This window comes from Mesorhizobium sp. YIM 152430, assembly GCF_029210365.1.
Taxonomy (GTDB): domain Bacteria; phylum Pseudomonadota; class Alphaproteobacteria; order Rhizobiales; family Rhizobiaceae; genus Aliihoeflea.
Genome location: NZ_JARGES010000056.1, coordinates 281,827 through 332,944 on the forward strand (window position 1 = coordinate 281,827; position 51,118 = coordinate 332,944).

The following is a 51,118-nucleotide window of genomic DNA, read 5'->3' on the forward strand; positions in this document are numbered from 1 at the left end:
AACGCGGTGTTGGACACGGTGTTGGTGTAGAGCGGCGCGGATTGCGCGTGGACCGCAGGGTAGAAATAGGCGTTGTCGCAATGGAACAGTGCGCGGTCGGTGACGGGACCGGAAAGGTCCGACGAAAAACCGCAGCGCGCGGCATAGGTGTAGTTGACGCCGCGGATCGTGCCGTGCTCGTCGAAGCCGACCTCGTAGTCGATGAGGAAGTCGTGGCGCTTGCCCGTGGCGATCATGTCGTCGTCGCGGTCGGGACGGATTTTCACCGGGCGCTTCAGCTTCTTTGCCGCAATGGCGGCGATGGCGGCGAACTGGTTCGACTGCGTCTCCTTGCCGCCGAAGCCGCCGCCCATGCGCCGTACCTCGACGGTGACGGCGTGCGAGGCCACGCCAAGCGCGTGCGCGACCATGTGCTGGACTTCGCTCGGATGCTGGGTCGAGGAATGGACGGTCACGTCGTCGTCCTCGCCGGGAATGGCGAGCGCGATATGGCCTTCGAGATAGAAATGGTCCTGCCCGCCGACGCGCATCCGGCCCTTGAGCCGGTGCGGGGCCGACGCGATCGCATCTGCCGCTTCGCCACGCCTCAGCGTCAGCGGCGGGGCGACCATCCGGGCCGACTTCGCGTCGAGTTCGCCGATATCGGTGACGAATGGCAGCGCGTCATAGTCGATCTTCGCCAGTTGGCACGCCCGCCGCGCCACCTCGCGCGTTTCGGCGATGACGGCGAAGAGCGGCTGGCCGAAAAACTCGACCTTTTCCGTCGTCAGCACCGGCTCGTCGTGCCGCCCTGTCGGCGAGATGTCGTTGACGCCCGGCACGTCATGGCCGGTCAGCACCGCGACGACTCCCGGCGCGGAACGAACCGCATCGAGGTCGATGGACTTGACGGTGCCGTGTGCGATGGTCGAGAGGCCAAGACAGCCATGCAGCGTGCCGGCCGGCTCGGCGATGTCATCGATATACACGGCCTGGCCGGTGACGTGCTTGGCGGCGGAATCGTGGCGCTGGTCGCTCGCGACCCCGCCCTTGATGGCGGCGGCGGTCAGGTCGGGCTGGGCGTGCTTGTTCATCACGCCGCCTCATGGCGCAAAACGGTAGCCGTCTCGCCGCTGCTTTCGAGAAACACCCGCATCAACAGATTCTTCGCCGTCATCATCCGATAGTCAGCGCTCGCCCGCATGTCCGAAATCGGCTGGAAATCCTGCGCATAACCCGCCATCGCAGCCTCGACCGTCTCATTCGTCCACGGCTTCCCGACGAGTCCCGCCTCGACAGCCTTCGCGCGTTTCGGCGTCGCTGCCATGCCGCCATAGGCGATGCGGGCCGATGTCACCTTCCCATCCTCGACCCTCAGCAAGAACGCCCCCAGCACCGCCGTGATGTCCTCGTCGCGGCGCTTCGTGATCTTGTGGACGGCGAACAGCGCCCCCGCCTCGGGCACCGGCACATGCACCGCCTCGACGAATTCGCCGGGCGCGCGGTCCTGCTTGCCGTAGTCGATGAAGAAGTCCTCGAGCGCGATCGTTCGACGACTCGCGCCTTTGCGCAGTGTCACCGACGCGCCGAGCGCGATCAGGGGCGGCGGCGTGTCGCCGATGGGCGAGCCATTGGCGATGTTGCCGCCGATCGTGCCCATGTTGCGCACCTGATCGCCGCCGATCCGGTCGAGCAGCGGGCGCAGCGCAGGGATGCGCGACGCCAGTGCCGCATAGGCATCCGTATAGCTGACGCCGGCGCCGATGGTGATCGTGCCGTCCGTCTCCGACACCTGCCGCAATTCGTCTAGCCCGCCGATGAAGACGACAGGCGAGATGTCGCGGAAATGTTTCGTCACCCAGAGCCCGACATCGGTCGAACCGGCGACGATGCGCGCGTTCGGCTCGGCGTCCAGAACAGTCGCGAGGTCGTCGACCGACGACGGCACGACGAGCCGGTCCTTGCCCGTGCCGATCTCGACGCGCGCGCCGTCACGCATGGCTTTCAGTCTTGCGATCACGTCTGCGCGCTCAGTGACGAGCGGGTCGCGCCCGGCCTCGCCATAGGACGAGATCGCCCGCGCCGCACGCATGATCGCCTCGTAGCCGGTGCATCGGCACAGATTGCCTTGCAGCGCCTTTTCGATGATCGCATCGGACGGGTTCGGCTCGCGCATCCACAACGCGTAGAGCGACATCACGAAGCCCGGCGTGCAGAACCCGCATTGCGAACCATGGAAATCGACCATCGCCTGCTGGACGGGGTGAAGCCCCCCATCCGAACCGCGCAGATGCTCGATGGTGACGACATGGCAACCGTCAAGCGAGCCGGTGAACCGGATGCAGGCATTGACGCCTTCATAGACGAGCCCGTCGCCGGCAAGCCGACCGACCAACACCGTGCAGGCGCCGCAATCCCCTTCCGCGCAGCCTTCCTTGGTGCCCTTCAGCGCGCGGTCGAGGCGCAGGAAATCGAGCAGCGTCGCATCGGGGCGCACGTCGGTGAGGGTGATCACTTCGCCGTTGAGGAGGAAGCGGATGTGGGAGCGGGAGCCCATCTCAACTCCCCCGATACGTTGAATAGCCGTAAGGCGAGATCAGCAGGGGCACATGGTAGTGCGCCGCCTCCGCCATCCCGAACCGGATCGGCACCTCGTCGAGGAAGGCGGGTTCGGGCAGGGTCAGGCCCGAGCCTCGCAGATAATCGCCTGCCGCGAACACCAGCTCATACTGCCCCGGCGCGAAATCAGCGCCCTGAAGCAGCGGCGCGTCGCAACGGCCGTCGGCATTGGTGGTGACGGACTTGACGTGCGCGCGCTCGTCTCCGTCGAGCCTGTAGAGCGCGATCTTCAGCCCCGCAGCCGGCCGCCCCGACGCCGTGTCCAGTACGTGGGTGGTCAGGCGACCCGAATTGGCGTTGGCCATATGCGCTCCCTTTTGTTCTTCTTGGCACGGACTGTAAGGCAAGTCATAAGCCCTCTGGAGGCGAGCGGCCACAAAAAGACTTTCAAAATTTTCGTCGGGAATGCGCGCCCGCGACAGCGCCTATTCTGCCATGGTGATGGGGAAAATTCGATGACCGAGCCGAAGCGATATGTCCGCAATATGCGCGGCTATGGCGCCAATCCGCCGAAGGCGAACTGGCCGGGCGGCGCGCATGTGGCCGTGTCCTTCGTCGTCAACTACGAGGAAGGCGGCGAGAACTGCGTCCTCCACGGCGACGCCGCCTCCGAGGCGTTCCTGTCCGAAATCGTCGGCGCCGCGCCATGGCCGGCCAAGCGCCACTGGAACATGGAATCGATCTACGAATACGGCGCGCGGGCCGGTTTCTGGCGGCTCCATCGCCTGTTCACGGAGGCCGGCCTTCCAGTGACGGTCTACGGTGTCGCGGACGCCCTCGCCCGCTCGCCCGACCAGGTGGCGGCGATGCAGGAGGCGGGCTGGGAAATCGCCTCGCACGGGTTGAAATGGATCGACTATCGCGACCATGAAGAGGATGCCGAGCGCGCCGATCTGGCCGAAGCGATCCGGCTCCATACCGAAGTCGTCGGCGAGCGTCCGAAGGGGCTCTATGTCGGCCGCACATCGGTCAACACCGTGAAGCTGGCGGCGCAGGAAGGTGGCTTCACATGGATTTCCGACACCTATGACGACGACCTGCCCTATTGGCTCGACCATGACGGCCAGGGCCGCGCGATCGACCCGCAACTTGTCATTCCCTATACGCTGGACGCCAACGACATGCGCTTTGCGACGGCTCAAGGGTTCAATTCGGGCGACCAGTTCTTCGCCTATCTCAAGGACGCGTTCGACACGCATTACGCGGAAGGCGAGGCTGGCCGACCGTCGATGATGAGCATTGGGCTGCACTGTCGGCTCGTCGGGCGGCCGGGGCGCGTGGCGGCGCTGAAGCGCTTCGTCGACTATGTGAAGAGCCACGACAATGCGTGGGTGGCGCGCCGCATCGACATCGCCGAGCATTGGATCGCGAAACATCCCTACAAGCCGCATGGGCTACGGCCGAGCCGGATGGGGCGCAAGGCGTTCGTCTCACGCTTCGGCTCGATCTTCGAGCATTCGCCATGGATCGCCGAACGCGCCTTCGAACTTGAACTCGGCCCCGCTCATGACAGTGCCGACGGCCTGCACAACGCACTGGCGCGCATGTTCCGTTCGGCGAGCGAGCCGGAACGGCTGGGCGTGCTGCAAGCCCATCCCGACCTTGCCGGCAAGCTGGCGCAGGCGAGGCGCCTCACCGAGGAATCGACCAGGGAACAGGCGTCCGCCGGGCTCGACGCGCTGACCGACGACGAGCGCGCGGCCTTCACCGAACTGAACGAGACCTATGTCGCAAAATTCGGCTTCCCGTTCATCATCGCCGTCAAGGACAACACCAAGGCGTCGATCCTCGACGCCTTCCGGCACCGCATCGCCAATGACCGCGACACCGAATTCGCCACCGCGTGCAAGCAGGTCGAGCGCATCGCCTATCTGCGGCTGAAGGACATCCTGCCCCAATGAACGAGCGAACCTATTACGCCCCCACTGGCGGCCTGCCGGCGCAGACTGAACTCCACACCGGCCGCGCCGTCTTCACCGACGCCTATGCCGTGATCCCCAAAGGTGTCATGAGCGACATCGTGACGAGCTACCTGCCCTTCTGGGACAAGACGCGGCTCTGGGTCCTCTCGCGCCCGCTCTCCGGCTTCGCCGAGACCTTCTCGCAATACATCATGGAAGTGCAGCCGGGGGGCGGGTCGGACCGACCGGAGCCGGAAGCGGATGCGCAGGGCGTGTTCTTCGTCGTCGAAGGCGAGATCACGGTGACGCTGGACGGCGAGCGCCACACCCTGACGCCCGGCGGCTACGCCTATTTGCCGCCAGCCAGCGGCTGGACGCTCAGGAACGATGGCAAGGACGTCGCCCGCTTCCACTGGATCCGCAAGGCGTATGAGTTCGTGGAAGGTCTCGACGTCCCCGACCCGCTCTTCCTTAACGAGAGGGACATCGCGCCCGCGCCGATGCCCGATACCGGCGGCGCATGGGCGACGACGCGTTTCGTCGACCCGGCGGACCTTCGCCATGACATGCATGTCACCGTCGTCACCTTCGAGCCCGGCGGACTGATCCCGTTCGAGGAAACCCATGTCATGGAGCACGGGCTTTACGTGCTTGAGGGCAAGGCGGTCTACAAACTCAATAGAGATTGGGTGGAGGTCGAGGCCGGCGACTACATGTGGCTGCGCGCCTTCTGCCCTCAGGCCTGCTATGCAGGCGGTCCGGGGCGTTTTCGGTATTTGCTTTATAAGGACGTCAACCGCCACGCCAAGCTTGGAATCGGCCGATGACCCGCACCATAACCGCCCGCCCCCTCACCCGCGAAGCCTTCGCCCCCTTCGGCGACGTCCTCGACACCGCCGGCGACAACCACTTCCCGATCAACAACGGCAAATGCGAGCGCTATCACGACCTGGCCAATGTCGAGGCCAAGGGCCCGAACGCCCGCGTGCTCGTCTCGATCGCCCGCGGCACGCCCTACGAAATGCCGCTGGCGCTGAAGATGGTCGAGCGCCATCCTTTCGGCAGCCAGATCTTCATGCCGCTCGATCAGCGCCCGTTCCTCGTCGTCGTCTGCCATGACACCAATGACGGCCCCGGCGAACCGAATGCCTTCGTCACCGCACCCGGCCAAGGCGTCAACTATCATCGCAACACATGGCACGCAGTCCTGACGCCGATCGGGCAGAGCCAGGATTTCATCGTCGTCGACCGGGGCGGCGACGGCAGCAACCTGGAGGAATTCTTCTTCGAGGAGCCCTGGGAAGTCCGCCTGCCGCAAGGTTTCCAGACGTGAGCGCAGCGCTGATCAACCGTCTGTTCGACGTCATCGAGAACGACATCGTGCCCAAGACGCAAGCGGGCGTCGCCGCCGGCAACAAGATCTTCGGTGCCGCGATCCTGCGCAAGTCGGACTTCTCGCTGATCATCGCCGAAACCAACAATGAGATCGAAAATCCGCTCTGGCATGGCGAGATGCACGCCATGAAGCGCTTCTACGAACTGCCGAAGGCTGAACGGCCCGACACGAAGGATTGCGTCTTCCTGTCGACGCACGAACCCTGTTCGCTGTGCCTGTCGGCGATCACTTGGGCGGGCTTCGACAATTTCCATTATTTCTTCAGTCATGAGGATTCGCGCGACGCGTTCGCGATTCCGCACGATCTGAAGATCCTGAAAGAGGTCTTCGGTCTCGAACCCGGCGGCTACCGTGCTGAAAACGCCTACTGGAAAAGCCACTCCATCCGGCGCGAGATCGCCGCAATGGGCGAAGCAGAACGCTCCGAACTGTCCAGTCGCGCGGCAGGAATTTCCCGTCGCTACGACGCCCTTTCGCACGTCTATCAGGCGTCGAAGGACGCCAACGACATTCCCCTCAATTGACAGGCTGCCGACAGGTCCGCACGACCAACTATCGGCAAATCCTCACGAATTTTCCCTTCGCGGTTGATCCCTCGGCGCGGGTGGCTATAGTTCGCCTCGTCTCAGGCGGAACCATTTACGCCATCCAATGTCGCAAACGGCCATGTGAAATGTCGCATGATGCCGTCAATATCCTTACCTAACGAGACCCGCAAACGGGTCCGCTCAATGGGTTCGGATCACACGATCGAATGAGGAACAGGCAATGTCGAAAGAACTGGAATTTTTGAGCCGCTATGTCGCACGCGGCAAGCTGAACCGTCGCGATTTTCTGGGCCGTGCGGCCGCGCTCGGCGTCACCTCGACATTCGCAAACTCGCTGCTGATCGGCGCTGCGCGCGCACAGGGACCGCAAAAGGGCGGCGACCTGCGCCTGGGCCTGACCGGCGGCGAATCCACCAACAGCCTCGACCCCGCCCAGTGGCTGACGCAGGTGCCGCAGAATTTCGGATCGACCTGGGGTGAACTTCTCGTCCTCCAGTCGCCGCAGGACGGCACGCCGCAGCCCGTGCTCGCCGAATCCTGGGAAGCATCCGAAGATGCGATGGAATGGCGCTTCAGGATCCGCAAGGGCGTGACCTTCCACAACGGCAAGGACATGACGCCCGAGGACGTGGCGCAGACCATTCGCCGCCATTCGGACGAAGCGACCGAATCGGCCGCCCTCGGCGTCCTCCGCGACATCGAGGATATCTCGGTCGACGGCGACAATGTCGTCTTCAAGCTGGCCTCCGGCAATGCGGACCTGCCGCTGCTCCTGACCGATTACCATCTCGTGATCCAGCCGAATGGCGGCTATGACGATCCGTCGGCCGGCATCGGCACCGGTCCCTACAAGGTCGAGGTCAACGAGCCGGGCATCCGCCACGTCTCGACCAAGTATGACGGCTACTGGAGCGACGAGATCGGCCATGTCGCCTCGGTCGAGGTCGTGGTCATGAACGATGCGACCGCACGCACCTCGGCCTTGCAGTCCGGCCAGGTCCACATCATCAACCGCGTCGAGCCGCGCACGGTGGCGCTTCTGTCGCGGATGCCGGGCGTCCACATCGAAGCAGTGCCCTCCAAGGGGCATTATGTCTTCATCATGCACTGCAACACGGCGCCCTTCGACAATCACGATCTGCGCATGGCGCTGAAACTCGCCATCGATCGCGAGCAGATGGTGGAGCAGATCCTTGCGGGTCACGCCTCGGTCGGCAACGATTTCCCGATCTCGCCTTCCTATGCGCTCTATCCGGAGGGCATCGAGCAGCGCGCCTACGATCCCGAACAGGCGGCCTTCCACTACAAGAAGTCCGGTCATTCCGGCCCCATCTTGCTGCGCACGTCCGAAGTCGCCTTCCCCGGCGCGGTCGACGCCGCACAACTCTACCAGCAGCAGGCGCAGGCCGCCGGCATCGAAATCCAGGTCCAGCGCGAGCCGGGCGACGGCTACTGGACGGAAGTCTGGAACGCGCAGCCCTTCTGCGCTTCCTACTGGGGCGGCCGTCCGACGCAGGATTCGATGTATTCGACCGCCTACATCACCGGCGCGGACTGGAACGACACGCGTTTCTTCGACGAGGGCTTCGATACGCTCATCCGCACGGCCCGCGCCGAACTCGACGAGTCCAAGCGCGCCGAGATGTACCGCGAAGCGGCGACCAAGGTGCGTGACGATGGCGGCCTGATCCTGCCTATGTTCAACGACTTCCTCGACGCCCGCCGCGAGGAGGTTCAGGGCTGGGTGCAGGATCCCAACCACGAGACGTCCAATCTGAGGGCGGCGACCCGCGTCTGGCTCGACCAGGCGTGATCGGGGCGGGCAAGTGGGGGCACACCCGGTACTGACACTCATCGCCCAGCGCATCGCGCTGGGCTTCCTTCTCCTTCTGGCTGTCTCGGTGCTGATCTTCCTCGGCACCGAGATTTTGCCGGGCGACGTTGCCCAGTCGATCCTCGGCCAGGCGGCGACGCCGCAGGCGCTTGAGAATCTTCGCCGTGAACTCGGCTTGAACGATCCGGCCTATGTCCGCTATTTCCGCTGGCTCGGCGGCGTCATGACCGGCGATCTGGGCACGGCCCTGTCGAACCGGCTCGACATCGCATCGTCGATCTGGCCGCGACTGAAGAACACGCTCTTTCTCGCCTTCTGGGCCGCGATCGTATCCGTTCCGCTGGCGATCCTTCTCGGCCTGATCGCCGTGCGCTACCGCAACGGCTTCGTCGACAAGACGATCTCGGGGCTTGCCCTGTCGGCGACCTCGCTGCCTGAATTCTTCATCGGCTATGTGCTGATGTATGTCTTCGCCGTCCAACTCGGCTGGTTCCCGAGCGTCTCGACAGTCTACGACACGATGCCGTTTGCCGACCGGATGCGCGCCATCGCACTGCCGGCGACCGCGCTGACGCTCGTCGTGCTGGCACACATGATGCGCATGACGCGCGCGGCGATCCTCAACGTCATGCAGTCCGCCTACATCGAAACCGCCGAACTCAAGGGCCTGTCGCTGTTCGAGATCATCCGCAAGCACGCCTTTCCGAACGCCATCGCGCCGATCGTCAACGTGGTGATGCTGAACCTCGCCTTCCTCGTCGTCGGCGTCGTCGTGATCGAGGTCATCTTCGTCTATCCGGGCATGGGTCAATACCTCGTCGACCATGTCTCCAAGCGCGACGTCCCGGTGGTGCAGGCGGTCGGCCTCATCTTTGCGGCCGTCTATATCGGCTTGAACCTCGTTGCGGACATCGTGGCGATCCTCGCCAATCCGCGCCTCAGGCACCGGAGGTAACCCGATGATGTTCAAGCGAATGCCCATCGGCGCGGCCATCGGGCTCGTCATCACCATCGCCCTTCTCGTCGTCGCGATCTTCGCGCCGTGGATCGCGCCCTATCCCGGTTCACGGGTTCTCGGCGGCGTCTGGGAGCCGTCCTCGGCCCAATTCTGGCTCGGCACCGACAATCTCGGCCGCGATCTCCTGTCGCGCATGATCTATGGCGCGCGGATCACCGTCTTCATCGCCGTTGCCTCCACCGCGCTGGCCTTTACGCTGGGCTCGATTCTCGGCTTCATGGCGGCCGTCATCGGCGGCTGGTTCGACACGCTGATGTCACGTTTCGTCGATCTGTTGATGTCGATCCCGACGCTGATCTTCGGCCTCGTCGTCCTGTCGGTGCTGCCCTCGACGATCCCGATCCTGATCCTCGTCATGGGCATTCTGGATTCGACCCGCGTCTACCGCCTGTCGCGCGCGGTCGCGGCCGACATCAACGTGATGGATTTCGTCGAGGCGGCGAAGCTGCGCGGCGAAGGCACGGGCTGGATCATCTTTCGCGAGATCCTGCCCAATGCGCTCTCGCCGCTCGTCTCCGAACTCGGCCTGCGATTCATCTACGCCGTCCTGTTCCTCTCCGCGCTCTCCTTCCTCGGCCTCGGCGTCCAGCCGCCGGACGCGGACTGGGGCGGCATGGTCCGCGAGAACAGGGAAGGCATCGTCTTCGGCATTCCGGCAGCGCTGATCCCGGCCGGCGCCATCGCCGCGCTGGCGATCTCGGTCAATCTCGTCGCCGACTGGATCCTGAACCGCACCACCGATCTGAAGGGAGGGCGCGGCAATGCCTGAGGAACCGATCCATCTGAAGGGCGCCCCGCTGCTCGACATCCGTGACCTGAAAATCGAGGCCACGGTCTATCCCCCGGACGAGGATCCGCACGACATCACCATCGTCGACGGCGTGTCGCTGACGCTCCACAAGGGAAAGGTGCTCGGCCTGATCGGGGAATCGGGGGCCGGCAAATCGACCATCGGCCTGTCGCCCATGGCCTATGGCCGGGGCGGCGTTCGGATCACCGGCGGCGAAGTGCTGGTCAACGGTCGCGACATGCTGAAGGAGGGTCACCGCAAGGTGCGCCGCCTGCGCGGGCGCGAGGTGTGCTATGTCGCGCAATCGGCCGCCGCGGCCTTCAATCCCGCCCACAAGCTGATGGACCAGGTCGTCGAGGCTACGTTGAAGCATGGCGTGTCCTCGCGTCGCGAGGCCGAAGCGCGTGCAGTCGAATTGTTTCGCAAGCTGTCGCTTCCCGACCCCGAGAACATCGGCAAACGCTACCCGCATCAGGTCTCCGGCGGCCAGCTCCAGCGCGTGATGACGGCGATGGCGCTGTGCTCGCAACCCGACCTCATCATCTTCGACGAACCGACGACCGCGCTCGACGTGACGACCCAGATCGACGTTCTCGCCGCGATCAAGGAGGCGATCCGCGACACCGGCGTCGCCGCGCTCTACATCACCCACGACCTTGCCGTCGTCGCGCAGGTCTCCGACGAGATCATGGTGCTGCGCCACGGCAAGATGGTGGAATGGGGCGACACGCGCCAGATCATCGATCAGCCACGCGAAACCTATACGCAGCAACTCGTCGCCGCCCACCATGTCGAGCATGACGAGCAGGCGCCGGAAGGCACGCCGCTCCTGTCGGTGAAGAATGTCACGGCGGCCTATGGCGGTGGGCACATCAACGTCCTGAAGAATGTTTCCGTCGACATCCTGCCCGGCCAGACGCTCGCGGTCGTCGGCGAATCGGGTTCGGGCAAGTCGACGCTGGCGCGCGCCATCACCGGCCTTCTGCCGCCGAAGGAAGGAGCGATCAGTTTCGACGGACGCGAACTGCCCGCGCGTCTCGCCGACCGCAAGCGCGAGGATCTGCGCGAATTGCAGATGATCTACCAGATGGCGGACGTGGCGATGAACCCGCGCCAGACGGTTTCGACGATCATCGGCCGGCCGCTCGAATTCTATTTCGACATGCGCGGCGCCGAGCGCGACAAGCGCGTGAACGAGCTTCTGGAAAAGATCGAGATGGGCCGCGGCTTTGCCGACCGCTATCCGGCCGAGCTTTCCGGCGGCCAGAAGCAGCGCGTCTGCATCGCCCGCGCGCTGGCAGCCAACCCGAAGCTGATCATCTGCGACGAGGTGACGAGCGCACTCGACCCGCTGGTCGCCAACGGCATCCTCAAACTGCTCCTGGAACTGCAAAAGCAGGAACAGGTCTCCTACCTCTTCATCACCCATGACATCGCGACCGTGCGCGCAATCGCGGATTCGATCGCGGTCATGTATCGCGGCGAGGTCGTGCGCTACGGGCAAAAATCGAAGGTGCTCGAACCGCCCTTCGACGACTACACCCAGCTTCTGCTCTCTTCCGTCCCGGAGATGGAGATCGGCTGGCTCGAAAAAGCCATCGCCGGCCGTCGCATGGCGGCGGCGGGGAATTGACCTGATCGTTATGGCGCTGCGTGCAAAACTTCTTCTGGTCGTGCTTGACGGCGTGCCCTGGCGAAACTGGCGGCGGTTTATGGGCAATCTGGAAGGCTGGGTTCGGACGGGCGAGGCACGGGTCTGGCGGATGCGCTCGGTCCTGCCGTCGACATCGGCCAGTTGCTATGCCTCGATCCATACCGGCACTGCGCCGCAGACGCATGGCATCCTCGCCAATGAAATCCGCTTCCGTGTCGATCTGCCGGACATCTTCTCGGAGGTCGCCCGCGCTGGCGGCGTCTCGGGCGCAGTGACGCATTCATACTGGTCCGAATTCTTCAATCGGTTTCCTTTCGACGCCGTGCGCGACATCGAATACGACGAGGTGAATGGCCCGATCCATCATGGCCGGTTCCACACCATGTCCGGCTACGGCCACGACAACCAGATGACGCCGGCCGACGCCGACCTGTTTGCGACGCTGACCTTGCTCGCCAGCCGGTACAGCATCGATTATGGCATTCTCCACACCTGCACGCTCGACAGCATGGGGCATCGATTCGGACATGATTGCCGCGAAATGGACAAGGCGCTGTTCGCCGCCGACGCGACGCTCGCATCCTTTCTGCCGCGATGGCAGGAGGCGGGATACGAGATCATCGTGACCGCCGACCATGGCCAGACCGATCGCGGCCACCATGGCGGTAATGACGACGAACAACGCGATTTCGCGCTCTATTATTTCGGAACGGGCACGGGTCCGGAAGAATCGGTCCTGCTCGACCAACTGCAACTTGCCCCGACAATCCTTGAACGTCTCGGCATATCTGTGCCTCAGACGATGCAGGCAAAACCGTTCCTCACCTGACTTTGCGCATCGCGCTCGGTGGCTTGCCGAAAGCGCGGGCGAATGCGCGCGAGAAGGCGGCGGCACTTGAAAAGCCGGTCCGCGCGGCGATGTCCGCCATAGGCTCGCGCGTGTCGAGCACAAGTCGCCGCGCCGCGTTGAGCCGCAAGCGAAGATAATAGGCGCCGGGACTCTCGCCGATGGCGCGGCGAAAGACGAGTTCCATCGCCCGCACGGACGTCTTCGATCGTCGCGCGATGGCCGCGATGGTGAGCGGCCGGTCGACATGGCTTTCCATGATCCGCACCGCCTGCGCGAGCCGCGTGTCGTGACCGTCGAGCCGGCCGAGCGAGACGAGCGGCTGCGCATCGCTCGCCGCGCGTATTTGGTCGTAGATGAAGACACTCGCCACATCGAGCGCAACGCTCATGCCGAGCCGCGAGCGGATGAGATGCAGCATCAGGTCGAAGCCGGGCGATGCGCCGCCAGCGGTGACGGCGGGACCGTCGATCACGTAGCGATCCGGCCTGACCTCGGCTTCCGGGAAGGCGGCAGCGAAATCTTCGAGGTCCTCCCAATGCGTGGTCGCGGCGCGGCCGTCGAGCAGCCCGGCATGGCCGAGCACCCAGGTTCCCGCCTCGATCCCGCCGACCGCGCGCGAAGCGCCGGCCGCGCGCTTGAAAGCTGCCAGTTCCGGGCCGCTCAAGGCGCTGCGCGAACCGAACCCGCCGATCGCGATGACGAAATCGCCCGCGCGTGCGGCGTCGAACGGTCCTGAAACGGCAATCGGCAGCCCGCTGGTGGTTTGCGGCGACGTGCCGTCCACAGAGACGATACGCCAGTCGAAAACCTGTCGTCCGCATATGCGGTTTGCAGCGCGCAACGGGTCGATGACGGAAGCGACGCACATCAGCGAGCATCCCGGCAGGACCAGAAATGTCACGGCCAAAGGCGTGGCTTCGGCCCGAAAGATCGACGATTTTTCGCTTTGCATCAATTCAGATGCGTAAATCGCAAATCATGTTGACGCAAGGGCCGCGAAACTAGCGGCAATATTGGAGGATGCCCATGCCGCTCGAAATGAACCGCGAGGTCTTCATCACTGCCGCCATCACGGGCTCGGGAAGCACGCAGGACCGTTCGCCGCATGTGCCGCGTTCGCCGAAGCAGATCGCGGATTCGGCGATCGAGGCGGCCAAGGCTGGCGCGGCGATCGTCCACTGCCACGTCCGCGACCCCGAGACCGGTGCGCCAAGGCGCGACATCGCGCTTTACCGCGAGGTAACCGAGCGCATCCGCGACGCGGACGTCGACGTGGTCCTGAACCTCACCGCCGGGATGGGCGGCGACATGGTGTTCGGCTCGACGGACAAGCCCCTGCCGCTGAAGGAAAAGGGCACCGACATGGCTGGCGCCGCCGAGCGCGTCGAGCATGTTCGACAGTGCCTGCCGGAAATCTGCACGCTCGACTGCGGCACGATGAATTTCGCCGAGGCCGACTATGTGATGACCAACACTCCCGGAATGCTGCGCGCCATGGGCGGCATGATGACGAAGATGGGCGTGAAGCCGGAAATCGAGGCCTTCGATACGGGCCATCTCTGGTTCGCAAAGGAACTGGTCAAGGAAGGCGTGCTGGCGCCCGACGCGCTGGTGCAGCTTTGCATGGGCGTGCCCTGGGGCGCACCGGACGACCTCAACACCTATCTGGCCATGGTCAACAACGTGCCGAAGGACTGGACCTGGTCGGCCTTCTCGCTCGGCCGCAGCCAGATGGCCTATGTCGCCGCCGCCGTTCTCGCCGGCGGCAATGTCCGCGTCGGGCTGGAAGACAATCTGTGGCTCGACAAGGGCGTGCTCGCGACGAATGCGCAGCTTGTCGAGCGCGCGGTGACGGTCGTCGAGAACATGGGCGCGCGGGTCATCGGGCCGGACGAAGTGCGCAAACTGCTCAATCTGACGAAGCGCGCGCCGGTGGCTGTCTGAGGAGATCGACCATGGCAATTTCCAAGGCAGCGTGCATCGGCGGGGGCGTCATCGGGGCGGGCTGGGTTGCCCGACTCGTGCTGAACGGCATCGACGTCACCATTTTCGATCCCGACCCTGAGGCCAAACGCAAGGTCGACGAAGTCATGGCCGGCGCGCGCCGCGCCTACAAGCGCCTGGCAACCGCCGGTCGTCCGAAGGAAGGCGCGATCACCTATGCCGCGAGCATCGCCGAGGCCGTGGCGGACGCCGATTTCATCCAGGAAAGCGTGCCCGAACGGCTCGACCTGAAGCACAAGGTGCTGGCCGAGATCGACACTCACGCGCCCTCCTCCGCGCTCGTCGGCTCGTCGACCTCCGGCATCAAGCCGACCGACATGGCCGTCGCGATGAAGAATCATCCCGAACGGCTGGTCGTCGCGCACCCCTACAATCCCGTCTATCTCCTGCCCGTCGTCGAGATCGTCGGCGGCGAGCAGACCTGGCCGGAAGCGATCGAGCTTGCCCGCGAATGCTACGCCGAAATCGGCATGAAGCCGGTCGTGATCCGCAAGGAAATCGAAGCCTTCGTCGGCGACCGCCTGCTCGAAGCCATGTGGCGCGAGGCGCTGTGGCTGATCAAGGACGGCATCTGCACGGTCGAGGAACTCGACGACATCATGCGCTACGGCTTCGGCCTACGCTGGGCGCAGATGGGCATGTTCCAGGTCTATCGCATCGCCGGCGGCGAAGCCGGAATGCGTCACTTCATGGCCCAGTTCGGCCCCTGTCTTTCCTGGCCGTGGACCAAATTGATGGACGTGCCGGAATTCAACGACGAACTGGTCGAGTTGATCGCCAGCCAGTCCGATGCCCAGTCGGGCAAATGGTCGATCCGCGAGCTGGAAAAGATTCGCGACGACAACCTCGTCGCGATCATGGAAGCGCTGTCGAAGGAGAACAGGGGCAAGGGCTGGGGCGCGGGGCAACTGCACAAGACCTATGTCGACCGGCTCGGCAATGCGGCAACGGTATCGAAGGCCGCCGCGAAGGCGAAAGCGGACAAGCCGAGGAAGAAGAAATGAACTTCTCCCTCACTGACGAACAACGTCTCATCGTCGACACCACGCGCGCCTTCGTCGAAAACGAACTCTACCCGCACGAAGCCGAGGTCGAGCGCATCGGCCATCTGCGCATGGACCTCGTCAGGGAGTTGCAGGCCAAAGCCATCGCAGCCGGCCTCTACGCTGCCAACATGCCGGAAGAAGTCGGCGGCGCGGGCCTCGATACGCTGACCTGGCTGCTCTACGAAAAGGAGCTCGGCCGCGCCAATTACGCGCTGCACTGGACCTGTGTCGCACGGCCATCCAACATTCTTCTCGCCGGCACCGACGAGCAGAAGGAGCGCTATCTTCACCCCAGCATTCGCGGCGAGAAATGGGACTGCCTCGCCATGACCGAACCCGGCGCCGGTTCCGATCTGCGCGGCATGAAGGCCAGCGCGCGCCCGGACGGCGGCGACTGGATATTGAACGGCACCAAGCACTTCATCTCCCACGCCGACCTCGCCGATTTCGCCATCGTCTTCATGGCGACCGGCGAGGAAGACACATCGCGAGGCAGGAAAAAACTGATCACCGCCTTCTTCGTCGACAAGGGCACGCCCGGCTTCACGGTGCGCGACGGCTATCGCAACGTCTCGCATCGCGGCTACACCAACTCCATCCTCGAATTCGACGATTGCCGCCTGCCTACGTCCCAAATTCTGGGCGAGGTTCACAAGGGCTTCGAGGTCGCCAATTCCTGGCTCGGCGCGACACGCCTCCAGGTCGCCGCGACCTGCATCGGCCGCGCCGAACGCGCGCTCGGCCATGCCGTGGACTGGGCCGCCAACCGCGAACAGTTCGGCCAGCAGATCGGCAAGTTCCAGGGCGTCTCCTTCAAGCTGGCCGACATGGCGACGGAATTGAAGGCCGCCGATTTGATGCTGATGGAAGCCGGCTGGAAATACGACGCCGGCACGGTCACCGAGATGGACATGGCGATGGCCAAGCTGAAGGCCACCGAAATGCTCGCCTTCGTCGCCGACGAGGCGATCCAGATCCATGGCGGCATGGGCCTGATGGACGAACTGCCGCTCGAGCGCATCTGGCGCGACGCGCGCGTGGAGCGCATCTGGGAAGGCACGAGCGAAATCCAGCGGCATATCATCTCGCGGGCATTGCTGCGGAGGGTGGGCGGCTGATGTTGGGCTGTTCCGCGCGTCAGCCCCCCACCCTCTATCCCTCCCCACAAGGGGGAGGGAGGGCATCCACGTTACGCCAGCCTTACCAGACGCCTCGCTCGAAAAAGTGGATCGAGGCTGACGTCTCCCTCCCCCCTGTGGGGAGGGATAAAGGGTGGGTGTCCCTTCGCAAGACTCCTTCCACCGCATGACCCGCCTCGACCGCCTCCTCCGTCCCCGCTCCATCGCCGTCGTCGGCGGCGGCGCCTTCGCGACCAACGTCGTCAAGCAATCGCTCAAGATGGATTTCGCCGGCGACATCTGGCCGGTCCATCCGACCCGGTCCGAGATCGAAGGCGTATCGGCTTTCCAATCCATCGCCGACCTGCCCGCCCCACCGGACGCGGCCTTCATCGGCGTCAACCGCTTCGCCACGATCGACATCCTGCGCGACCTGTCCGCGATGAACGCAGGCGGCGCCATCTCCTTCGCGGCCGGCTTCCTCGAGGCCGACGACCCGGACGGCCCACGTCTCCAGCGCGAACTCATAGAGGCCGCCGGCGACATGCCGGTCATCGGGCCGAACTGCTATGGCCTGATCAACTATGCCGACGGCGCGCTTTTGTGGCCGGACCAGCATGGGGGTCGGCGCCTGACGCCCGGCACGCGCGGCGCGGCGATCATCACGCAGTCCTCCAACATCGCCTGCAATCTCACCATGCAAAGACGCGGCCTGCCGATTGCCTTCCTGATGACGGCGGGCAACCAGGCGCAGACCGGCCTGTCGGAAATGGCGCTCGGCCTGATCGAGGACGAGCGCGTGTCGGTGCTCGGGCTCCACATCGAGGGTTTCGACAGCGTTCCCGGCTTCGAGCGGCTCGCCGCCCGCGCGCGCGAACTGAACAAACCGATCGTCGCCATGAAGGTCGGCCGATCCGAACAGGCGCGCGCCGCGACCATCTCGCACACTGCGTCGCTGGCGGGATCTGACGCGGGTTCGGACGCCTTCCTGAAACGCCTCGGCATCCCTCGCGTCCACTCGATCCCCGCCTTCCTCGAAACGCTGAAGCTTCTCCACGGCGTCGGGCCGCTGGCCGGCAATCGGCTGTCCTCGATGAGTTGTTCGGGCGGCGAAGCGTCGGTGATGGCGGATGCCGCGGACGGGCGCGCGGTGACCTTTCCGCCGTTGACCTTGGCGCATCGCGCCGAGATCAAGGAAACCCTTGGGCCGCTGGTCGCGGTCGCCAATCCGCTCGACTACCACACCTTCATCTGGAACGACGAACCGGCCATGACCGCGACCTTCGCGGCGATGGTTTCGGGCGGCTTCGACCTCAACATGCTGGTGCTCGACTTTCCCCGCACCGACCGCTGCTCGGACGCCGACTGGTGGCCGACCGTTCGCGCATTCGAAGCGGCATTGAAGGCGAATAGCGCGCGCGGCGCGATCGTGGCATCGATTGCGGAGAATTTGCCGGAAGAAACCGCGGACGATCTTTTCGCGCGCGGGATCGTGCCGTTGCATGGAATCGAAGAGGCGATGGAGGCGGCGGACGCGGCGGCGTTTGTGGGACAAGCCTGGCGCGATCCTTCCTCTACCCCTTTCGGGAGGAGAGGTGGCCCGGCGAAGCCGGGACGGAGTGGGGGGGAGGCGTCGGCGCATAACCCCCACTCCGCCTCGCTTGGCTCGGCACCTCTCCCCCTCAAAGGGGGAGAGGAACGGCGCCCGCTAGACGAAGCATTCGCCAAATCTCTGCTCGCCTCACGCAATCTCCCCGTTCCCCCCGGCTGCCGCGTATCCTCCGCGCAAGAAGCCCTCTCCGCAGCCCAATCCCTCGGCACCCCCGTCGCGGTCAAGGCGCTCGGCCTCGCCCACAAATCCGAGCACGGCGCCGTCCGTCTGAACCTGCGAACGCCTGACGAAATCGAAGCTGCCGCGACCGCACTTCTCCCCCTCGGCACCGGCCTTTACATCGAGCGCATGATCGAAGGCGCGGTCGCCGAACTCATCGTCGGCGTCACGCCGGATCCCGTCTTCGGCGCACTCCTGACCGTCGGCTCGGGCGGTGTTCTGGTCGAACTCCTGGCGGACAGCCGCACGCTTATCCTCCCCGCAACCCACGACGAGATCGAAAAGGCGCTGCGCTTCCTGAAGCTTTTCCCGCTCCTCGACGGCTATCGCGGCCGCCCGAAGGCCGACATCGCCGCCGCGATCGACACGATCCTCGCCATTTCCGATTTCGTCGTCGAAAATGCCGACCGGATCGTCGAACTCGACATCAACCCGCTGATCGTCTGCGCGCAAGGCACGTTCATCGCCGATGCGCTGCTGGTCGGCGATTTCGAAACTCTGGAGAAAACCGCATGAGCGACGATGTCGTCAAAACCCGCCGCGAAGGCGCCATCCTGGAGATGACGCTCGACCGGCCGAAGGCGAATGCGATCGACCTCGCGACCTCGCGTCTGCTGGGCGAAACCTTCAAATCTTTTCGCGATGACCCCGAATTGCGCGTCGCCATCGTCAAAACCGCCGGCGACAAGTTCTTCTCCGCCGGCTGGGACCTCAAGGCGGCGGCGGAGGGCGATGCGGTCGACGGCGACTATGGCGTCGGCGGCTTCGGCGGGTTGCAGGAATTGCGCGACATGAACAAACCGGTGATCGCCTGCGTCAATGGCATGGCCGTCGGCGGCGGGTTCGAACTCGCGCTGTCCTGCGACCTCATCTACGCGTCCGAAACCTCGAGCTTTGCCCTGCCGGAGATCAAGGCCGGTACGCTTGCCGATGCCGCGACGATCAAGCTGCCGCGCCGTATCCCCTATCACGTCGCGATGGACATGCTCCTGACCGGGCGCTGGATGGACGTGCTGGAGGCCCATCGCTGGGGCCTTGTCAATGAGGTCCACCCGGCCGACCAGTTGGAAGAACGCGTCTGGGACGTCGCGCGCCTTCTTGCCTCCGGCCCGCCGCTCGTCTTCGCCGCGATCAAGGAAGTCGCGCGCGAGGCCGAGGGGCAAAGCTTCCAGACGGCCATGAACCGCATCACCAAGCGTCAGTTCGCCACGGTGGACCGGCTTTACGATTCGGAAGACGGGCTTGAAGGCTTCAAGGCCTTTGCGGAAAAGCGCGACCCGGTGTGGAAGGGCAGATAGCGAAGACAGGCGTCATCCCGGAGTGACGCAGCGCGTCAGCGATGCGGCGAATCCGGGATGACGCCTTGCCGAGATCACACCCGCTCGATCGCGATCGAGATGCCCTGGCCGACGCCGATGCACATCGTCGCCAGGCCATAGCGCGCACCGCGTTCCCTGAGCTCCAGCGCCGCCGTTCCGGTGATGCGCGCGCCGGACATGCCGAGCGGATGGCCGAGCGCGATCGCGCCGCCATTGGGGTTCACATGGTCCGCGTCGTCGGCGATGCCGAGATCGCGCAGCGTCGCGAGACCCTGGCTGGCAAAGGCTTCGTTGAGCTCGACCACGTCGAAATCCGAAACCTTCATGCCGAGCCGGTCGACCAGCTTGCGGGTCGAAAGCGCCGGGCCGAAGCCCATGATGCGTGGCGCAAGGCCGGCAACGGCGCCGCCGAGCACACGCGCGATCGGCGTCAGGCCGTATTTCTTCACCGCCGCCTCCGACGCGACGATGAGCGCGGCCGCGCCGTCATTGACGCCGGATGCGTTGCCGGCCGTCACCGTGCCGCCTTCCTTTTTGAACGGTGTCGGCAACTTGCCGAGCTTCTCCGCCGTCGTGCCCGCGCGCGGATGTTCGTCCGTGTCGACGACAATGGCATCCGCCTTGCGCTGCGGGATCGTCACGGCAACGATTTCCTTAGCGAGGCGGCCATTCTCCTGAGCGGCAACCGCCTTGTCCTGGCTGCGCGCGGCAAAGGCGTCCTGGTCGGCGCGGCTGATCTGGAACTGTTCGGCGACGTTCTCCGCCGTTTCAGGCATGGAATCGACGCCATATTGCTTCTTCATCAGCGGGTTGACGAAGCGCCAGCCGATCGTGGTGTCGTAGATCTCGGCATTGCGCGAAAAGGCCGTGTCGGCCTTCGGCATGACGAAGGGCGCGCGCGACATCGACTCGACGCCGCCCGCGATCATGATCTCCGCCTCGCCCGCCTTGATGGCGTGGGCGGCGTTGATGACGGCATTCATGCCCGAGCCGCAGAGCCGGTTGACGGTCGCGCCCGGCACGTCTTCCGGCAGGCCGGCCAGAAGCAGCGACATGCGCGCGACGTTGCGGTTGTCCTCGCCGGCCTGGTTGGCACAGCCATAGATCACGTCGTCGATGGCGGCCCAGTCGACGTTCGGGTTGCGCTCCATCAGCGCCTTGAGCGGCACCGCGCCGAGATCGTCGGCGCGCACGGAGGAAAGCGAGCCGCCGAAGCGGCCGATGGGCGTGCGGACATAGTCGCAGATATAGGCGTCAGCCATGTTCAAACCTCCGGTACGTTCAGATCCTTGCAAGCGCCCTCGACCACGAGCTTCGCCCCGGTCACGGCCTGCAACTCTTCCATGCTGATGGATGGCAGCTTTTCGCGCAGGACGAAACGCTTGTCGATGATTTCGACGACGGCAAGGCTCGTATAGACCGTCGTCACGCAGCCGACGCCGGTCAGCGGCAGCGAACAGCGCTCGACGAGCTTCGGCTTGCCGTCCTTGGTGACGTGGTCAGTGATGACGCAGACGCGTTTGGCGCCATGGACGAGGTCCATCGCGCCGCCGACGGCCGGCACCGATTTCGGACCCGTCGACCAATTGGCGAGGTCGCCGTTCTCCGCAACCTCGTAGGCGCCGAGGATCGCGACGTCGAGATGCCCGCCGCGCACCATGGCGAAGCTGTCGGCGTGGTTGAAAAAGGACGCGCCCGCATTGAGCGTGACCGCCTTCTTGCCGGCATTGATCAGATCCCAGTCTTCCTCGCCCGCGGGCGGCGCTTCGCCGAAATCGAGCACGCCGTTCTCGGTATGGTAGATGACCTCGCGGCCCTTGGGCTTGAACTTCGCCACCATCTCGGGAAAGCCGATCCCCAGATTGACATAGGCGCCGTCCGGAATGTCCTGCGCCGCGCGCCAGGCGATCTGGGCGTTGGTGAGTTTCGCTTTCATGCTGTGCCCCCGTCCTGCAAGAGCGCCGCTTCGCGCAACAATGCCTCTTCCTGTTTCGCATCCGCGATCTCGACGATCGTGTCGACGAAGATGCCGGGCGTGACGACATGTTCGGGATCGATTCCGCCCGGCTCGACCACCTGCCGCGCCTGCACGATCGTGGTCGCGGCGGCCATCGCCATCAATGGCGCGAAGTTCCGCGCGGCCTTGTTGTAGGTCAGGTTGCCCTTGCGGTCCGCCAGTTCCGCCTTGATGATCGCGACATCCGCCTTCAGCCAGCGCTCCTGCACGTAAAGCCGGCCGTCGAACTCGGCGACCGGCTTGCCCTTGGCGATGTCCGTGCCGAAGCTCGTCGGTGTATAGAAGGCCGGAATGCCTGCACCGCCCGCACGGATACGCTCGGCCAGCGTGCCCTGTGGCACCAGTTCGAGTTCGATTTCACCGGCATGGTAGCGCTCGGTGAAGGCGCGCGAATCGGTCGATCGCGGAAACGAACAGATGATCTTGGCGACCATGCCGGCATAGATCATCGCCGCAATGCCGATGGCCCCATTGCCGGCATTGTTGTTGATGACGGTCAGCCGGCCGGGCGAGCCTGTCGCTTTGTAGCGCGCGACGAGCGCGTCGATCAGTTCGATCGGCGCGCCCGAGCCGCCGAAGCCGCCGATCATGACGGTCATGCCGTCCTCTATGCCGGCAATCGCATCCTCGATGCTAGGGGTGATCTTGTTCATCTCGCTCCCGGATACCTGTCGGTCGGCAGAAGACCGCTCGATGTAAAAGTTCGTATTGCGAACAAATGTTCCATATGCGATACATTCTCTAGATGACTGAAGGGAACGTGTCAATCGAAGGGCCACCAAGCCGGACCGACCGTGTCGGCTCGCTGGAACGCGGGCTGGGCGTCATGGAAATCCTGGCGGCGCATCCGGCCGGGCTGTCAATGAGCGAGGTCGCCGACCGCGCCGGCCTGACGCGCGCCGGCGCCCGGCGTTTCCTTCTGACGCTGGTCGCCGCCGGCTATGCGTTGCAGGACGGACGCATCTTCCGCCTCTCGCCGCGCCTGATCACGCTTGGCCGAACATGGCTGTCGGGCGCCTCGCTGTGGACCTATGCCGAACCCTTCATGCGCGAGGTTTCAAAAACTCTGAACGAAAGCTGCTCGGCAGCCGTGCTGGCGAATGAAGACGTGGTCTATGTGGCCCGCATCGCCGGCGCGCGGATCGTCGGCGTCGCGCTCCATGTCGGCACGCGGCTGCCGGCGCATTGCACGTCGATGGGCAGGGTCTTGCTGTCGGGCCTTTCAGCAGACGAACTCGACGCCTTTCTCACGCGAGCGACGATCACCGCCAAGACTGACCGTACGATCACCGACCGCGCCGAACTCAGCCGCCTCGTCGCCAAGGCAGGGGCGGATGGCTATTCCATCGTCGATCAGGAACTGGAAATCGGGTTGCGTTCGATCGCCGTGCCGATCCGCGACCGCACCGGCACGATCGTTGCGGCGATCAACGTCTCGACGCAATCGGCCCGGATGCCGCTGTCGGAGATGGAGCGCGAATTCCTCCCGCTCCTGAAGAAGGCTGCCGGTTCGATCGAGGATTTCTTCGTGGTGCAGTAGCGATCAGGCCGCTTCGCAGCCGCGATGATCATCGCGCTCGATCAAGTTCCTGATCGTGCGGGCGAGCGTCAACTGCCGGTGCTGCGCGATGGCGCGGTCGATCTCGTTTTCGGTCTCCGGCAGTTCGGCAACGGCGAGCAGCCGGTCGACAATCGACCCCGTGTCGGCGGAATCGTTGCAGAGCATGCGGTCCGCATGGGCGTTCTGGTGCAGTTGATGAAGCATCGATTCCTCCTTTCGTCGATTGCGCGAAGAAATAGCCGGGATCGATGACAGCGCGAAGACAAGCGCGCGTCGAAATTGGGGCGGTTGCGAGACTTTCGTTCCCGTTCCCGCCCCAGGAGTAAACAAGTCGTCCTTCCGCGCCGCTAGACGTAACGGTTGACGACGTTCTCCAACCGCTCCTGCCGTCCCGAAACGGGCTGCGGGTCGAGGTTCGCATCGAGCGCCCTGGTCGAGATCTCCGCAAGCGAATACGAGCCGTCGAGCATCTTCTTCGCATCCGGGTCGGACCAGCCTGCATAGCGCTTCTCGAGCGGCGCGGAGAGCGCCTTGTCCTCGATGATCCTCGCCGCCGCCTTCAGGCCGCGCGCACAGCAATCCATGCCACCGACATGGGCTGCGAGAAGGTCGACCGGGTCGAGCGACTGGCGGCGCAGCTTGGCGTCGAAATTGGTGCCGCCCGTCGTGAAACCGCCGGCCTTCAGCACCTCGAGATAGGCGAGCGCCATTTCCGGCACGTTGTTGGGAAACTGGTCGGTGTCCCAGCCGGACTGGTAGTCATTCCGGTTCATGTCGATCGAACCGAAGATGCCGAGCGCGCCGGCAAGGGCCAGTTCGTGCTCGAAGGAATGGCCGGCGAGGATGGCGTGGCCTTGCTCGATATTGACCTTCACCTCCTTCTCCAGCCCGAAATCCTTGAGGAACCCGTAGACGGTCGCAACGTCGAAATCATACTGGTGCTTGGTCGGCTCCTGCGGCTTCGGCTCGATCAGGATCGTGCCGGAAAAGCCGATCTTCTTCGCATAGTCGACGACGAGCGACAGGAATCTGCCCGCCTGCTCGCGCTCGCGCTTCATGTCGGTGTTCAGCAGCGTCTCGTAACCCTCGCGCCCGCCCCACAGCACATAGTTTTGACCGCCGAGCCGCTTGGTGACGTCGACGCAACTCTTCACCGTCGCGGCCGCATAGGCGAAGACGTCCGGGTCCGGATTGGTCGCAGCGCCCGCCATGTAGCGGCGGTGCGAGAAGAGGTTGGCGGTGCCCCAGAGCAGCTTGACGCCGGTCTCTTCCTGCTTCTTCGCGAACACATCGCCGATCTCGTCGAGCCGCGAGATGCTCTCCCTGAGCGTCGCGCCCTCGGGGCGCACATCCGCATCGTGGAAGCAGTAGAAGGGCGCACCGAGAAGCTGGAACATTTCGAAGGCGACGTCGGCCTTCATCCTGGCCGCTTCCATCGTGTCCGCCGAACCCTCTTTTGGGAACCAGGGCCGTTCGAAGGTCTGCCCGCCGAACGGGTCGCCGCCCGGCCAGGCGAAGGAGTGCCAGTAGGCGACGGCGAAGCGCAGATGGTCCTCCATCCGCTTGCCGAGCACGACCTCGTCCGGATCGTAGTGCCGATAGGCGAGTTCGGACGTCGATTGCGGGCCTTCGAACCTGATCGGCTTGGTATCGCCGAAGAAACCGGTGCTCATGGGTCAAACTCCTTTGAGTGCAGGATAAAGCGCGCGGAAACGCGCATAGGCGTCCCCATAGGCAGAAGCCAGCGCGTAATCGGGTTCGATGGTCGAGGCGATGCGTGGCCGCGTCAGGACGGAATCCGGCTCGGCGTTCTCCGCCGCGATGAGGCCGAGGCGCGCGGCACCGAAGGCCGCGCCGAAATCGCCGTCGGCGGGCAACTCGACCGGAATGCCGAGCACTGTGGCGATCGTCTTCAGCCAGAGTTGCGAGCGCGAACCGCCGCCGACCGCCATGACGGAGGCAAGCTCCGTTCCGGCGGAACGCAGCGCTTCGAGATTGTCGCGCAGCGCGAAGGCGACACCTTCGAGCACCGCCTGCGTCAGGCTCGCACGGTCGCTCTGGTGCGACAGGCCAATGAGGGCGCCGCGGATGGTGGCATCGTTGTGCGGCGTTCGCTCGCCGGAAAGGTAGGGCAGGAAGGTGACGCCGGACGGCGCGCGCAATTCGGCGCCGAGTTCGCCCGTCAATTCTGCCGGCTTCGCGCCGGTGACGCCGGCCAGCCAGTTCAGTCCGTCCGTCGCCGAAAGGATGACACCCATCTGGTGCCATGTCGTGGGGAGCGCATGACAGAAGGTGTGAACCGCGCTTTGCGGGTTCGGCAGATAGGCGTCGGTGGCGGCAAAGACGACGCCCGACGTGCCGAGCGACACGAAGGCCTCGCCGCCTTTCGCGACGCCCAGCCCGCAGGCCGAGGCCGCATTGTCCCCTGCTCCGCCGGCAATGACGACATGGCCCGTCATCCCCCATTTCGCCGCAAGTTCGCCGCGCAACCTGCCGGCAGATGCGGTGCCCTCGACGAGGCTCGGCATGTGCTGCTCGCCCAAGCCGGTCGCCGCGAGAAGGTCCGGCGACCAGCGCCGGCTGGCGACGTCGAGCCAGGACGTTCCGGCCGAATCCGACATGTCCGAAATCGTCTCGCCGGCGAGCCAGAGGCGCAGATAGTCTTTCGGCAACAGCACCTTCGCCACGCGGTCGAAGATCTCCGGCTCGTTGGCGCGGACCCAGGCGAGCTTCGGCGCGGTGAAGCCGGGAAAGACGATGTTGCCGGTGATCTGCCGGAAGCGCGGATCGGCGTCGAGCGCGCGCGCTTCTTCGTGGCTGCGCGTGTCGTTCCAGAGGATTGAGGGGCGCAGCACCATGCCGGCCGCATCGACAAGCGTCGCGCCGTGCATCTGGCCAGAAAGGCCGATGCCGCGCAGTGCCGACATTTGCCTGGGATGCGAGCGGACGAGCGCGCCGATCGCTTCCTCGGCCGCAGCGATCCAGTCGGCCGGCTCCTGCTCGGACCAGCCTTCATGCGGCCTTGAGACCGAAAGCTCGGCCGTCGCCGACGCGACCGCCTTCTGCTCGCCATCGACCAGCAGCGCCTTCAGACCGGACGTGCCCAGATCGAGCCCGAGATACATGGCGAATTCCTCCCGGACGGACTCATATCAGATTGATCGCCCCCGCCGAGTCGAATTTTTTCGGAACTCGCAATAAATCGCGACCTGCGGCCGAAACTCACATCGCCAGCCGCGCGGTAACATCTCGTCAACCACGAGGCGACAATCATGCGGACAAGGCCGGGCGATTCGCACCGGCGGACTTGCATTTCGTGACCGAGGGGATGGGTAGCGTGCGTTTGAACGAAGAAGAAGCGGCCAGCGCCGCAATCCGGCTGTTTCCGATGGAGCGCCGGCAGGGACGCATCGAGGCCGTGGCCACAGCGTTGCAGCGTGCCAGCAGCGACCGCGTCGCGGACCGCTATGCAGGCAGGGTGGCGCAGACCATGTTCGCCGAACTGGAACTCCTCGGCCTGCCGGAACTTGCGCAGGATGAGGCCGTCGGCGCGTTCTTCCACGAGGTGGATCAGGCGATCGCCGCGCGCCGCGACGCGGAGCCATGGATGGCCGAAATCATCTCGTTGCGCTGAGGGAGAGGCCGGGCGCCCGCATCCGCCGCCCGGCAGGTTGCCTTACCCGGACAAACCGGCCTTAAAGGCTTCGTAGCGGGCCTTGGTCTCGGCATTCATCGGATAGAGGCCCGGCAGCGCGACGCCGCGCTCGACCTCTTCCATGATCCAGGCTTCCATGCGCTCCTGCTCGGGTGCCTCAGTCAGAACCTCGTCCAGCAGCGCCGCGGGAATGACGACGGCGCCATCATCGTCGACGACGATCACATCGTCCGGGAACACCGCGACGCCGCCGCAGCCGATCGGCTCCTGCCAGTTGACGAAGGTCAGCCCGGCCACCGAGGGCGAGGCCGCGACGCCATTGCACCAGACCGGAAAATTCGCACCGAGGACGCCAGCAAGGTCGCGCACCACGCCGTCCGTCACCATGGCGGCGACGCCGCGCTTGGCCATGCGCGAGACGAGGATGTCGCCGAAGACGCCCGCATCCGTCACGCCCTGTCCGTCGATGACCGCGATCGCGCCTTCCGGCATCGCCTCGATGGCGGCGCGCGTCGAGATCGGCGAACCCCAGCTTGCCGGCGTCGCAAGATCCTCGCGCGCGGGCACGAAGCGGAAGGTGAAGGCCGGGCCGACCGAGCGCGGCTGGCCGGGACGCAGGGGCTTTGTGCCGCGCATCCACACATTGCGCAGCCCCTTCTTCAACAGAACCGTGGTGAGCGTCGCCGTTGAAACGCCCTTCAGCGTCTCGATTGCCGCCTGATCCAATGCCATGCCCCAAACTCCCTGAAGTCTCTGTTTCGCCCTTCGTCTAGAACATCGAAGCGCAAAGTGGAATCCGATATTGCGATCGTGCCGATGCCGTTTCGCTCCGGCGCCAACCCCCGCAAAAAACAAAATACCGTATACTCTTACAAAATACTCATGAGTAAAAAATTTTGTTTATGAGGATGGCAGGCGAGTTGGGACGCCCGCAACTTCTGCTGGTCGACGAATTGTCGCTCGGCCTCGCCCCGCTCCTTGTCCGCTCGATCTATGAGGAACTGAAAAAAGTGCGCGAACTCTTCGGCTCCTCCATGCTCATCGTCGAACAGAACGCCAAGATCGCGCTTGGCTTTGCCGAACATGCCTATGTGCTGGATCGGGGCCGGATCGCCATCTCGGGCACGGCGGCGGAAGTCGCCGCGAGCGACGCCATTCGCGAGTCCTATCTTGGCGCGGAACGCGCGGCCGGCGAAGGAGCGCCCGCATGACCCGGCCGCTTCTCGAGATCAATGCGCTTCACCTGCGCTTTCAGGGCATCGTCGCCCTCGACGACGTTTCCTTCACGCTCGATGAAGGCAATGTGACGGCTCTCATCGGCCCCAACGGTGCCGGCAAGACGACGATGTTCAATTGCGTGACCGGCATGTACAAGCCGACCGAAGGCGCGGTCCGTTTCGATGGCGAGGCCATCACCGGCCTGAAGGCGCACCACATCGCCCGCCACGGCATCGCGCGCACCTTTCAGAACCTGGCGCTGTTCTCGGGTCTGACGGTCCTTCAGAATCTTCTCGTCGGCGCCTATCTCAAGGGTTCGTCGGGCCTGCTGCAAGGCATGTTCCGCAGCGCGGCGACGCGCACGGAAGAAGCGGAGGCCGAAGCGCGGGCGCGCGGTCCGGTCCGATCCCGCCGTGATCGCCGCCTATCTCGGCGCCGACGAATAGGACTCAGCTTGCCGCGGCCTCGACCGGCTTGCGCTTGATCGGAGTGCGTTTGGCGCCGGCGATGCCAAGGATCAGCCGCGTCATCTCGGAGGCGATGCCCGCCACTTCCAGCCGGCCGTCGGGCTTGTACCAGAATGTCGACCAGCTCACCGCGCCGCCGATCGCGAGCGCGCCCATCTTGGCATCCTCCAGATCGAACTCGCCCGCGTCGGACCCCGCCTGCAACAGGCTCGCCACCTGCGCGAAGAAAAGGCGGCGCATCTCGCCAAGGCGCCTTGCATCGGATGGTTCGAGGTTCTTTTCCTCGCGCGTATAGATCGCGATGTTCTTCTGGTTCATCAGGATCGAGGTCACATAGCGCCGGCCGAACAGCCGCAAGCTGTCCGTTGGTCCGAGGTCTTCGGACAGCACGCCCTCGATCTCGTCGAGCGCCGCGCGAACTCCGCGTTCGCAGATTTCGGCCAGAAGCTCGCTCTTGGAACCGAAATTGGCATAGATGAAGGGCTTGGTGACGCCCAGCCGCTCGGCGACTTCGTCGAGCGTGGTGTTGTCATAGCCCTTTTCGTAGAACAGGTCGGCCGCCGCGCTGACCGTACGCTCGCGCTTCAGCGCCGCGACCTCGTCGCGGATCTTGAGACGCTCCTGGGGCTGCTCGGCCATCGGCTTCATTTTTCCTTCCAAGGCCACGTCCTGAACGGTCATTGTCCCAGATTACGCGATTCCCGCCTCAAAGCGACAGGATGTCCCTTACTTCCGTCATGTAGAGTTTGCCAGTCTCGACATCGACGACCGTCACCTCATGGCGCACGTAGCGCCGCTCCCGCTTGACATATTTGTCGATCGCCCGCGTCGTGATGGCGCGCTGGGTAAGCAGGAACTTGCGCGCGCGACCCGAGGGGGTCGTGGGCAGGTCTTCGGCCCGGGTCGGCAGCACATATTTCGGCACCTTGAAGCGCGCCAGCCTGTCGGCGCACAAGGCGATGAGTTCGTCGGCGTCACCGGCACGCCGTCACGCAGCACGACATAGACCGCCCCCGCTTCGCCCATCCGCCTGTCCGGCACCGGCACGACATGCACCTGAAGCACGGCCGGATGCGCCGTCAGCACGTCCTCGATCTCGGTCGGCATCACCTACCTGCTCGCCGCCGCAGCGATAGGATTCCTTGCGCCGCCCGACCAGCGTCATGTAGCCGTCGACATCGAACCGCGCGAGATCGCCGGTGTGGAGCCAGCCCTCCTTGTCGAACGCTTCCGCCGTCGCATCGGGCTTGTTGTAGTAGCCTTTGGTCACGCCCGGCCCCTTGGCCATCAACTCGCCAACCTCACCCGGCCCGAGCACCTTGCCCGTCTCGGGATCGACGATGCGATAGTCGACGAGGCGGCGCCAAGGTCCGGCTCCCCTGCCGGCCCGATCTCGCGCATCCGCCCATTGGTGGAAGCGAGCCACTCGAACGGATCGTCGGCGCGCGTCGCCATCGTCGTCGCGGTCAACTCCGTCATGCCGTATCCGGTCGTCACCTCGTCGGGCGTCATCAGGTCGAAGATTTCCCGAAGGATGCCCTGCGGCGAGCGCTGGCCCGAAGAGATCACGGCCCAAAGCGAAGGCAACTTGCGTGGCCGCGCGCGCAACTCGTCGAGGATTACACTCGTCATCGTCGGCACCAGAAGCACATCGTCGGCCTCATGCGCCTCGATGGCGCGCAGCGTTTCGGCCGGGTTGAACTGCACTTGCGGGATGATCGCGCCGCCGACGAAGGGCACGGTCAAAAGTCCCTCCACATAACCGTAGACGTGATACATCGGCAGGGAGAACGTCACGCGCCAGCCATCGTCGAAGCCGCGGCAATAGGCGCTGCCGAATGCGGCGCGCAACAGCATGTCATGCATCAGCATCACGCCTTTCGGCGCGCCGGTCGTGCCGGACGTGTAGATGATGTCGCTGACGCTTTGCGGATCGACCTCTGGAAAATTTGTCGGGTTAGAGCCCGCCGCCAGAAACTGCGTGAAATCCGCCGCGCCCGCCCGGACAGGCTCGTCGCCGGTCGGAAAAACCACGACGCACTTCAGGCGCGGAAAGGCGACGCCGCCGCCATCTTTTTCCCAGCCGGGCATCAGTGCGTCGAGCGCGGCGAGATAATCGAGGTCTCGGAAGCGGTCCATCGTCACGAGAAAGGCCGCGTCCGACTGCTTCAGCACATAGCCGAGTTCATCGCGCCGGTTCAGGAAATTGATGGGGACGCAAGTCGCCCCCACCCGCGAGATGGCATATGTCAACGCCACGAAATCGGGATAGTTGGCGAGCACCATCGCCACATGGTCGCCGGCCCGAACCCCTGCCGCCATGAGCCCGGCGGCGATCGTTTCGGACCGCGACTTCACGTCCGCATAGGACCAGGCGAATTCGTCGGTGACGACATGGGGGACGTTCGGCAAAGCTTTCGGCGGCAGCGTCGAGTTCCTCGTGAAGCGTGCGGGCGATCCATTGCGGGCGCCGCCGCACCAGAGCGTCCTGACGATCCTTCAAAAGCGCAGGCATTGCGCCTCCCTGCCACTGCCGTGCCGCCAGCCCGGTAACACCCTCCGATGCCGCAGAACGGCTTTACAGGACGGGACGACCGAACTACCTTCTCACAACCAACAAAAGCTACTTGTACGTAAGTATCAAAACTTACAAGTTTGCAAGGGCAGGAAGATGCCGCTGGATACGCGCCTGGAGGGATTTCTCGCCGACCCGCGCAACCATGTGCGCCCGCCCCCGCGCACGTGCCCATGTTCAAGGTGCGACAGGCCGCGAATGCTGCAATGCCCGGCCCGGCCCGTATCGAACTCGCCGAAGTGCGCGCGCTTGCCGCGTCCGGCGCGGGGCGGGCAGACATCGCGATCAGGCTCTATCGACCGTCCGCCGATCGCGGCCTGCCGCTGATCCTCTTCTCCACGGCGGCGGCTGGGTCTGGGGCGATCTCGACACGCACGACACGATCTGCCGGGAACTGGCCCAAAAGTCGGGCGCCGCCGTCGCCTCGGTCGACTATCGCCTCGCCCCGAAACGCGTTTTCCCGGCCAGATCGAGGACGGCCTTGCGGCCTTGCGCTGGCTTCGCAGCGAAGCCCTTACGCTCGGTCTCGACGGAACGCGGATCGCGCTTTGCGGCGACAGCGCCGGCGGCAACATCGCCTGCGCGATGGCGATGGTCGCCGGCAAATATGCCATGGGCATCCGCCATCTCGCGCTGATCTATCCGGCGCTCGACGCGAGTTGCGCCAGCGCCTCGCAGGCACAGTTCGCCGAAGGCCATGTCCTCACCGGCGCGGGCATGAAATGGTTCTGGCAATCCTATCTCGGCGACCTTGCACACAAGGGCAACCCGGCCTGAAGCAGTCCGCCGCCCACATGATGGATACCTGTCTTGCGCTTGAGGCGATTTCGAACGCCTCCGCCGACCATCAGGAAGCGGTCGACGCCTTTCGCGACGGGCGCCTGCCGAATTTCACCGGGAGGTAGGCGCGTTCGAGACCGGCGCGACCGTCCACCGCTGCCTCGACGTCCTTTGCCTTGCGAAGCTTGCCTCCATTGCTCGAGCCGAATCTTCGTGTCCGGAAATCCGAACAATGAATGCCAGGTGTTCGGCTTTCCGGACGCGCTGCGGGCAGTCTGGCTGCGAAGGGCTTGGTTTGCAGCATTTTTGAAACTGGCACGCCTCTTGCCACTGTGATGGTGAACAGCAAGAGGAAGGCATGACGTGAGCTTTGAGTGGAGCATACTGGTCGCACTGGCAGGCGCAGCGATTGCGCCGCCGGCTGCGTCTCTTCTGGGTCGCGGCACCGGCTGGGTGATGAGCCTCGTCCCGCTTGTCATCTTCGCATCGATCTTTGCACATATCGGCCCGGTGGCCGGGGGCGAGGTGATGATCGCGCAACTGGCCTGGGTGCCCTCGCTCGGTGTCGATCTTGCCTTCCGGCTCGACGGTTTCTCGCTGCTCTTTGCGCTGCTGATCAGCGGCATAGGAACGTTGGTGACGATATATGCCGGCGCCTATTTCGCCGAGAAGCCGAGCGCGGAGATCGGCCGGTTTCTCAGCCTCATCATGCTGTTCATGGCGGCCATGCTGGGAACCGTGCTCTCCGACAACCTCATCGTCATGTTCGTATTCTGGGAACTGACGAGCCTTACCTCCTTCCTGCTGATCGGCTTTGACGGCCACAAGGAAGCCGCGCGCAAGTCCGCATTGCAGTCGCTCATCGTGACCGGAGGCGGCGGCCTCGTGCTGTTCGCCGGCATCCTCGTGATCGGCATGACGATGGACACCTTCTCCTTCACCGAAGTGGTGGCCCGATCCGACGAACTCGTCGCGAGCCCCTGGGCGACTGCGATCGCGGTCCTGGTCATGATCGGCGCCTTCACCAAGAGCGCCCAGTTCCCGTTCCATTTCTGGCTGCCTAACGCCATGGCCGCGCCGACGCCGGCGTCGGCCTATCTTCACTCCGCCACGATGGTGAAGCTCGGCGTCTTCCTGCTGGCGCGCTTCGACGGCGTTTTCGCCGATATGCCCGCCTTCGGGCAAACTCTCGTCATCTTCGGTTCGTTGACCATGATCGTCGCGGCGCTGCTGGCATTGCGCGCCGAAAGCTTCAAGGCGGTGCTGGCTCAGTCCACCGTCGCCTCGCTCGGCATTCTCGTGATGCTGATCGGCCTGACGGGCGAGGTCGCGGCGGTCGCCACGGTCGGATTCATCCTGGCTCACGCCTTGTACAAGGCTGCGCTGTTCTTTTGCGCCGGCACGGCCATCCACGCGACGGGTGAAGCGGGCTTGCGCAAGCTGGGCGGACTGGCGCGTTTCCTGCCGGCCACGGCCGTCGCAGCCGTGCTCGCCAGCCTGTCCATGGCCGGCCTGCCGCCCTTCGTCGGTTTCATCTCCAAGGAATATCTCTTCGAGGCCCAACTCGCCAATGACTGGAACATCCTGCCCGTGGCGGCGGCCGTCCTGGTGAACGCTGTCATGGTGGGCGTGGCCGGCGTCGTGTCGATCCGTCCCTTCTACTTCAAGCCGGAGCGCGTCACCGAAATTCACCACGGCGAGACGCCAGGCCTGCTGCTCGGCCCGCTGCTGCTGGCTGCCGGCGGCATCCTGATTGGCCTGGTGCCGGCGCCGGCCGCGCAATGGCTCATCGGCCCGGCCGCCTCCGCGCTCTATGGCCAGCCGATCGACGTATCCTTCCAGCTCTGGCACGGGCTGACGCCGATGCTTGTCCTGTCGATCCTCGTCGTCTCGATCGGCGCCGTGATCGTGGTTCAGTGGACGCGAATCCACAACCTTTTGCGCCGCTACGACAATCTCTATGCATGGCTTGGCGATCGCTTCTATCACGGCGCCCTCGACGGTGTCCTGGGAGCCGCCCGCCTGTCCACGCGGACGTTGCAGAACGGGGATCAGCACCGCTACACGACCCTCGTGATCCTGACCATCATCGCGGGGCTGGCATTCGCGTTCCTGTCCGCTCCATCGAGCGACTTCCTGGCGAGCGAAGGCGGCATCCGCTTGTCCGTGACGCTGGTGCTTCTCCTGACGGTCGTCGGCGCCGCCGGCACGATCTTCGTACGCTCGCTGATCGCAGGGCTTGTCTCCGTCGGCATCGTCGGCTTCGGTTCCGCCCTGATATTCATGCTCAACGGCGCGCCCGATCTCGCCCTGACGCAGATCGCCGTCGAAACGCTGATCGTGATCCTTATGACGGCGGTTCTCCTCAAGCTGCCGTCGCGACGCCGGCATTCGCGCACAGGGCCCGAGCGCCGCCGCGACGGCCTGATCGCCACCGGCTTCGCCGTCATGATGTTCATCGCGGTGGCGTCCATCGGCGTCACGCCGATCGACCTGCGCCTGTCCGACTATTTCGGCGAGACGAGCTATCTCGAAGCCTATGGCCGCAACGTCGTCAACGTCATCCTGGTCGACTACCGCGCCATCGACACGCTCGGCGAGATCGCCGTCGTGGCGCTTGCCACCATCGCCGCGTGGGGTCTGCTGCGCGGCGCCCTGAAACCTGCGCGAAACAAGGAGTGAGCGGCCATGTCCGTCATCTTTTCAACCATGTCACGCCTGTTCTTCGTGCTGATGCTCCTCGCCTCGGTCTACATGCTTTTCCGCGGCCACAACGAACCGGGCGGAGGCTTTATCGGCGGCCTGTTCGCCGCGCTCGCCTTCGCGCTGCTGGCGCTGGCAGACAGCGTGAAGACCGCGCGCAAGGCGCTGATCGTCCATCCGATGGTGCTGATCGGCGCTGGTCTGTTCCTGTCTTTCCTCAGCGGTCTGCCGGGGCTCGTCTCGCACGGATCGTTCTTGACGCACTGGTGGGTCGAACTCGGCTCCGCGCATGTCGGCACGGCGACCGCCTTCGACATCGGCGTCTTCATGGTCGTCATCGGCGGCGTGCTTTCCCTCGTTTTCCGTTTTTATGAAGGAGTGGAGCAGTGAGCCTGATCTACGCTTTCGCCATCGCCGCCCAGATGGGAGCCGGCGTCTACCTCCTCCTGTCGCGTCACGTCATGCGCATCCTGTTCGCCGTCGTCCTTTTGTCGACCGCGGCTAACCTTCTGATCTTCGTGGCCGGCGGCCTGCAATTCGCCGCCCCGCCGGTGATCCAGCAGGGAACGCAGATGCTTGGCGAAGGCTCCGCGAACCCCCTGCCCCAGGCGCTCATCCTGACGGCCATCGTGATCGGCTTCGCGCTCGTCGCTTTCGCGGCCGCCCTTGTGCTCAAGGCATACTACGCGATCGGTTCGGTCTTTACCGACGAACAGAACGATGCCGAGGCTCTGGGCTCGCCATTCGACGCGGAGGCCGCCGACAATGTCTGACACGCTTCTTCTGTGGCCGGTCATCCTGCCCCTGGCAGGAGCGGCGCTCGCAGCCGTCTTCCACGCACGGCCGCAAGTGCAGCGCGTCGTCGCGCTCGCCACCATGGTGCTGACGCTCGGCGCCGCGCTGGCTCTCGTCAATGCGGTGATGGCCGACGACATCGTAACCAAGTCGTTCGGGAACTGGATGCCGCCTTTCGGCATCGTCTTCGTCGCCGACCGGTTCAGCGCGGCCATGGTCGCGATCTCGAGCTTGCTGGCGCTGTGCGCGCTGGTGTTCGCGATGGCGGACCTGCGCAAGCGGCAGGTGAGATCCGGGTTCTACCCGCTCTTCATGGGATTGCTGATCGGCGTCAACGGCGCCTTCCTGACCGGCGACATCTTCAATCTCTATGTCTGGTTCGAGGTGATGCTGATCGCGACGCTCGGTCTCATCACCCTCGACCGCACGCGCGCCCAGATCGACGGCGCGATCAAATACGCCGTCCTGAACCTGTTCTCGACCATCTTGTTCCTGATGGCGATCGGGCTGCTTTATGGCGCGACGGGCACATTGAACATGGCCGATCTCGCGATGGTTCTGCCGCAGACGGAGCCTTCCGCCGCGCTGACCTTGTCGGCAATGATGTTCCTGCTGGCCTTCGGCATCAAGGCGGGTTTCTTCCCGATGTTCTTCTGGCTGCCGGCGTCCTATCACACGGCGTCCATCATCGTTTCGGCGGTCTTTGCGGGCCTGCTGACCAAGGTAGGCGTCTACGCGCTGTTCCGCGTCTTCACCCTCCTGTTCGAGGTCGACGACGGAACGCTCAAGCCGCTGATCGCCTTGTTCGCCGCCGGCACCATGCTGTTCGGCGTCTTTGGAGCGGCCGTCCAGTGGGACGTCAGGCGCATCCTGTCGTTCCACATCATCAGCCAGATCGGCTACATCATGCTGGGCCTCGCCATCGCGACGCCGCTGGCTCTGGCAGGCGCCGTCTTCTACATCATCCACCATATCGTGGTGAAGGCGAACCTGTTCTTCGTCGCCGGCGCGATCCACCGTGCGACCGGATCGTTCGATCTGCGAAAGTCGGGCGGCCTGATGAAGTCTTCGCCCATGCTGGCCGTGCTCTTCGCCATTCCGGCGCTGTCGCTGGCCGGCATTCCGCCGCTGTCGGGCTTTTGGGCCAAGTTCATGGTGGTCGATGCCTCGTTCCAGGGCGAAGCGGCCTGGCTTGCCGCCGTCGCTCTCTTCGTGGGCCTTCTGACGATCTTCTCGATGAGCAAAATCTGGATCGAGGCGTTCTGGAAAGCGCCGGTCCGGGAACTGCGCCCCCGTCCGGTGCCCGCGGCCATGCTCGCCCCGGTCGCGGTGCTGGGCATCATCACCCTTGCCATTGGATTCAACCCCGAGCCCCTTGTCGCCTTCTCGAACCTCGCGGCCGAAAGCATGGGCGACCGGACGCAGTTCATCGGAGCCTTCTTCGACGGAACTCAAACCGCAGGAGTAACGCCGTGACCATCTTCAGTCGTGTAGGCCAGACCGCCATCCTGGGTGCGGTCTTTGTCAGGGAACTGGTGCTTTCGTCCGTTGCCGTCGCGCGTCAGGTGCTCGGCGACAGTTCGGCCTTGAGGCCGGCAATCATCGCGGTGCCGCTCGATCTGCGCAGCAAGGCCGGGATCACCACGCTGGCCAATTGCGTCAGCCTCACCCCCGGAACGACCTCGCTCCACGTCAGCGAGGATCTCGACACCCTCTACGTCCATGTTCTCGATGCGCCAAACCCCGATGCGGTCGTCGAAAACATCAAGAACACGTTCGAGACGCGTATCAAGGAGATCGAAGGATGATCGAGTTTTTCGACGGCTTTCTCTCGACTTTCGCCGCCATCCTGATTGCGGTGCTGATGGTGCCGCTCACCCTCGCCGCGGTCCGCATGATGACCGGCCCCGGCTATGCCGACCGCTTCGTCGCGCTCGACATGCTGACCGGTATCGCCGTCGCCATCGCGGCGCTGACCATGATCGTGACCGGTCGTCGCGAGTTTCTCGACATCGCCTTCGGAATCGCACTGATCGGCTTCCTTGCGACCTGCTCGCTCTCGGCGCTCCTCGAGAAGAAGCAGAAGGAGGAGGACCAGTGATGCTGTCGATCCTTTCGATCCTGTTCAAGCTCGCCGGCGTGGCATTCCTGTGCATTGCCGCCCTTGGCGTCATGCGACTGTCCGATCCGTTTCAGCGTATGCACGCGGCCACGAAGGCCGGCACGCTCGGAGCCGGCCTCGTCATCATCGGCAGCGTCATCGCGCATGGAGCTCTCGACGCGACGGTGCTCGGCCTTTTCACGGTGGTTTTCCTGCTCCTGACCGTGCCCGTCGCCGGTCACCTCCTTGGCCGCGCCTCCTACGTATCTGGCGCGCGGCTGGCACTGGCGGGAGACGATGCACTCGATGGCGTGTTGAATCGCTCGAGCCAGTCGCTTGACGAACGGATGCGCTGGACGTCCACGGAACCGAAGGAAGGGGCGGACGCGAGCGGGGCCGGGACCGAACTGCCGACCAGGCCGCAGCGGCCCCAGGTCCGGCCTCAGAACGAGATGCTCGTCCTGCCTGCCATGACGGCGGTGCGTTTCGCGGTCATCGACGGACATGTGCGGCCGGTAACGGAACGGGCCTGCGCCATCGCCGAGAGGAGCGGTGCGCATCTCTCAGCGCATGTCCTCATCGACACCCATGCCATCGAATACTCGGCCGACCAGCATCAGATGCGGCGGTTGATCCGGGAGCGTGCCAGCGGCGCGATCCGCGAACTCAAGGCGTGTACCGAGAAGGCGAAGGTCGATCCGATCCTCAATTACGACGAAGGCGACCCGGATCATCTCCTGCAATGCGCTGCACAGCCCGGCGAGACGCTTCTCGTGCTGCCTTGCGAAGGCTGGTTCCACCATCAGGTGGAGGGTCGGCAGGAATTGACGACCTGGGAGCCCGATGGATTGCTGCGCCTGCCGGACTGCCATCGCGGACCGGTCCTGTTCGTCGCAGGCGAGCTGCTGCCCGAGGCGGCACGCACGCTTGTCGTCCGCGATGGCGGCGAGGATCACCTTCCGGCGCTTGTCGAATGGGCTCTGCTCAATGGGATTTGGGACGTCGCCACGCTCGTCCACGTCCTCGATGGCGAAGCCGGTCATCCTGAAATCGCCCAGATCGCGAGGCGCTTCGGATGCGCATATATCCTGCGTTCGTCGACAGGTGGCGAGTGCGCCATTCCGCCCGACATCGAGGGCGTTCGGGCCGTGGTGCTCGGCCGTACGCCGCGGCCGCTCCGCACCAGTTGGTTCGGGAGCCACTGGCGCAACCGCATCACGCCCGGCATGGACGGTGACGTGCTGATCATGGAACCGGATCTCGGCAACGCTGACGCGAAATAGCTGGTCGGCCGACCTCCAATCGGCTTAATGCAATTGGATATGCGGACCTCCTTGCGCCCGAAGCTGCCTCTTTACGTCGCGTTGCCGCTGTTCGTGGCGATCGCGATGTTTCTGGTGGCCGTGGGAACGACGCAGATCGGCGTCATGGTCTTGCGGTCGAGCAACGAGACGGGCCTTCGAGACCAGGCATTGGTCTTCCTCGATGCCGTCGCGGGCAACATTGCGGCCGAGATCGGCGAGGAAGATGCGCCGAGCACCGTTCGCGAGCAACTGGCGGCGTCGCTCTTGTTTCGCACCGCGCTCCTCGAAGAAGCGATTGCCGCCCGCTGGACCGATCAGACCGGCGCCGTGCGCACGGTCGTTCTGAGCGAGAGCGATGACGATCTGCTTGCCGGCGCGCTTGATCAGGCACAAACGCTGGCACCCGACGATGTCAGCGTCACGACGGTGCCCGAGCGATCCCTCCTGCTTGTCGTCCGCAGCTACGGGGTCAATGAGCGACCCCTTCTGCTGGCAGCGACGTTCGACACCACGCCGATCGAGGAGACGGCCAGCGTGGTTTCCGGCGTCGCGGTTGGTGTGGACATCCTGGTGGCGATCATCGCCGCCCTCGCCGCCTATGCGGTGACGCGGCGGGCGCTGTCCCCTCTCGACCAGTTCATCGATCGACTCGCCGACCAGGCTGACGACGCGCCTGCGACAGCCGAGTGGCGCCGCGGTGACGAGTTGCGGCAACTGGAGACCGCGTTGGCGCTTCGCGAGCAGTCCGAGGCGCAGCGCGTGTCCATACTCGAACAGATGGCGCAGCAGGAGCGCGACGGCCTCCTGGCGCGCATGGTCGCCAGCATCGCGCATGAAGTGCGCAATCCGCTGGCCGGGCTCAAGAACGGCGTCTCCACTCTGAGGCGCTTCGGCGACCGGGCGGACGTCCGGGAAGAAACGCTGACCTTTCTGGAGAACGGTCTCGACAGCATCGGCCGCGTCGTCGATGTGACGCTGTCAACCTATCGGCGACGCTCGGGCAGCAAACTGGTTTCGGCGCGCGACATCCGCGATCTCGAGTTGCTCATCGCACCGGAGGCGAGACGGGCGGGTGTCGGCCTCGCCTGGAATCTCGACGAGACCGCGCATATCCAGATCGACGCGGACGCGTTGCGACAAATCCTCATCAATCTGATACTCAATGCCGTTCGGGCTTCACCGCGCGGTGCCACCGTTACCGTCGGTTTCGCACATGGCGCCGTCGCCCGGACGGTGGTGGTGAGCGTAGCGGACGAAGGACCGGGCATGTCGCCCGATTTCGTCGCCGCCATCGTATCGGGACGCCTCGACGACATTCCGATGGAACGCAGCATCGGCATCTGGATTGTCGCCAGCCTCGTCGAACGGATCGGCGCGGATCTGTCCATCCGCAGCGAAGAGGGCATGGGAACGATGGTGCGGTTGACGCTCGCGGCTGCGCGCGAGGAAGCGGGCAAGGCATGAAGCGATGACGGCAGGCCGGATATTGGTGGTCGAGGACGACGAGACGCTCGGCATGTCGCTGCGCCAGCGACTGGAACTCGAAGGCTTCAAGGTCCGATGGGCGCGATCGGCCGGTGAAGCCCATGCCGCGCTTCGGGAAACGGCGCCGGACATCATCCTGTCCGACATTCGCCTGCCCGACGGCGACGGCGAAACCGTGATGCGGCAACATTTCTCCAGCTTCGGCATGATCCCGGTCATCTTCATGACCGCCTATGGCGATATCGACCAGGCCGTGCGTCTGGTGCGCAACGGCGCGCTCGACTATGTGAGCAAGCCGTTCGACCTCGATGTGCTGATCGAGACCTTGCGCAGCATCGGCGATCAGCAGGCGAATCGGGCGGCCGGTTCCGGCAATCCTTTCGGTGGCAGCGCCGTCATGCGCAAGATCGGCGCCACGCTCGCACGCGCCGCGGGGATCGACCTGCCGGTGCTCCTTCTCGGGGAGACGGGCACCGGAAAGGAACTCGCGGCCCGATACGTGCATGAGGCCGGCCCGCGCAAGGAACGCCCTTTCGTCCCCGTCAATTGCGGGGCGCTTCCATCCGAACTTGCCGATTCGATGCTGTTCGGTCACGAGCGGGGGGCATTCACCGGGGCATCCGCGCCGCATCGCGGCTATCTCGAAGAGGCGGCGGACGGAACCCTCTTCCTCGACGAGATCGGTGATCTGGCGCCACTCTTGCAGGTGAAGTTGCTGCGCGTTCTCGAGACGCGGGAATATCGCCGGCTGGGAGGAAGCGAGACGCGCAGATTCGACGCCCGCATCGTCTGCGCCACCAACAAGGATATGGAAGCGCTCGTCGCCAGCGAGGCGTTCCGCGAGGATTTGTGGTTCCGCATCAATGTCGTTACCTGCAAGCTCCCGCCGCTTCGAGATCGCCGCGAGGAAATCGTCTCCCTGCTCGAACATTTCGTTGCGGCCGCCGCTGCAAGGCTCGGACATGGGGACGTGACGATCGACGCGGCAGCGCGTCAGGCTGCCTTGAGACACAGATGGGCGGGAAACATTCGCGAACTCATCAACCGCGTCGATCGGGCGATCGCCCTGGGCAATGGCATGTCTTTGTCGGAAATCGACCTCTTCCCCGATGGCGTTTCGCCAATGAGCACGGAAAGTTCTCCAGATACGAATGCCGATATTTCCCTATCCGATGTGCGCGATGCCGCCGAGCGCGAGCACATAATGGCAGCGCTCGCTCAGGCGGGCGGGTCGCCGAAAGCGGCCGCCGCCAGTCTCGGCATCTCTCGCTCGACCCTTTGGGAAAAGATGCGCAAGCTGAAGATCAATGGCATTGACGAATAGGCGTTTCGAAAGCCGCATCGAAACGCTTGCTTTCCCTGAGGTTTGGGCCGCTTGCGCAAGGCGCGTGGGTTTCACGGCAAATGGCAGCGCATTACCTCGCCGCGGCTTGGGCCTCGGCATAGGACACGACGATCAGCGACGGTCCGTCCTCCTTCAGCGCCGCGGCGAAAGCCGCGTTGAAGGCGTCGAGGCTGTCGGCCTTCGTGGCCGGCACGCCCATGCCCTCGGCCAGCCGCACCCAGTCGAGATCGGGCTTGTCGAGGTCGATCATGGCGGTGGCATTCGGCCCCGGCGCGCCGAATCCGACATTGGCGAATTCGCGGTGCAGCGTGGCATAGGTGCCGTTGGCAAGGAGCACGGTCACCACATTCGCCCGCTCGCGCGCTTGTGTCCACAGCGCCTGCAACGTGTACATCGCGCTGCCGTCGGCCTGAAGGCAAACGGTCTTGCGGTGTGGCGCGGCGATGGCGGCGCCGGTGGCGAGCGGAAGGCCGATGCCGATCGATCCGCCGGTCAGTTGCAGATGGTCGTGCGGCGCCGTGTGTTTCAGGGCAGGCAGCAGCTTGAAACTGGCGCTGATCGATTCATCGACCAGGATCGCATCGTCCGGCAAAAGCGCCGCGATCGACCTGCCTACGCCTTCGAGTTCCAACCGCCCGCGCGCCGGCTCCGTCGAGCCGCGTTCGAGAAGCCTGCCGGCCGGAACGGGCGACGTCGCGCCGAGCCGGTCGGCCAGCATGTCCAGCGCGGCGGCCACCTCGCTGGCCTTCGCGCCGAGAGTCATCTTGTTCGCTTCGCGAGGCAGAACCAGGCTCGGCTTGCCAGGATAGGCGAAGAAGGCGACGGGCTCCGCCATGCCGCAGAACACCGCCTGCTTGACGCCTGAAAGAAGTGCCAGCGCCCTGTCGACGACATAAGGAACGCGTTCGACGGCCACCGCACCGGCCCCGCGCCGGGCGCGGGCAGCGCTCGTCGGGCCGATGAGGCGGCACCCCGTCGCCTGCGCGATCCGCCCGGCAACGGACAGAGAAGGTTCGAGCAGGGCTGGTCCCGCCAGGAAGAGCGCCGCGCCATCCTTACGCAGCATCGCCGCGGCCTTCGCGATCGCGGCCTCGTCGATGGCCGGCGCGTGCGCGGGCGTGGTTCGGCCGCCGGCCGGCTGCCCGCCCGAATTCCAGGCCACGTCGGCCGGCACGATCAAGGTGGCGACCGCGCCGCCGCCGGCGCGCGAAGCTGCGACTGCCGCCGCCGCGTCGGCCCCCAGGTCCTCGGCTCTCATGCTCGTGCGGACCCAGTGCGATACCGGCCTGGCCAGTCCTTCGATGTCGCTCGTCAGCGGCGCATCATATTGGCGGTGATAGGTTGCGTGGTCGCCCACGATCGACAGCATCGGCGTGCCGGCCTTGCGGGCATTGTGGAGATTTGCGATGCCGTTGGCCAGCCCCGGTCCCAGATGGAGAAGCGAGGCTGCGGGCCGCCCCGCCATGCGCGCATAGCCGTCGGCAGCCCCGGTTACAACACCCTCGAAAAGGCCGAGCACACAGCGCATCCGGCTGTAGCGGTCGAGCGCGCCGACCAGATGCATCTCCGACGTGCCCGGATTGGCAAAACAGGTGTCGATGCCGGCGGCCAGCAGGGTTTCGACGAGGCTTTCGGCACCGTTGAGTTGATTGGTCTTCATGTCCATTGCGGCGTCGGCCTCCATTCTCAGATGATCTTGCGCCCGATCGCACGGGCTGCCTCGCGCAAGAGCGCGATATTGCGGTCGAGTTCCGACCTGATCGCCTCCGTCAGGCCGGAAATGCTGAGCGAGCCGGCGAAACGGCCGTCATGGCCGAAGATCGGAACGCCGAGCCCGGCAAGGCCGAGGACGAAATCGTCGACCGCGAATTCGTATCCCTGTTCGCGCACGCGCTGCGCCACCTTGCGCAATGCCTCGGGGTCGGTAACGCTCATCGGCGTGCGCTTCGGCAATGGCTGGGCCAGCGCGTGGTCCTGATCTTCCGTCGACATGTAGGCGAGGAGCACGCGCGGCCCGCCACCGCAATTGAGCGCGGTCCGCGTGCCGACCGTGAACCAGGGCGCATCGACATTGGGAATGGCCGCGCGCACGCGTTCGACGCAAAGCCCCATCCCCTCATGCGGTATCCACAGGAAGGACGTCGCGCCGATCCGGTCGGCCAGATCGCCCAGATAGGGCGCGGCGACCTCCCGCAATTCGCGCCCCGTATCCACCGCCGATGCGATTTCCAGAAGCCCGACCGTCAACGCGTAAAGGCCGCTTCGCGTGTCGTGTTCGACGAGGCCCGCGACCTGAAGCGTATGGAGAAGCCGCCGCGTCGTGCCCTTGTCGAGATCGGCCGAACGGGCGAGTTCGGTCAGCGTGCGCCGTGGCTGCGCCGCCGAGAATGCCCGCATCAAAACGATGCCTCGTTCCAACGCCCGCACCACCGGAACGCCCGGTTTCGCCGCCGGCCCCGTTGCCGAAATTTCCTGGCCCGCGCCGTCCATCATCAATGTCAGCAATTCAAAAATGTCATCAGATGACACCTAATATCATCTATTGACACCTCTGTCCACCATTGGTCTACTCCCAAACGTCAGGCTGACAAGACCGCCGAAAAGGCGGCCGGCCGACTGGGAACAATCGCGATCAAGCCCGATGGAGAGTCCGATGAGAATGCGTACTTACCTTGCAGCAAGCGTCGCCGCGCTCGTCTTTGCCGTGACTTCGGCGGCCCATGCACAGGTCGAAGGCGGCAGCGTCAGCGTGGTCGTCACCCCCGAGCCGCCGATGCTGATGCAGGCGCTCAACCAGAACGGCCCGACGAACATGATCGCGGGCAACATCTACGAATCCCTTCTGCGCTTCAACGAGGCGCTTGAGCCGCAGCCCTCGCTGGCGCAAAGCTGGGAGGTCTCCGAAGACGGCACCGTCTACACCTTCACGCTTCAGGAAAACGTCACCTGGCACGACGGCGAGCCCTTTTCGGCCGATGACGTGGTCTTCTCGCTCGACGTCTTCCTGCGCGAGGTTCACCCGCGCTGGCGCCCGATCGTCAACAACCAGGTGGAATCGATCGAAAAGGTCGATGAAAACACCGTCCGCCTGACGCTGAAGCAGCCATTCGGCCCGCTTTTGCTGGCCATGGAGACGGCATCCGCGCCGATCGTGCCCAAGCACATCTATGAGGGAACGGACTACGCGTCCAACCCGATGAACAACACGCCGATCGGCACCGGCCCCTTCAAGTTCCAGGAATGGAACAGGGGCTCCTACGTCCATCTCGTCAGGAACGAGGACTACTGGATGGAAGGCCGGCCCTATCTCGACGAAATCTACTGGCGTTTCATTCCCGATGCCGCGGCGCGCGCGGTCGCCTATGAGACCGGCGACGTGGACGTCCTGACCGGCGGCGCCGTCGACATTTTCGACGTGCCGCGTCTGTCGGAACTGGAAAATTCCTGCGTGACGAACAAGGGCTGGGAAATGTTCGCCCCGCACGCCTGGATCACCGTCAACCATCGCGAAGGCATCCTCGCCGACCAGCAGTTCCGCCAGGGCCTGATGCACGCCATCGACCGCGAATTCGGCCGCGACGTCGTTTGGAACGGCTTCGGCAACCTGCCGACCGGTCCGATCTCGTCGAAAACGCGCTTCTACGATGCCGAGGTGCCGACCTACGACTATGATCCGGAAAAGGCGCGCGAACTGATCGAGGCGTCGGGCTATGACGGTGAGCCGATCGAATTCCTCGCCTTGCCCTATGGCGAGACCTGGACGCGCTGGGCCGAGGCGATCCGCCAGAACCTCGCCGATGTCGGCGTCGACTTGCAGATCGTTACCACAGACGTTCCTGGCTGGACGCAGCGCACGAGCGAATGGAACTTCGATCTGACGTTCAACTTCCTCTACCAGCTTGGCGACCCGGCCATCGGCGTGGCGCGAAGCTACATCTCGTCGAACATCATCAAGGGCAGTCCCTTCGCCAATGTCGGCGGCTATTCGAACGAGGAGGCCGACCGCCTGTTCGCCGAAGCCGCGATCGCGTCGTCGGACGAGGAGCGCCAGCAACTCTATTCCCGGATGCAGGCGCTTCTGGCCGAAGACCTGCCGGTGCTCTGGTTGCTCGAAATGGACTATCCGACCATCCACCGCTGCAATGTCCAGAACCTCGTGACGACCGCGATCGGCGTCAATGACGGGTTCCGCGACGCCTGGAAGGAATAGGCACCGCACCGATCATGGCCCGCCCGGCATTCGCTTTGCCGGGCGGCGAAAGCGGCGGATGAGAGGACTTTTCTGATATGGATTTGCTGCGCTTCGTCGCGATGCGGCTTGGCAAGGGCGTCATCGTGCTCTTCGCCATCGCCGTCCTGAACTTCTTCCTCGTTCGCGCCGCGCCGGGCGACCCGGCACAGGTCATGGCCGGCGAGGCTGGCGCCGGCGACGAGGTCTTTCTCGAACAGTTGCGGCAGCAATTCGGACTGGACCGCCCGCTCTACGAGCAGTTGTGGACCTACCTCTCGAACTACGCCACGCTCGACCTCGGCTTCAGCTACCGCCAGCAGCAGCCCGTCCTCGACCTCATCCTCGACCGCCTGCCGGCGACGCTGCTTCTGACCGGCGCCGCCTTCTTCATTTCCCTCGCGCTCGGCGTCGTGCTCGGCGCCCTTGCGGCCCGCCGCGTCGGCAAATGGTCCGACAGCGCGATCACCACGCTTGCGCTGGTCTTCTACGCGACGCCCCTGTTCTGGATCGCGCTGATGAGCCAGATCGTCTTCTCGCTGAAGCTCGGCTGGCTGCCCAATGTGGGCTTCGAGACCATCGGCGCCGGCTACACCGGTTTCGAGCGCGCGCTGGACATCGGCCGGCATCTCGTCATGCCGGCGCTGACGCTCGGCCTCTTCTTCACCGCCATCTATGCCCGCATGATGCGCGCCTCGATGCTGGAAGTCGCCGGCGCCGATTTCGTCAAGACGGCCTATGCCAAGGGCCTGTCGCCTTCGGTCATCACCCGGCGTCACATCGCCCGCAACGCCATTTTGCCGGTCGTCACGCTCGCCGGCCTTCAGGCGGGGCAGCTCGTCGGCGGCGCGATCCTGACCGAAACCGTCTTCGCCTGGCCGGGCATCGGCCGGCTGATGTTCGAGGCGCTCGCCCAGCGCGACTATTCGGTTCTGCTCGGCGTCTTCTTCGTCTCGTCGGCGATGGTGGTCGTCTTCAACCTCGTCACCGACATCATCTACCGCATCGTCGACCCGCGCATCGAGGCTTCGGCATGAACGCGCTGTCCCGCTTCGCAGCCAATCGCGGCGCCCTGATAGGCCTTTTCCTGCTGCTCGTCCTCGTCGCCATCGTGGTGCTCGCACCGGTGCTCTATCCCCAGTCGCCCTGGCGCATGGTCGGCCGGCCGATGGGCGCGCCGCTCGACGGCAATTTTCTTCTGGGCACCGACACGCTCGGCCGCGACGTTGCGGCCGGCATCGTCCACGGCGCGCGCGTCTCCCTCCTGATCGGCATCGTCTCGACGATCGCCGCGCTTCTGATCGGCGTGCCGCTCGGCGCGCTCGCCGGCTATTTCGGCGGCCTCATCGATGACGCCATCATGCGCTTCACCGAGTTCTTCCAGACCATCCCGAGCTTCGCGCTCGCGATCGTGCTCGTTGCGATCCTGCAACCATCGCTGCCTTCGATCGTGCTGGCCATCGCCATCGTCTCCTGGCCGCCGGTGACGCGGCTCATTCGCGGCGAGGTGCTGTCGCTCAGGACGCGCGAATATGTCCAGGCGGCGGTCACCGTGGGTCAGTCGACCCCGCGCATCATCTTCACGCAGATATTGCCGAACACGCTGGCGCCCATCATCGTCATGGCCTCGCTGATGATCGCGACGGCGATCCTCCTGGAATCCTCCCTCTCCTTTCTCGGCCTCGGCGATCCCAACCTGATGACCTGGGGCTACATGGTCGGCGCCGGCCGCTCGCGCATCATCGACGCGTGGTGGATCAGCTTCTTCCCCGGCCTCGCGATCTTCCTGACCGTGCTGGCGCTCAATCTCGTCGGCGAAGGCATCAACGACGCGCTCAATCCGCGACTGCGCAAGGAGGTCCGCAAATGAGCGAGCCGGTGCTGAAGGTCGACAGGCTCTCCCTGTCATTGCCAAGCGTCGCCGATCGCGCCTTCGCGCTCAAGGACGCCTCGTTCGAGATAAATGCCGGCGAGACGCTGTGCGTCGTCGGCGAATCCGGCTCGGGCAAGTCGATGACGGCCCACGCCGTCATGGGCCTGCTGCCCCCCGCGGTAAAGGTGGCCGGCGGCAGCATCAAACTGGCCGCACGCGAGCTTTTGAAGCTCAGTGACCGCGAGATGCGTCAGGTGCGCGGCCGCGACATCGGCATGATCTTCCAGGAGCCGATGACCTCGCTCAACCCGCTGATGCGCATCGGCGACCAGATCCGCGAAATGTTCGAGGCCCATGGCGCGCTCGATCCGTCCGCGCGCCAGAAGCGCGCCCTCGAACTCATCGAGGAAGTCGGCCTGCCCGATCCGGCCCGCATCGTGCGCGTCTATCCGCACCAGCTTTCCGGCGGTCAGCGCCAGCGCGTCATGATCGCCATGGCGCTCGCGCTCGAGCCGAAACTGCTCATCGCCGACGAGCCGACCACCGCCCTCGACGTGACCACCCAGGCGCAGATCCTGAAGCTGGTCGATCGTCTGCGCAGCGATCACGGCACGGCGGTCCTGTTCATCACCCATGATTTCGGCGTCGTCGCCGAGATCGCAGACCGGATCGTCGTTCTCCAGAACGGCGAGATTTGCGAGGCGGGCAAGACGGCCGAGGTGCTGCGCGCGCCCACGCACCCCTATACCCGCAAGCTGATCGCCGCCGTTCCCTCGATCACGCCGCCCGACGCCCGCGCGCTCGCGGATGCGCCCGCCGCGCTGACCGTCGAGGGACTGGCCAAGACCTACAAGAGCGGCGGCTTCTTCGCCAAGGGCCGCCAGGTCAAGGCCGTCGACGACGTTTCCTTCGCCATCCGGCCGGGCGAGACGCTCGGTCTCGTCGGCGAATCCGGTTCGGGCAAATCGACCGTCGGACGCTGCTGCCTGCGCCTGATCGAGCCCGATGACGGCACGATCCGGCTCGAAACCGTCGAAATCCAGGCCATGACGCAACGCGCCCTGCGGCCGCACCGCTCGCGCATCCAGATGATCTTCCAAGACCCCTACGCCTCGCTCAACCCGCGCCGCTCGGTCGGGCGCATCATCGCCGAAGGGCCGGTCGCGCAAGGCGTCGACAGGAAGGCGGCGATGCGGCGCGCCCGCGAGTTGCTCGACCTCGTCGGCCTGACGCCGGCCGCCGCCGACCGCTACCCGCACGAGTTCTCCGGCGGCCAGCGCCAGCGCATCGGCATCGCACGCGCGCTGGCGCTCGACCCGAAAGTGCTGATCGCCGACGAAGCCGTGTCCGCGCTCGACGTCTCGGTGCAGGCCCAGATTCTCGACTTGATCCGCGACATCCAGAAAAGGCTCGGCGTCGCCATCCTGTTCGTCACGCACGATCTGCGCGTTGCCGCCCAGATCTGCGACCGCATCGCCGTCATGCAAAGCGGTCGCATCGTCGAACTGGCGCCGACGGCCGAACTCTTCGCCAACCCCACCCATGACTACACGCGCAAACTGCTTGCCGCCGTGCCCGGCCGCGACGCATTTGCCCATGCCAACTGAACGGAGACCGTCCATGCCCCTTTCGCCTGACCTCAGCGCCAGGATCGTTGCCGCCGTGGAGGCCGGGTTCGATGAGCAGGTCGCCCTGACGCAGGAGATGATCCGCTTTCCGTCCCTGCGCGGCGAGGAACATGCCATTCAGGATCACGTTTTCCGCCTCCTGCGTGACCGGGGCCTCGCCATGGAGCGGTTCGAGATGGACGAGGACGCGATCTCGCGCCACCCCGGCGGCGCTCCGTTCACGGCCGAGCACTCGAAGGCACCGATCGTCGTCGGCATCCACCGCCCGCGCGAGGAGAAGGGCCGCTCGCTGATCCTTCAGGCCCATGTCGACGTCGTGCCGCCCGGCCCGGCCAACATGTGGACGCGCCCGCCCTTCGAACCGGCGATCGAGGGCGACTGGCTCTATGGCCGCGGCGGCGCGGACATGAAGGCGGGACATATCGCGAATATCGCGGCGCTCGATGCGCTGCGCAGCATCGGCCTCCAGCCGGCGGCCACCGTCTATGTCCAGTCCGTCGTGGAGGAGGAATCGACCGGCAACGGCGCGCTGATGACCCATCTGCGCGGCTACAGGGCCGACGCCGTGCTGATCCCCGAGCCGGAAGAGGAGATGCTGGTGCGCGCCAATGTCGGCGTCATCTGGTTTCAGGTCGAAACGCGCGGCCTGCCGGTCCATGTGCGCGAAATGGCGGCGGGCGCCAACGCCATCGACGCCACCTACCGCGTCATCGCCGCGCTGCGCGACCTCGAAGCCAAGTGGAACGCACGAAAAAGCGACCATGAGCATTTTCGCGACGAGGCGCACCCGATCAACCTCAACATCGGCAAGATCGAGGGCGGCGACTGGGCGTCGTCCGTGCCCGCCTGGTGCCGCATCGACTGCCGCATCTCGCTCTATCCCGGCATCAGCGCCCAGGAAGCCGCCAGGGAGATCGAGGATCATCTGGCCGCCGCCGCCCGCGCCGACACCTTCCTCGCCAACAACCCGCCGCAGGTCACCTTCAACGGGTTCCATTCCGAAGGCTACGTGCTTGAGCCCGGCTCGGAGGCTGAAGCCGTCCTTGGCCGTGCGCACGAGGCTGCAACCGGCAAGGAGCTGAAATCCTTCATGACGCCGGGCTATCTCGATACGCGCGTCTATGCACTCTACGACCGCATTCCCGCGCTGTGCTATGGACCGATTTCGAAAAACATCCACGGCTTCGACGAGCGCGTCAGTCTAACGTCGCTGAAACGCATCACCGCAGCGATGGCGCTGTTCGTGGCCGAATGGTGCGGCGTGGAGCCCATTTAGGGTCAGGGACCTGATATATTGCCGCTGAATGCCACAGTGCGCTCGCAGGAATATGAAGGACTTCGCGCCTTCTTGCTTCCAGTGCTTCCACGGGTGGCGGAACGCAAGAAGCCCCGCGTGAGGGCGAGGCATAAAGATTTGATAATGCAGGAAAGTTTGGTTGCGGGGGTAGGATTTGAACCTACGACCTTCAGGTTATG

49 protein-coding genes and 1 pseudogene (1 of these 50 cut by a window edge) are annotated in these 51,118 nt (G+C 64.9%); 33 read left to right on the plus strand and 17 right to left on the minus strand.

What is annotated here, in order from left to right; translation table 11 throughout:
* The 3 genes in view from xdhB to uraH are tightly spaced (at most 1 nt apart) and all read right to left on the minus strand, a layout consistent with a single transcriptional unit that may run on beyond the window.
* A protein-coding gene (xdhB, locus tag PZ895_RS18975; RefSeq protein WP_275840544.1) for a xanthine dehydrogenase molybdopterin binding subunit crosses the window boundary here: on the minus strand, nt 1-1,073 show its start. 1,273 nt of this gene lie to the left of the window's left edge; the window shows 1,073 of its 2,346 coding nt (coding positions 1-1,073); its start codon is at nt 1,071-1,073; its stop codon lies off the left edge, out of view.
* A complete protein-coding gene (gene xdhA / locus PZ895_RS18980; RefSeq protein WP_275840087.1) occupies nt 1,073-2,536 on the minus strand; it encodes a xanthine dehydrogenase small subunit in 1,464 nt (487 codons plus the stop codon). Before xdhA ends, xdhB begins: the two co-directional genes overlap by 1 nt.
* Nucleotide 2,537: 1 nt before the next feature.
* Nucleotides 2,538-2,903: a hydroxyisourate hydrolase gene (gene uraH, locus PZ895_RS18985; protein WP_275840088.1), complete on the minus strand. Its 366-nt coding sequence runs from the start codon at nt 2,901-2,903 to the stop codon at nt 2,538-2,540.
* 150 nt (nt 2,904-3,053) lie between these two features.
* Here uraH and puuE point away from each other — a divergent pair, with 150 nt between their 5' ends.
* The 9 genes from puuE (at nt 3,054) to PZ895_RS19030 (ending at nt 12,568) form a co-directional block, all read left to right on the plus strand.
* On the plus strand, nt 3,054-4,499 hold the full coding sequence (gene puuE, locus PZ895_RS18990) for an allantoinase PuuE (RefSeq protein WP_275840545.1): 1,446 nt from the start codon (nt 3,054-3,056) through the stop codon (nt 4,497-4,499).
* Nucleotides 4,496-5,326: a bifunctional allantoicase/(S)-ureidoglycine aminohydrolase gene (locus tag PZ895_RS18995; protein ID WP_275840546.1), complete on the plus strand. Its 831-nt coding sequence runs from the start codon at nt 4,496-4,498 to the stop codon at nt 5,324-5,326. The genes puuE and PZ895_RS18995 overlap by 4 nt, the downstream gene beginning before the upstream one ends.
* Entirely contained in the window at nt 5,323-5,832 is a 510-nt protein-coding gene (locus tag PZ895_RS19000; protein WP_275840547.1) for an ureidoglycolate lyase, read from the plus strand. The genes PZ895_RS18995 and PZ895_RS19000 overlap by 4 nt, the downstream gene beginning before the upstream one ends.
* Nucleotides 5,829-6,419 carry a nucleoside deaminase gene (locus PZ895_RS19005; RefSeq protein WP_275840548.1) on the plus strand — a complete coding sequence of 197 codons (591 nt, stop codon included), beginning with the start codon at nt 5,829-5,831 and terminating at the stop codon, nt 6,417-6,419. Before PZ895_RS19000 ends, PZ895_RS19005 begins: the two co-directional genes overlap by 4 nt.
* Before the next feature lie 244 nt (nt 6,420-6,663).
* Entirely contained in the window at nt 6,664-8,256 is a 1,593-nt protein-coding gene (locus tag PZ895_RS19010) for an ABC transporter substrate-binding protein (RefSeq protein WP_275840549.1), read from the plus strand.
* 13 nt (nt 8,257-8,269) lie between these two features.
* Nucleotides 8,270-9,232: an ABC transporter permease gene (locus PZ895_RS19015; protein WP_275840550.1), complete on the plus strand. Its 963-nt coding sequence runs from the start codon at nt 8,270-8,272 to the stop codon at nt 9,230-9,232.
* Between the two features lie 4 nt (nt 9,233-9,236).
* On the plus strand, nt 9,237-10,064 hold the full coding sequence (locus tag PZ895_RS19020; RefSeq protein WP_275840551.1) for an ABC transporter permease: 828 nt from the start codon (nt 9,237-9,239) through the stop codon (nt 10,062-10,064).
* Nucleotides 10,057-11,718, plus strand: a complete 1,662-nt coding sequence (locus PZ895_RS19025) for an ABC transporter ATP-binding protein (RefSeq protein ID WP_275840552.1) — start codon at nt 10,057-10,059, stop codon at nt 11,716-11,718. Before PZ895_RS19020 ends, PZ895_RS19025 begins: the two co-directional genes overlap by 8 nt.
* Nucleotides 11,719-11,728: 10 nt before the next feature.
* On the plus strand, nt 11,729-12,568 hold the full coding sequence (locus PZ895_RS19030; RefSeq protein WP_275840553.1) for an alkaline phosphatase family protein: 840 nt from the start codon (nt 11,729-11,731) through the stop codon (nt 12,566-12,568).
* Here the strand turns inward: PZ895_RS19030 and PZ895_RS19035 are convergent.
* Nucleotides 12,561-13,544, minus strand: coding sequence for a GlxA family transcriptional regulator (locus tag PZ895_RS19035; protein WP_275840554.1), 984 nt, complete (start codon nt 13,542-13,544; stop codon nt 12,561-12,563). The genes PZ895_RS19030 and PZ895_RS19035 overlap by 8 nt on opposite strands.
* 71 nt (nt 13,545-13,615) lie before the next feature.
* Here PZ895_RS19035 and PZ895_RS19040 point away from each other — a divergent pair, with 71 nt between their 5' ends.
* From PZ895_RS19040 to PZ895_RS19060, 5 genes are all read left to right on the plus strand, one after another.
* Complete coding sequence (locus PZ895_RS19040) at nt 13,616-14,533, plus strand: 3-keto-5-aminohexanoate cleavage protein (RefSeq protein ID WP_275840555.1); 918 nt, start codon at nt 13,616-13,618, stop codon at nt 14,531-14,533.
* An 11-nt stretch (nt 14,534-14,544) separates the two neighbouring features.
* A complete protein-coding gene (locus tag PZ895_RS19045; RefSeq protein WP_275840556.1) occupies nt 14,545-15,597 on the plus strand; it encodes a carnitine 3-dehydrogenase in 1,053 nt (350 codons plus the stop codon).
* Entirely contained in the window at nt 15,594-16,757 is a 1,164-nt protein-coding gene (locus PZ895_RS19050; protein WP_275840557.1) for an acyl-CoA dehydrogenase, read from the plus strand. The genes PZ895_RS19045 and PZ895_RS19050 overlap by 4 nt, the downstream gene beginning before the upstream one ends.
* Before the next feature lie 187 nt (nt 16,758-16,944).
* Nucleotides 16,945-19,104: an acetate--CoA ligase family protein gene (locus PZ895_RS19055; protein ID WP_275840558.1), complete on the plus strand. Its 2,160-nt coding sequence runs from the start codon at nt 16,945-16,947 to the stop codon at nt 19,102-19,104.
* Nucleotides 19,101-19,886 (plus strand): carnitinyl-CoA dehydratase, encoded by a 786-nt coding sequence (locus PZ895_RS19060; protein ID WP_275840559.1) that lies wholly within the window; start codon nt 19,101-19,103, stop codon nt 19,884-19,886. Before PZ895_RS19055 ends, PZ895_RS19060 begins: the two co-directional genes overlap by 4 nt.
* A 74-nt stretch (nt 19,887-19,960) precedes the next feature.
* Here the strand turns inward: PZ895_RS19060 and pcaF are convergent, their stop codons facing one another.
* From pcaF to PZ895_RS19075, 3 genes are read right to left on the minus strand one after another with little or no spacing between them, the layout of a single operon-like run.
* On the minus strand, nt 19,961-21,169 hold the full coding sequence (pcaF, locus tag PZ895_RS19065; RefSeq protein WP_275840560.1) for a 3-oxoadipyl-CoA thiolase: 1,209 nt from the start codon (nt 21,167-21,169) through the stop codon (nt 19,961-19,963).
* A gap of 2 nt (nt 21,170-21,171) precedes the next feature.
* Complete coding sequence (locus tag PZ895_RS19070; protein ID WP_275840561.1) at nt 21,172-21,843, minus strand: 3-oxoacid CoA-transferase subunit B; 672 nt, start codon at nt 21,841-21,843, stop codon at nt 21,172-21,174.
* Nucleotides 21,840-22,577: a 3-oxoacid CoA-transferase subunit A gene (locus tag PZ895_RS19075; RefSeq protein WP_275840562.1), complete on the minus strand. Its 738-nt coding sequence runs from the start codon at nt 22,575-22,577 to the stop codon at nt 21,840-21,842. Before PZ895_RS19075 ends, PZ895_RS19070 begins: the two co-directional genes overlap by 4 nt.
* A gap of 113 nt (nt 22,578-22,690) precedes the next feature.
* Here PZ895_RS19075 and PZ895_RS19080 point away from each other — a divergent pair, with 113 nt between their 5' ends.
* Nucleotides 22,691-23,464: an IclR family transcriptional regulator C-terminal domain-containing protein gene (locus PZ895_RS19080; RefSeq protein WP_275840606.1), complete on the plus strand. Its 774-nt coding sequence runs from the start codon at nt 22,691-22,693 to the stop codon at nt 23,462-23,464.
* A gap of 3 nt (nt 23,465-23,467) precedes the next feature.
* Here PZ895_RS19080 and PZ895_RS19085 read toward each other — a convergent pair whose 3' ends face one another.
* From PZ895_RS19085 to xylB, 3 genes are all read right to left on the minus strand, one after another.
* Nucleotides 23,468-23,689, minus strand: coding sequence for a hypothetical protein (locus PZ895_RS19085; RefSeq protein ID WP_275840563.1), 222 nt, complete (start codon nt 23,687-23,689; stop codon nt 23,468-23,470).
* Nucleotides 23,690-23,832: 143 nt separating this feature from the next.
* Entirely contained in the window at nt 23,833-25,158 is a 1,326-nt protein-coding gene (gene xylA / locus PZ895_RS19090) for a xylose isomerase (RefSeq protein WP_275840564.1), read from the minus strand.
* A gap of 3 nt (nt 25,159-25,161) precedes the next feature.
* Nucleotides 25,162-26,610: a xylulokinase gene (gene xylB, locus PZ895_RS19095; protein WP_275840565.1), complete on the minus strand. Its 1,449-nt coding sequence runs from the start codon at nt 26,608-26,610 to the stop codon at nt 25,162-25,164.
* Between the two features lie 32 nt (nt 26,611-26,642).
* On the opposite strand from xylB, the gene PZ895_RS19100 reads away from it, so the two are divergent.
* A complete protein-coding gene (locus PZ895_RS19100) occupies nt 26,643-27,119 on the plus strand; it encodes a DUF6074 family protein (protein WP_275840566.1) in 477 nt (158 codons plus the stop codon).
* A gap of 42 nt (nt 27,120-27,161) precedes the next feature.
* On the opposite strand, the gene PZ895_RS19105 is transcribed toward PZ895_RS19100, so the two are convergent.
* Nucleotides 27,162-27,872, minus strand: a complete 711-nt coding sequence (locus tag PZ895_RS19105) for a ribonuclease activity regulator RraA (protein WP_275840567.1) — start codon at nt 27,870-27,872, stop codon at nt 27,162-27,164.
* 188 nt (nt 27,873-28,060) lie between these two features.
* Between PZ895_RS19105 and PZ895_RS19110 the strand changes: the two genes are divergently transcribed.
* Nucleotides 28,061-28,351, plus strand: a complete 291-nt coding sequence (locus PZ895_RS19110; protein ID WP_275840568.1) for a hypothetical protein — start codon at nt 28,061-28,063, stop codon at nt 28,349-28,351.
* The gene (locus tag PZ895_RS19115; protein ID WP_275840569.1) at nt 28,348-28,842 is read left to right on the plus strand and encodes an ATP-binding cassette domain-containing protein; all 495 of its coding nucleotides are present in this window, start codon (nt 28,348-28,350) and stop codon (nt 28,840-28,842) included. The genes PZ895_RS19110 and PZ895_RS19115 overlap by 4 nt, the downstream gene beginning before the upstream one ends.
* On the opposite strand, the gene PZ895_RS19120 is transcribed toward PZ895_RS19115, so the two are convergent.
* The 4 genes from PZ895_RS19120 to PZ895_RS19135 form a co-directional block, all read right to left on the minus strand.
* Nucleotides 28,808-29,464: a TetR/AcrR family transcriptional regulator gene (locus PZ895_RS19120; RefSeq protein WP_275840570.1), complete on the minus strand. Its 657-nt coding sequence runs from the start codon at nt 29,462-29,464 to the stop codon at nt 28,808-28,810. The two genes, PZ895_RS19115 and PZ895_RS19120, sit on opposite strands and share 35 nt — an antisense overlap.
* Before the next feature lie 67 nt (nt 29,465-29,531).
* A complete protein-coding gene (locus tag PZ895_RS19125; protein ID WP_275840571.1) occupies nt 29,532-29,780 on the minus strand; it encodes a hypothetical protein in 249 nt (82 codons plus the stop codon).
* 33 nt (nt 29,781-29,813) lie between these two features.
* The gene (locus tag PZ895_RS19130; protein WP_345803540.1) at nt 29,814-30,113 is read right to left on the minus strand and encodes a class I adenylate-forming enzyme family protein; all 300 of its coding nucleotides are present in this window, start codon (nt 30,111-30,113) and stop codon (nt 29,814-29,816) included.
* On the minus strand, nt 30,113-31,237 hold the full coding sequence (locus tag PZ895_RS19135) for an AMP-binding protein (RefSeq protein WP_275840573.1): 1,125 nt from the start codon (nt 31,235-31,237) through the stop codon (nt 30,113-30,115). Before PZ895_RS19135 ends, PZ895_RS19130 begins: the two co-directional genes overlap by 1 nt.
* Before the next feature lie 308 nt (nt 31,238-31,545).
* Between PZ895_RS19135 and PZ895_RS19140 the strand changes: the two are divergent.
* The 10 genes and pseudogenes from PZ895_RS19140 to PZ895_RS19185 all read left to right on the plus strand — a co-directional run bounded on the left by PZ895_RS19140 (nt 31,546) and on the right by PZ895_RS19185 (nt 41,892).
* Nucleotides 31,546-32,177: pseudogene (locus PZ895_RS19140) on the plus strand (alpha/beta hydrolase).
* A gap of 366 nt (nt 32,178-32,543) precedes the next feature.
* Entirely contained in the window at nt 32,544-34,862 is a 2,319-nt protein-coding gene (mbhE, locus tag PZ895_RS19145; RefSeq protein WP_275840574.1) for a hydrogen gas-evolving membrane-bound hydrogenase subunit E, read from the plus strand.
* A gap of 6 nt (nt 34,863-34,868) precedes the next feature.
* Nucleotides 34,869-35,273: an MnhB domain-containing protein gene (locus PZ895_RS19150; RefSeq protein WP_275840575.1), complete on the plus strand. Its 405-nt coding sequence runs from the start codon at nt 34,869-34,871 to the stop codon at nt 35,271-35,273.
* Nucleotides 35,270-35,656 (plus strand): NADH-quinone oxidoreductase subunit K, encoded by a 387-nt coding sequence (locus tag PZ895_RS19155; protein WP_275840576.1) that lies wholly within the window; start codon nt 35,270-35,272, stop codon nt 35,654-35,656. Before PZ895_RS19150 ends, PZ895_RS19155 begins: the two co-directional genes overlap by 4 nt.
* Complete coding sequence (locus PZ895_RS19160; protein ID WP_275840577.1) at nt 35,649-37,154, plus strand: Na+/H+ antiporter subunit D; 1,506 nt, start codon at nt 35,649-35,651, stop codon at nt 37,152-37,154. Before PZ895_RS19155 ends, PZ895_RS19160 begins: the two co-directional genes overlap by 8 nt.
* A complete protein-coding gene (locus PZ895_RS19165; protein ID WP_275840578.1) occupies nt 37,151-37,486 on the plus strand; it encodes a Na+/H+ antiporter subunit E in 336 nt (111 codons plus the stop codon). Before PZ895_RS19160 ends, PZ895_RS19165 begins: the two co-directional genes overlap by 4 nt.
* The gene (locus tag PZ895_RS19170) at nt 37,483-37,779 is read left to right on the plus strand and encodes a monovalent cation/H+ antiporter complex subunit F (protein WP_275840579.1); all 297 of its coding nucleotides are present in this window, start codon (nt 37,483-37,485) and stop codon (nt 37,777-37,779) included. The genes PZ895_RS19165 and PZ895_RS19170 overlap by 4 nt, the downstream gene beginning before the upstream one ends.
* Nucleotides 37,779-39,062 carry a monovalent cation/H(+) antiporter subunit G gene (gene mnhG / locus PZ895_RS19175; RefSeq protein WP_275840580.1) on the plus strand — a complete coding sequence of 428 codons (1,284 nt, stop codon included), beginning with the start codon at nt 37,779-37,781 and terminating at the stop codon, nt 39,060-39,062. Before PZ895_RS19170 ends, mnhG begins: the two co-directional genes overlap by 1 nt.
* Nucleotides 39,063-39,101: 39 nt before the next feature.
* On the plus strand, nt 39,102-40,547 hold the full coding sequence (locus PZ895_RS19180) for a HAMP domain-containing sensor histidine kinase (protein ID WP_275840581.1): 1,446 nt from the start codon (nt 39,102-39,104) through the stop codon (nt 40,545-40,547).
* Nucleotides 40,548-40,551: 4 nt separating this feature from the next.
* The gene (locus PZ895_RS19185; RefSeq protein WP_275840582.1) at nt 40,552-41,892 is read left to right on the plus strand and encodes a sigma-54 dependent transcriptional regulator; all 1,341 of its coding nucleotides are present in this window, start codon (nt 40,552-40,554) and stop codon (nt 41,890-41,892) included.
* Between the two features lie 91 nt (nt 41,893-41,983).
* Here PZ895_RS19185 and PZ895_RS19190 read toward each other — a convergent pair whose 3' ends face one another.
* Nucleotides 41,984-43,579, minus strand: coding sequence for an acetolactate synthase large subunit (locus PZ895_RS19190; protein ID WP_275840583.1), 1,596 nt, complete (start codon nt 43,577-43,579; stop codon nt 41,984-41,986).
* A gap of 20 nt (nt 43,580-43,599) precedes the next feature.
* Nucleotides 43,600-44,442 carry an IclR family transcriptional regulator gene (locus PZ895_RS19195; protein WP_275840584.1) on the minus strand — a complete coding sequence of 281 codons (843 nt, stop codon included), beginning with the start codon at nt 44,440-44,442 and terminating at the stop codon, nt 43,600-43,602.
* A 124-nt stretch (nt 44,443-44,566) separates the two neighbouring features.
* Between PZ895_RS19195 and PZ895_RS19200 the strand changes: the two genes are divergently transcribed.
* From PZ895_RS19200 to PZ895_RS19220, 5 genes are all read left to right on the plus strand, one after another.
* Complete coding sequence (locus tag PZ895_RS19200) at nt 44,567-46,123, plus strand: ABC transporter substrate-binding protein (RefSeq protein WP_345803541.1); 1,557 nt, start codon at nt 44,567-44,569, stop codon at nt 46,121-46,123.
* 83 nt (nt 46,124-46,206) lie between these two features.
* Nucleotides 46,207-47,178 (plus strand): ABC transporter permease, encoded by a 972-nt coding sequence (locus tag PZ895_RS19205; protein ID WP_275840608.1) that lies wholly within the window; start codon nt 46,207-46,209, stop codon nt 47,176-47,178.
* The gene (locus tag PZ895_RS19210) at nt 47,175-48,011 is read left to right on the plus strand and encodes an ABC transporter permease (RefSeq protein ID WP_275840585.1); all 837 of its coding nucleotides are present in this window, start codon (nt 47,175-47,177) and stop codon (nt 48,009-48,011) included. The genes PZ895_RS19205 and PZ895_RS19210 overlap by 4 nt, the downstream gene beginning before the upstream one ends.
* Nucleotides 48,008-49,621, plus strand: a complete 1,614-nt coding sequence (locus PZ895_RS19215; protein WP_275840586.1) for an ABC transporter ATP-binding protein — start codon at nt 48,008-48,010, stop codon at nt 49,619-49,621. Before PZ895_RS19210 ends, PZ895_RS19215 begins: the two co-directional genes overlap by 4 nt.
* 13 nt (nt 49,622-49,634) lie before the next feature.
* On the plus strand, nt 49,635-50,918 hold the full coding sequence (locus tag PZ895_RS19220; RefSeq protein WP_275840587.1) for an ArgE/DapE family deacylase: 1,284 nt from the start codon (nt 49,635-49,637) through the stop codon (nt 50,916-50,918).
* Nucleotides 50,919-51,118 lie beyond the last annotated feature (200 nt).

Excerpts from the sequence above, each read along its gene's own strand:
- PZ895_RS19115 (WP_275840569.1), top strand. The coding sequence starts at position 28,348 with ATGACCCGGCCGCTTCTCGAGATCAATGCGCTTCACCTGCGCTTTCAG.
- PZ895_RS18995 (WP_275840546.1), top strand. The coding sequence starts at position 4,496 with ATGAACGAGCGAACCTATTACGCCCCCACTGGCGGCCTGCCGGCGCAG.
- PZ895_RS19180 (WP_275840581.1), top strand. The coding sequence starts at position 39,102 with ATGCGGACCTCCTTGCGCCCGAAGCTGCCTCTTTACGTCGCGTTGCCG.
- PZ895_RS19055 (WP_275840558.1), top strand. The coding sequence starts at position 16,945 with ATGACCCGCCTCGACCGCCTCCTCCGTCCCCGCTCCATCGCCGTCGTC.
- PZ895_RS19160 (WP_275840577.1), top strand. The coding sequence starts at position 35,649 with ATGTCTGACACGCTTCTTCTGTGGCCGGTCATCCTGCCCCTGGCAGGA.
- PZ895_RS19220 (WP_275840587.1), top strand. The coding sequence starts at position 49,635 with ATGCCCCTTTCGCCTGACCTCAGCGCCAGGATCGTTGCCGCCGTGGAG.
- PZ895_RS19120 (WP_275840570.1), bottom strand. The coding sequence starts at position 29,464 with ATGGCCGAGCAGCCCCAGGAGCGTCTCAAGATCCGCGACGAGGTCGCG.
- PZ895_RS19070 (WP_275840561.1), bottom strand. The coding sequence starts at position 21,843 with ATGAAAGCGAAACTCACCAACGCCCAGATCGCCTGGCGCGCGGCGCAG.
- PZ895_RS19130 (WP_345803540.1), bottom strand. The coding sequence starts at position 30,113 with ATGGCCAAGGGGCCGGGCGTGACCAAAGGCTACTACAACAAGCCCGAT.
- PZ895_RS19170 (WP_275840579.1), top strand. The coding sequence starts at position 37,483 with ATGATCGAGTTTTTCGACGGCTTTCTCTCGACTTTCGCCGCCATCCTG.
- PZ895_RS19200 (WP_345803541.1), top strand. The coding sequence starts at position 44,567 with ATGAGAATGCGTACTTACCTTGCAGCAAGCGTCGCCGCGCTCGTCTTT.
- PZ895_RS19040 (WP_275840555.1), top strand. The coding sequence starts at position 13,616 with ATGCCGCTCGAAATGAACCGCGAGGTCTTCATCACTGCCGCCATCACG.
- PZ895_RS19210 (WP_275840585.1), top strand. The coding sequence starts at position 47,175 with ATGAACGCGCTGTCCCGCTTCGCAGCCAATCGCGGCGCCCTGATAGGC.
- PZ895_RS19050 (WP_275840557.1), top strand. The coding sequence starts at position 15,594 with ATGAACTTCTCCCTCACTGACGAACAACGTCTCATCGTCGACACCACG.
- pcaF (WP_275840560.1), bottom strand. The coding sequence starts at position 21,169 with ATGGCTGACGCCTATATCTGCGACTATGTCCGCACGCCCATCGGCCGC.
- mnhG (WP_275840580.1), top strand. The coding sequence starts at position 37,779 with ATGCTGTCGATCCTTTCGATCCTGTTCAAGCTCGCCGGCGTGGCATTC.
- PZ895_RS19060 (WP_275840559.1), top strand. The coding sequence starts at position 19,101 with ATGAGCGACGATGTCGTCAAAACCCGCCGCGAAGGCGCCATCCTGGAG.
- uraH (WP_275840088.1), bottom strand. The coding sequence starts at position 2,903 with ATGGCCAACGCCAATTCGGGTCGCCTGACCACCCACGTACTGGACACG.
- PZ895_RS19075 (WP_275840562.1), bottom strand. The coding sequence starts at position 22,577 with ATGAACAAGATCACCCCTAGCATCGAGGATGCGATTGCCGGCATAGAG.
- PZ895_RS19105 (WP_275840567.1), bottom strand. The coding sequence starts at position 27,872 with ATGGCATTGGATCAGGCGGCAATCGAGACGCTGAAGGGCGTTTCAACG.
- xylA (WP_275840564.1), bottom strand. The coding sequence starts at position 25,158 with ATGAGCACCGGTTTCTTCGGCGATACCAAGCCGATCAGGTTCGAAGGC.
- puuE (WP_275840545.1), top strand. The coding sequence starts at position 3,054 with ATGACCGAGCCGAAGCGATATGTCCGCAATATGCGCGGCTATGGCGCC.
- PZ895_RS19085 (WP_275840563.1), bottom strand. The coding sequence starts at position 23,689 with ATGCTTCATCAACTGCACCAGAACGCCCATGCGGACCGCATGCTCTGC.
- PZ895_RS19045 (WP_275840556.1), top strand. The coding sequence starts at position 14,545 with ATGGCAATTTCCAAGGCAGCGTGCATCGGCGGGGGCGTCATCGGGGCG.
- xylB (WP_275840565.1), bottom strand. The coding sequence starts at position 26,610 with ATGTATCTCGGGCTCGATCTGGGCACGTCCGGTCTGAAGGCGCTGCTG.
- PZ895_RS19030 (WP_275840553.1), top strand. The coding sequence starts at position 11,729 with ATGGCGCTGCGTGCAAAACTTCTTCTGGTCGTGCTTGACGGCGTGCCC.
- PZ895_RS19185 (WP_275840582.1), top strand. The coding sequence starts at position 40,552 with ATGACGGCAGGCCGGATATTGGTGGTCGAGGACGACGAGACGCTCGGC.
- PZ895_RS19025 (WP_275840552.1), top strand. The coding sequence starts at position 10,057 with ATGCCTGAGGAACCGATCCATCTGAAGGGCGCCCCGCTGCTCGACATC.
- xdhA (WP_275840087.1), bottom strand. The coding sequence starts at position 2,536 with ATGGGCTCCCGCTCCCACATCCGCTTCCTCCTCAACGGCGAAGTGATC.
- PZ895_RS19000 (WP_275840547.1), top strand. The coding sequence starts at position 5,323 with ATGACCCGCACCATAACCGCCCGCCCCCTCACCCGCGAAGCCTTCGCC.
- PZ895_RS19190 (WP_275840583.1), bottom strand. The coding sequence starts at position 43,579 with ATGGACATGAAGACCAATCAACTCAACGGTGCCGAAAGCCTCGTCGAA.
- PZ895_RS19215 (WP_275840586.1), top strand. The coding sequence starts at position 48,008 with ATGAGCGAGCCGGTGCTGAAGGTCGACAGGCTCTCCCTGTCATTGCCA.
- PZ895_RS19150 (WP_275840575.1), top strand. The coding sequence starts at position 34,869 with ATGTCCGTCATCTTTTCAACCATGTCACGCCTGTTCTTCGTGCTGATG.
- PZ895_RS19010 (WP_275840549.1), top strand. The coding sequence starts at position 6,664 with ATGTCGAAAGAACTGGAATTTTTGAGCCGCTATGTCGCACGCGGCAAG.
- PZ895_RS19020 (WP_275840551.1), top strand. The coding sequence starts at position 9,237 with ATGATGTTCAAGCGAATGCCCATCGGCGCGGCCATCGGGCTCGTCATC.